The organism is Paenibacillus sp. JNUCC32 (assembly GCF_014863545.1).
Classification (GTDB): domain Bacteria; phylum Bacillota; class Bacilli; order Paenibacillales; family Paenibacillaceae; genus Paenibacillus_AQ; species Paenibacillus_AQ lautus_A.
Genome location: NZ_CP062260.1, coordinates 6,625,001 through 6,679,947, shown reverse-complemented (window position 1 = coordinate 6,679,947; position 54,947 = coordinate 6,625,001). Strand labels below are relative to the sequence as shown.

Below are 54,947 nucleotides of genomic sequence, written 5' to 3'. Positions count from 1 at the left end.
TATCGGTAGATTACGGTTATTTTTTTATTACCCTATTAAAAAATCATATAAACGACTTCTGTTGGGAATATTAAACAAAAAATTCAGCTCGGTCTTGTATTTACTTCCAAAATCCATATCTTTCCTTCGACGTCGAGTCCGTAATCGAATCCCAGTTCCCCGATCCCGGGAAAGCGCGATTCCAGGATCGTGATGCACTGTCTGGTTAAGTGGCGCATTTCATTACGCTTCTCCCTGGCATTGATATGGGGCAGCGACAGCCTCAGAGCATGGCGGCAACGAAGCAGCGTCCCCCCTTTGCAAATGTTCGTCACAAACAGCCCGGGGTTCGCGAGCCGTCCTAGCATGGCCCGGAATTCCCATCTTCCTCTTTCCTTGACTACCTTGACGCGGTAATCCAGCGGACGTCCCTGAATTTTAGCCAGATGAATCCCCTGTTGTATCATGTAGCGCCGTTTCAGTTTCATTCTGTTCAATACGTGCAACAGGGAATTCAATGTATCTACATGAACAGTACGCCTCTTATGGGTTACCAAGTATCCCGTTCCGTCTTTCTGTATTCGGATGACTCCGTTACCACCGGTGCCTACAATCGGCTTGATCACGACCATTTCGTGTTCATCCAGCATTGAGACCAGGGTATCCCCTCCATACGACTGGGTCGCCGGAATGTAGGGAGCAACCTGCGGATCGGTCAGCAGCGCTTCCGTCTTCAGCCACTTGCTGGCCAATTGTCTTCCCGCCATGCTGCTTTCGCCTCCTTTTATTCATGACATACGTTATCCTATTCTCTTATCCGCACTTTGTCTTGGATGATTGTCCGGGATCGTTATGCCTAATAATTTGACGTATTCATGGCCGCGAAGCGAGCTTCCCTTTGCAAATGAGGTGATCTATCGTATAGTAAGAGCAGAGCTTTGTCCGTAATAAATCCATCCATGGATAACCATAAAGGAGGCTTTGTCACCTTGGCAGCATTGTTTGAAGTTTTGTACTGGATTGCCATTGTCGGCATGTCGGTTGCCCTTGCAGCCATCACCGTTCTGATCTTTGTCATGGGCTTCAAGTTCATCAAAGACAAGCGCTGCGGACTCGGGGCCGGCTGCATCGTGTTCTCGCTCGTAGCTGCCGGCATGATCGTGCTGATGCTGAACGATACCTTCTTCTTCCCGGTCTGATCGGATAGGAAGAACATCAAAATGCAGCTGCCCCCGTTTGGGAGTCCGCTGCATTTTTTCATTTTCTTATGGGCGGCAGCAAAAAAAGGACCCCCGCGACAACAGGGTCGCAGAGGTCTTTTTATTGGTTAGATTCAGAGCACAGTCCCCGAAAACCCGCTGCTTAGCAAGGCTCTTCGTTCGGTTTGCCCGCATCCGTTGCCGTGCGGAAGGAAGATCCGCAGCCGCAAGTTACGGTCGCGTTCGGGTTGTGGATGGTGAACCCGCCCGTCATGCCGGATTCCTCGAAGTCGATTTCGAGACCGTTCAGGTATTTCAGATCGTCCTTCTCGACAACGACTTTCATATCCTGCAGGTCCATATATACGTCCGCTTCCGTTTCTTGATCGTCGAAGCCCATTGCATATGAAAAACCACTGCATCCGCCGGCAGTGACACCCAGTCGAAGGAACATATTGGGCGTTTCCTGTTCAGCAAGCATTTCTTTCAAACGTTCTGCAGCTGTTTCGCTGATTGATATCATAGGTCACCCTCCTTTTCGTTCATTCTTTAAGTATACTCCTCTTCGCGAATTCGCTCAAGGTTGAGATGATGGCCATTTTACCATATGGTCAATAACCTATTTCAATTCCTCTATATGTATTGCTACCCCGAGGGGTCAGGTTTATAATAGGGAAGGAACATGGGCGGCAACTGTTGGATAATTGTCACATCCCCCGGCTAAAATGCGGCAAAGGTTATGGCTGGTCCACAGTTGTATATTTTTTCACAAAGTTATTTATTTATTCAGCCCAATTCATTGATTTCGTTGTTACACGACTATAAACGGACCGTTCCCCGCGGGGAGTGATCCACTTTATGATCACTTGATCTGCCGAATATTCGGCAAGTCAAAGTGTGAACAGGAGGATTGAACATGTCCACGATTGTGACACCATTTACCGATCAGAGAATGGCCGAGATCGTTGCGAAAGTCCAACGCGGCGAACGCCTGAATCTTGAAGACGGTGTGTATTTGTATCAAACCGATGACCTGCTGACCCTCGGGCAGCTGGCTAATGAAGCCAATTTGCGCAAGAACGGGAAAAAAGTTTACTTCATTGAGAACATGAGTCTCTATTTTACCAATGTATGCGAATCCCGCTGCGCTTTTTGCAATTTCCGGAAAGACCAAGGCGAGGAAGGCTCCTATACCCTCTCCGGCGCGGAAATGATCGAGTATGTGGAACAGCATATTCACCCCGGCATCCGTGAATTTCATATCGTTGGCGGACATAATAACCATGTCCCGTTCCAGTACTATGTAGATTCGCTGAAGGCATTGAAGGAACGTTTCCCTGAAGTTACCCTAAAGGCTTATACCGCGGCGGAGATCGAATTCTTCACCCGCATCAGCGGACTCAGCACGAAGGAAGTGCTGCAGGAGCTGCAGAAGGCTGGTCTTCAATCCTTGACGGGCGGCGGAGCCGAAATCTTGTCTGACCAGTACCGTCAGAAGATGAAGGTGGATAAAGCCAACGTGGATCAATACCTCGACGTTCATCGTACCGCGCATAAGCTCGGCATGAAGACGCACACGACCATGCTGTACGGCTCGATCGAGAGCCATGAGGACCGGATCCGCCATATGCTGCAAATTCGGGATCTTCAAGATGAAACGAACGGATTCATGGTATTCATTCCGCTGTCCATGCAGCCGAAGAATAAGAATGCGGGCATCATGCGCCGCAATTCGGCTTACGAAGATTTGAAAACCATTGCCATCAGCCGATTGATGCTGGATAATATCGACCACATCAAGGCTTACTTCATTAATATCGGGCCGCAATTGACGCAGGTCGCTCTCAGCTTCGGCGCATCGGACGTCCATGGCACGATCCTAAAGGAACGCATCAGCCATGCCGCAGGAGCGCTGACGCCAGAAGGGCTGACCCGCAAAGAGCTTGTGTGGCTCATCCAAGGCGCCGGCCGCATTCCGGTCGAACGCGATACCTTCTATAACGAGATCAAGGTTTACGAATAAGCCATACCAGCAAAAACTCAAGCAAAGCAGACGTTCCAAAAAACGGAAAACAGGTTAAAGAGATAATATAGCGTGGGTAACCTAAGCCGCTTTCAGCGGCGTTTTTCTTGCGAATCGGCGCTCACCTTCTTATCTCTTGAGAAAGGAAGAAATTTATGAAAAAGCTCGTCATTCTCGGCGGAGGCTATGGTGGTCTTGCCCTAATTCAAGAATTGTTCAGCGGCTATCTTCCTCCGGACGTGGAGGTCGTGCTCATCGACCGCATGCCGTACCAAGGACTCAAAACCGAATATTACGCGCTGGCAGCAGGTACCGTGGCCGATACCGCCGTTCGTGTTAAATTCCCGGTGTATGACCGCCTCCATGTTGTATACGGTGAAGTCCTATCCATTGATCTTGAGAAGAAGCTTGTGAACCTGACGAACAACGATCCGGTGGAATACGATCAGCTGGCCATTGCCCTGGGATGTACGGACCGTTATCATGGGGTACCGGGCGCTGAAGAATTCACGTTCAGCCTGCAATCTTTTGCGGCATCCCGGGAAACCTATTTGAACCTGAACAACCTCAGACCATATGGTCAAGTTCATATCATTGGCGGAGGCCTAAGCGGCATCGAGCTCGCTGCCGATCTTCGGGAAAGCCGGCCTGACCTGAATATCGCCATTTTGGACCGGGGACAACGGGTGCTTTCTTCTTTTCCTAACCGTTTGTCTGCTTATATTCATCGCTGGTTTGAGGAACACCACGTGGACATCCACAGCGGCGTATCCGTATCCCGAGTGGAGAAGGACGCCGTGTACAATCTGGATGTGCCGATCGCAACCGATCTGGCGGTATGGACGGCCGGCATTCAGCCCGTAAAGGTCGTACAGGATCTGGATCTGCCAAAAGACCGCAGCGGACGCATTCTGCTGAACGAATGGTACCAGGTTCCGTCCCATCCCGAGGTATATGTGATCGGCGACTGCGCCAGCCTCCCCTTCGTCCCGAGCGCGCAAGCGGCAGGGGCTCAGGCCGAGCAAGTGGGACATGTCATGAAAGCTTTATGGCGCGACGATACGCCTAAGGTATCTCCGCTGAAGCTGAAGGGAACGCTGGGTTCCCTCGGCAAACATGCGGGCTTTGGACTCATGGGCAGCACGTCGGTCATGGGCCGGGTACCAAGGATATTAAAGAGCGGCGTGCTCTGGAAATCCAAGCGTCATTACTAGTCGGACGGTTACGGGGCGCTGATGATGCTCCTGTGGAGGGACGCCGCGGAGCGAAAGCAGAACGTCAGCTCTCCTCTTCGCCGTCCCGAAAGCTTTCGAGCTTGCGGATGACAACCTCAAGCAGCTCTTCAGCCGTAGGGGCTTCAACCCAATCGCCATCCACGTAAGCGAAGGGCATCAAATAGCACTGGCCGCAGCTGGTCAGGCAGCCATATTCGATGACTTGGCAATCGTACTTGCCTTCAAGCGTCTGCAGCACTTTATCCGTGCCGAAATAGGAATTGCTTGTGCAAAACTCAATGATAATGGACATTGTTATTAGACCTGCCTTAAGATTGGCATTTTATTTTGCCGGTTTATGTACTATAATATAGGGAGGAAAGGAGTTGAACAAGATGAGTGAAAACACGCAAACCACTGTATATGATGAAGTGGCTGAAGTGCTTGATAAACTTCGTCCGTTCCTGCAGCGCGACGGCGGTGACGTGGAACTGGTTGACGTTGAAGACGGCATCGTTAAGCTGAAATTGATGGGTGCATGCGGTAGCTGCCCAAGCTCCACCATTACTCTGAAAGCAGGGATCGAGCGCGCCCTGGTTGAAGAAGTAGAAGGCATCCAAGAAGTAGTTCAAGTATTCTAAATCTTCTTTAACTATAAAGAGTCTTGGTTTCCCTCGCGGGACCAAGACTCTTTTTTTGAGATTAAAGAAGATATAAGTTTTCTGCGAAGCGTTAGCAATTCTTGAGTCGCGTTTAATGGTTTTGGGATCCCCGCAAAGTAAATGGAATAAGCATCGAAGCGTAGATTCCACTTTGTGGGGATGTTTTATTCCAGCTTGATTAACGGGCGAATCGGGTCCAGCCCGCCGGATATATCCATAATATTGCCGGTAATGAAATCCGATTTATCCAGGCATAAATATTCGATCACCCTGGCGACGTCCTCGCCGCTGCCCGATCGTCCGCGAGGAGTCAACCCGTCCTGAATGCCGGATACTTCATCGATGGTTTTCTCTTTGTTGGCCCCGCGGATATCCCCCGGACAAATCATATTCACGGTGATTCCATACGGCCCTTCTTCCACGGCCAGCGTCTTCGTAAAGGAGACCAGGCCCACCTTCGCAGCCGCGTAGGCGGAGCGTTGAGGCCATGCGCGGGCTTCTCCCGCATGCCCGAAACCAAAGTGGATGATGCGTCCCCATTTTTTCTCCCGCATGGCAGGCAGAACGCGATGGTCCAGCAGCATGACGCCGGTTAAATTGCCATTCACCATATGTACGATTTCGTCGCGGCTGTACTCCGAGAACAGACGGCGTTCCCGAATGAACGGTCCAGCATTGTTAACCAGGATATCGACGCTGCCCAGCCGCTCCTCCGTCTGATCCACCAATGAATACAGCTCAGGCTCGCTGGCGATATCGGCTTTAATCGCGATGGATTTCACGCCAAACCCCTCGATTTCACGGGAAAGCGTCTCCGCTTCATCCTTGCTGTTCACATAATTTATGGCTATATGACATCCCTGCCGGGCTAACGACAGTGCCGTCATTTTTCCCAAACCTGTCGCACTGCCTGTAATCAGCGCCACTTTTCCCTTCAAGGCTTTCCCTCCTCAGATGGATATCCTTCCTTCAGTATAAAAGATTTGATAAGGCCGAACAACTTGCTTCCGACCAGGAATGGCCATTCGACAGAAAAAGAAAGAAAAAAGGGCCTATCCGCAAAGACCGATAGGTCTTTTTGGATAATGCCCTCTCTTCACATATACGATGAATTCATATACATTATATCGAGCTTTACTGCTCGAATTAGAATGCCGGGATGACGGCACCTTTGTACTCTTCTTCAATAAAGGTTTTCACGTCCTCGGAAGTCAGCGCCTTCGCCAGTTTTTGGATGGCGTCGGAGTCCTTGTTGTCCGGACGGGCTACCAGCAGGTTGGCATAAGGATTGTCCTTGTCTTCGATGAAGAGCGCGTCCTTCGTTGGGTCCAGTCCCGCTTCCAGCGCGTAGTTCGTATTGATGACAGCCAGATCCAGCTCATCCAGCATACGAGGCAGCATGGCGGCTTCAACTTCCTTGAACTCCAGGTTCTTCGGATTTTCTACGATATCCTTGGCGGTTGCTTCCAGCTTGCTTTCGTCGTTCAGCTTAATCACGCCGTTCTTGGACAGCAGCGTCAATGCACGGCCAGCATTGGAAGGATCATTCGGAATGGCTACAACCGCTCCATCCTTCAGCTCATCCACAGATGTAATGGTTTTGGAGTACGCACCCAGCGGCTCCACGTGCACGGCGATCACGGACTCCAGGTCCAGCTTGCGCTCTTTGATTTCGTTATCCAGGTAAGGCTTGTGCTGGAAGAAATTCGCGTCGATTTCTTTGGAATCCACTTGCGTATTCGGCAGCACATAATCCGTGAATTCTACGATTTCCAGGTTTACGCCCTCTTTTTCAAGCGCAGGCTTGATATGCTCGAGAATCTTGGCATGCGGTGATGGCGAAGCCCCTACTTTCAAGGTCACGGTCTCTTGACCGCCGCCTCCCGTTGTTCCCCCTGGCTCGGATGCGTTATCCGCAGGCTTGCTGCCGCATGCAGCCAGCACCGTAACCAAGGTCAAGCTGATCAATGCCAATGTCCATTTTTTCATTCTAAAACTCTCCCTCCGAAAAATATATGATTTATATATTGTCTTTCTTGAAGCCTCATCAATCCGTTATTTTCTTGTAAAATGCCGCACCAGACGATCTCCTGCCATCTGCAGCAGCTGGACCAGGACAATCATCAGCACGACAGCCAGAATCATGATCTCGGTCTCATAACGGTAATAGCCATACTTAATGGCCAAATCCCCTAAACCGCCGCCCCCGACTTGACCGGACATCGCGGTGTAAGATACCAGGGTTACAATCGTGATGGTCATCCCGGCCAGCAGGCCCGGACGAGCCTCCGGAAGGAGCACTCTCCATACGATTTGGCTTGTCGAGGAGCCCATGGCGTGAGCCGCCTCGATCACGCCTTTATCCACTTCATTCAAAGCCGTTTCCACGAGCCTTGCGAAGAATGGAGCAGCACCGATCACCAGCGGCGGAATGGTGCCCAGCACGCCGTACGAAACACCTACGATTGACTTCGTAATCGGGATCATCGCCACGATCAGGATGATGAACGGAACCGAGCGTAGAATGTTTACAATGAACGACAGAATCGTGTAGCCGAAGCGTACCAACCCGGACGTGGACCTTGCGGCCATGTAGAGCAGCACGCCGACCGGCAGTCCGATGATGAAGCTGAACAAGGCCGAAGCTCCCAGCATCCGCAGGGTATCCAATGTTGCCGTCCATATCTCTTTCCAGTCGATCTGGGTAAAATCAAGTCCGAACATCAATGAATCACCTCCACGTCTAGTCCTTGTTCAAGCAGCTTCCGGATCGTATCTTCAATTGCGCGTTCTTCCCCTTCGAAACGAACGATGAGCTGGCCGTACGGCGTTTCTTTGATCGTAGAGATCGTACCCTGCAGAATCGCAAAATTCACGCCCGTCTCATGAACGGTATGGGACAGGATCGATTCGTACGTTTTCGACCCCAGGAACGTGATTTGAACCGCTCTTGAAGGGCCGTTTACCTGACCCTGCATAGCCAGCCGCAGCGCTTCGCCACTGTCCATCTCCTGGCGGATGAATTCCTGCGTCACTTCATGCTTCGGTTTCAGGAACACTTCCGTTACCGGTCCTTGCTCTACGATGCCGCCCTGATGAATAACGGCGACCCGGTCGCATATGCTCTGAATGACGTGCATCTCATGGGTAATCAGCACGATCGTCAGATGAAACTTTTTGTTAATGTCCAGCAGCAGGCGCAGAATCGAATCCGTCGTCTGCGGGTCAAGGGCCGAAGTGGCCTCGTCGCACAGCAGCACTTCGGGATCGCTCGCGAGCGCCCTGGCGATGCCCACCCGCTGCTTCTGGCCCCCTGACAGCTGGGACGGGTATTTGTCGCGATGCGCCTCCAAGCCGACCAAAGCCAGCAGCTCGGATACTTTGCGCTCCAGTTCGGCCTTCGGCGTCTTGATCAGACGCAGCGGAAACGCAATGTTATCGTACACCGTCGCGGAAGACAGCAGGTTAAAGTGCTGAAAGATCATTCCGATTTTACGGCGCTCCGCCTGAAGCTGCTTCTTGCCGAGCGACGTCAAATTTTTGCCGTTCACCCACACCTCGCCCGAGGTGGGACGCTCCAGTAAATTGATGCAGCGGATCAATGTACTTTTACCTGCACCGGAGTGTCCGATCACTCCGAAAATTTCTCCTTTTTCAATCGACAAATCCAATTCGGACAACGCAGTTGTTAATGACCCGGCTTTTCCGTACTGCTTCGTCAATTGCTTGAGCTCAATCAATCCGATAATCCTCCTTTTTCCTTAGCTTCATATCTATTTACCCAAAAGAAAAGAGCCTCTTTTTGTAGAATCAAAAAGGGCCCTCTTTACGTAAAAGTCAACGCCTTTTCTCATCTGTCAAAGCTGAAGGTATCCCATAGCTTTGAAGGAATTAGCACCATGTCACTCCAAGCGTCATCGCATTAAGCAATGGTACGCAAGAAGTCGGTTGCCGGGCTTCATCGGGCCTGTCCCTCCGCCTCTCTCGATAAGAAAACATCGATATGAAATTTTTCCGATTAAATTGATCTGATTTGATAACATTTAATGAATGCAATAGTTAGTATAGATTCTTTTCAGGCTTTTGTCAAAAGGAATTTCATGGCGATTTTGTGCCTAAGCCCGCACTCCATTTTCAGTCCACAGCTTGTTCGTATATTTATACGAGGCGGCCAGGCTGCGGCATACCATATCGATGCCCTGTTGGAGATCATCCAGGTGCTTGTCGATATCCTCCAGCTCGATTTTGTCGGACAGCCCCTGATGGCGCTGCCACAAATCATCCTGCATCTCGGAGTTCATGTAGTGAATTTCAGCGTTGCGCCTTTTGCGGAGCGCGTTCAGCGGTGCTTTGTAGCGATCCTTGATCGCTTCCAACTCTTCAGCCAGCTCACCGTGGGCCTTCAAAAATCTGAACTGCCGCAGGACCGTAAAATAAGAAAAATGCGCCTTTACCTTGGAGGTATGCAGATCAAACAAATCGTTCAGCACCGTGCCCAGTTTATCAAGGATCGAGAATACGCGGATGAAGCCGTTTTTGTAAAAATACACATATCGTTGATATTCCCCTTGCTCCTGAATCGACATATCATCGATGTAACCCGATTGGACCGATTGACTGAAATGCTTGGCCGCATTCCAGCTCTGCTCCAGCTCATCCAGGGAGACGATCAGTCCCCGGGTCCAAATCTCCAGCTTGCGAAAATCATGCGTCGGATCTTGATTTTTATCCATTTCCTTCTGCAGAAGCCGGGTTGTCTTCACCATCGATTCGATGGCTTCCTCAAGCAGGCCGTTGTTCTGCCGGGGCTGTTCCCCAAGTAACATTCGAAGCATGGCGGTACCCCCTCGCGTCATCAGATTAACCTTGGTTCTTGATCTCGATTGTGCTAATGCCAATATACTCATTCCAGCGCTCAGCGGCCGTCTTCACGGCGATATCCTCGCGCGGGGGCAACTCATCCGGATCGCCATCAGGCCCTTCGGCATCCCCTTGACTGGCAGATGACCCATCATCTGCTGCGCCAATCCGGGCTCGTCCTGTTAGGATGCCCCCGAAACGGGAAGACAACTCCATAAGCATGGAGCGACTTGTGATTTCTCCGGTGTTATTAAATATAAACAAATTCGTTGCCTTATCAAACCTTTTCGATACGGTTGCCGGCAGCTCCTTTCTATACAACAAAGCCCTCGAACTCCGGTCCGGGGACTTTGCATGCATGTATGCTATAGAATACTGGATTTTCTTTACGGAATGATCGGCGTTCTTCCTTATACGATCTTTTCGCGGGGCACGTCGTGGCCCTTCCGTATTTCGGCTTCAAGCGGCTTGCTGAGCTGCCATACCCGGACGCTTAAATAACACAGTACGCCGAACAGCGCCGAGATCAGCAGCGTATGACCCAGTGCGGAGAATACGTAAACTTCCTCGTTATGCATCGTAGCCATAATGAGGGCGCCGCTGAACACCTGCAGCAGACACAGCACGGTTGCCGAAATGCCCAGCATCTGGATCTCCCGGTTATCGCGATTGCGCCAATATGCAAAATGCCCCATCACCGCCACCACGATCAGCAGCAGAAGCGCGGCCACGCGGTGCATAAAGGCGATGCCGACCCCTCCGCTCAGCTCCGGTATCACTTCTCCGTTACACAACGGCCAGCCGGAGCAGCCTTCCCGGGAATCGGTATGGCTGACGAATGCACCGATATACACCACGATGTAGCTGTACAACGTTGTGCCCCAGACCAGATTTCGGAAGCCCTTGCCCACCCGCGGCAAACGCTCCAGGTCAGCGGGTCCCTTCGCTTGTTCGATTCGGCGCATGCCCAAAGCCAGCATGACCGAACTGGCAAAAGCAATCAGCGAGAAACCAAAATGCAGCGCCATGATCGCAGCCGATTGAGGTTTAACCACCGCGAGGGCCCCCATGATGGCTTGTACCACGACGAATATCGAGGTCCCGATGACATAAGCCATCAAATCCCGGCGGTCCCGCTTGTACTTCCAGAACGCAATCAGCGAAGCCAAGGCGGCCAAGCCGGCCATTCCGCTTACGGCCCGGTGGGAATATTCGATCATCGAGGACACCGTGTAAGCGGGAACAAATTTGCCGTTGCACAGCGGCCACTCTTGGCCGCAGCCAAGCCCCGACCCCGTCTTTGTCACAACCATGCCCCCGAAAGTCGCGCAGAACATAATTAAGCATGTTATGTAACTCAGCCACTTTAATTGTTTATCGTTCACTTATCTCACCTGCTGCTCATAATCATTCACTATTCAAAACCTATACAGGATCGCATCATATACAGTCCACATTTCATTATACCTGATTCTTCAGCCCCGGTCACTTGAGCGATTGTGACAAAATGTTCAAAAATGAACAAAACCTTCATGCTCAAGGTACTTGACTTCGCAATTCCCCTCATCATATCCAATGTAAAAACAACACCGCCGCCCGTTATAGCTCAAAGGCGGCGGTGCTATCGTCACTGCTTACTTGTGAATCGTACCGTATACGTCTACGGCACGCTGCAGGAAATCTTCAATCTCCTCGCGCGATTTGCGGAGTTTGTTAACGTAGCGAACCAGCTCGCGACCGTCAGAGTATGCAACAAAGCTAGGGATGCCCAGAATATTTTGCTGCTGACTCACGTCACCGACAGCATCGACGTCAACTTCCACCAGAGTCAATTGGTTGGAGAACTTCGTCTCAACCTCCGGCATGAATGGATCGATAAACTTGCAATCGCCGCACCAGTCCGCTTTAAATACGGCAACTGTCAGTCGTGGAGACTGGATTGCAACCTGAAATTCTGCTTCTGAAGTGATTTTTTCCATTAGTTATCTCCCCTTTACGTCGAATTCCTTCACCCCTAGTGAATCAAATTGTTGAGTGGAAGTCAAATTTTAGAGCATACTGACTGTATGAGGTTCACGGTCTGGAATTATCATCAGAAAGTGCAGGTGACAACCGGCATGCACTCGCACGGAGCCAAGGACAAACCAAATCGGGGCAGGGATTACGGGGCATGGACAGCCGCCATTCCGCAAGCCCTGGCAGAATCATGGTCGGGTATGATGGCAGCTTGGCGATATTCCTTAAAGCTTCGGATGAACAGGCATGAATTGCAGTGGGATCCTACAGCCGTCAGGGCCATTCGCAGGCAGCTCAAGAACATTCTCTCCTCCCATCCCTATCTGCCGCAGGGCATTTCTTCGTTTCTCCCTCTGCAAGAAGGTCACAGCGATATTCGCGGTCATGAGCCGGACCTGCAGCCAACGGATGAGGAGCAAGAGCTGGTTCATCGCATTCAGGAGGCCGCTGCCGCCGCCAACCGAAGCAACGTGACCCGAACCAAGGCCTATTTGGACTGTTACGAGTCGCATCCGGAGCTGCATTGGGCCTTCCTTGCCCATATGGTATCACGCAATGCCGGATGGAATATGAGCGATCTGAAGGGCGGGCTGATGTCGGATCTCATGGCCCCCCCATTCCAAAACCATCTGTACAGTTTCCTGGAGCGCTGCAATGCGCTGATTTTTCAGGATGCCTATCCGCAGCTGCTTCTCTATATGCACAGTCGAAAAATAGGAAAACCCTTATTCCATTTGCTCCCCCGCTTCCATGTTTCATCGTTCATGACGCCGTTCTGGGAACGGTTCTGGCACGACCAAGGCAGTTCGCTGCTTACGGTCGCCCTCATCATTAATGAACAGAACTATATTGAGGGGCGGGTGGCAAGACATCCTTTTTACCGTCAGCATATTTTGCAGGATCCCCTCTTCCGGATGCATGAGCTAACCCGGTTGAATCAGATCGTATTTCCGCTGGGTCATAACCAACAGACAAGCACAGACTCTGCCGAAAATCCCGTATCCCCTACCCGGCCGCTGGCCGGACTCACCATCCCCAAGTTTGAAGACCTGTCCATCCGGATCAAGGCAGGCCGCTCGCTGTACGCTTTACTGTTCGGTTACGAGGATATCTACCATGCCGTGCTGGCATTCGCTCGTTCCACCAAGCATCAGGGCTCGCGCGCTGAATATTGGCCGGCGTTATTTACGCCGACGCGGGATCAAGCCATGGATCACGGCCACGAGGGGCTTGAGCTTATCCAATCGGAATGGCTGCCGGACGGCCGTCGTCTGTATAGCCCCCGTCTCGAGGAGATCTGGCAGGATGAAACCCCGGAACCGATTCCCCGGTACGACTGGTATCATGGCCACGCGATGTTTAAGCATATTCGCAAACCGAAACCGCCGATGCTGCCGGATATCACCCACGCCCATCGGGCCGTCCTGGAGAAAACCTCCATCGCCCATGACGTATCCGATCCGTTCCACCGGCAATAAAAGAAGACCATTCCGATACGGCCGGAATGGTCTCTTCTCTAACGGATGCTGTTCTTGCATCATAGGTTTAGGTTTATCCCCGCTCCCGCATACGCGCAGGCTGCAGCCTCATCAGCGGACGGAACACCTTCTGCAAAGGACGCGGGTAACTGCTAAGCTCCGATTGCCGCAGTACGCCAAACACCACCAGCAGCACAAGATATATAATGACTACGGCTACGCCTACAACCAGGCAGGTCAGCAGAAATGCCAACCTTGCCGGCATGACATCGACCATCTGAATACCGGCCAGGTTCAGGCCGTAACCGATCCCCCCTGCGGCAGCAACCGTCAGTATGAAGCCCATCCAGCGTTTGCCCAGGATCGAGAAGGATACAATCGCCTTGATCGATCTGACGTTCAGTATCGTAATGACAAGGAAACAGAGAGCCGTGCTCCCGATGATGCCGTAAATGCCAAACAACGGAGCAAGCAGGAAGCTGGCAACAAGCTTGACCGCTATCCCGATCATCACGTGAACCATCGAGAGCTTGGCCTTGCCGATTCCAAGAAGAATGGAGTTCGTTGTCATCATCGTGATCTGAAAAATCGTACCGAATGTCAGGAACCCGATGATCCCGCTTCCGCCGAGGGAACTAAACAGCAATCCGTTGATGGAATAGGATGCAACGCAGAGCGCAATCACCATCGGCATACCCGTCAATATGGCAACGCGCATGGCCAGCGATACTTGCTGTTCCAAATGCTCCTGATCTTTCCTCGCAAAAGCGGCAGAGATGATCGGAATGAGCGAGGTGCTGAGGGCAATGGCTAGAATCGGCGGAATGCCCGCTACGCTTTGCGCCCGGTTTCCTAATACCGCGAGGGCTGCAGTAGCCTCTCCCAGACCAACCTGCCCGATCAACAGCGGCTTCACAATGGAGCTGTCAATGAAGTTGACCGCCGGAACAGCCAGGGAAGACAGCACAATCGGTATAGACAGCGTGAATATATCCCGGTATATCCCGCCAAGCGGAATCGAGCGGTCCGCCGCCGGCATTTTGAGCTCACGATCGCTTCGGCGAAGCTTCACCGTAAAATACAGCATGACCGCAAATGCCCCGATACTGCCGAGGACGCCCCCGAAGGAAGCACCTGCCGCGATCCAGGTATCGTCATATCCCAAACGCAGCAGCACATAAGCCAAGCCGATCGCTGTCAAAACCCGCGCAATCTGCTCGATAATTTGCGATATGCCGCCAGCCGTCATATTATTGCGACCTTGGAAGTATCCTCGCATCATGGCGATGGCCGGAAACAGCAGCAGCGCCGGAGCGAGCGCTTGAATGGCAGCGGCGGCCTCCGGCTGCTTGGCTATATGAGTGGCATAAAAAGGAGCTCCGAAGTAAAGGAGCAGCGTCATGACAACGCCTGCTGCCCCGGCAAAAATAAGCGCAGCATGATAGACGCGCCGAGCCTCCGCAGGCTTGTTCAAAGCATGGCGCTCCGATACCATTTTACTGAGCGTGCTGGGAATGCCGGCCGTGGCTACCGTTAACAGCATTAAATATACGTTATTGGCGATCGTAAACGAGGCATCCCCGATATCATTCAGCATATGCTCCAGCGGCACCCGCTGAGCAAGGCCCAGCACCCGGGCTACCAGCGCAGCAGCGGCCAAGATGATGGTGCCTTTAATAAATGACTCTTTCTTAGACAAAACCGTACCCTTCTTTCTCCTCCAAAGCGCCTCTTACAGCGATTGCTATGCTCTATTAGAAAATCCAGATGAAGAAAATGATGATCATCGCAAGCTGCAATATAATCTTCACCACAATGCTGCTAAACAATCCAACAACCGATCCGAAGCCAACCTTCATGGATTTGCATGCTCCCGAGCCTGCCAGCATTTCACCCAGAAATGCGCCGAGGAACGGTCCGATAATCAACCCGAAGGCCGGTATCACGAACGGTCCGATAATAAGTCCGATCGTGCTGCCCCAAATCGAGGCTTTGGAACCGCCGAGTTTCTTGACTCCCCAGGCATTAACCGCATAATCGGCAATGAAGAGCACCACCAGAATAATGGTCTGGATAATCCAGAACCATGCATTGTAATGCTCGAATGTAAAGAACCAGCCGTAAACGAACAACGCCAGGTAAATGGCGACAACCCCCGGCAGAATAGGGTATACCGCCCCGGCCATCCCAATGATAAACAGAGCGATGACGATAATCCAGCCCAATACGTCCATCAACATCTCACCCTTCGATCAAAATATGATCCCTGATGACTTCGACGATGCCGTCCTCATTGTTGCTGGAAACCACAAGATCCGCCTCATCCTTCACGGTCTGCTGGGCATTGCCCATGGCCACGCCGAGGCCGGCCTGCTGGATGACGGCCAGGTCGTTCAGGCTGTCTCCTACGGCTACAACCTCGGACATGCTGATACCGAGCAGCTCGCACACCTGTCCGATCCCGGTCGCTTTGTTGACGCCCTGCGGATTGATTTCCAGGTTATCCGGCGAAGAGTTCGTGATCTCCAGTCCGCCCATATCCTGCAGCCGCATCATGATATTGTGGCGTACCTCATGATCATTCGTGTTATATCCGAATTTCAGCCACTCCTGATTCGCGACATCATCGGTCCAGTTCTCAGAGTTATACAATCTATCTACTGAATACGCCCAGAACCACGATCCGGTTTCAACCGCGAGTGCATGCATTTGTTCCACGAGCTTGCTGTCGAGCAGCGCGCGGCGATGCAATTCATACGGCGCACGCCATACTTCGCCGCCGTTCACCGTTACCATCGGCGTCGTCAGTTCAAGCTGCTTGGCATACGGATAAGCATCCTGAAACGGCCGGCCCGTCGAGAGGCAGACGTGAATGCCGTGCCGCACCGCCTCCTTGATCCACTTCACGGTTTCCTCGGATACTTCATGGTCGTCCTGAAGCAGCGTACCGTCCATATCCAGTGCCAACAACCGATATTTATGTTTCATGGTATTAACCCCCTTACGAATCAAAGCAAACATAACGACATTTTACCACAAAAGGCCGGGCGTCAAAACATTCCCCTGAATGAGCAGCCCCTCGATGCATGCCAAACCAGGTAAAACCCGGCCTGACGCAAGATATCCTCGAGGGGGCTCGAACAAACGACAAGCCCCTTGAAATAAATAAGCAATGTAAAAGAAAGAATACTCGTTACGGTATGCTAGGATGAGTATGAAGACAACCCCGAAAGGAGTTATGCACCCCAATGACCAAGCTCAATCAGAATCCCGTCGTCACGGCAGAGATGTTGATTCGAAGACCCGTTTCAGAAGTTTTCGAGGCTTTCATCGACCCTAATATCACAACCAAGTTCTGGTTTACCAAAAGCAGCGGCAGACTTGAGAAAGGCCGGCATATCCGCTGGGATTGGGAAATGTATGGCGTGTTTGATGACTTGTATGTGCACGATATCGAGGAGAACCGCCGCATCGCCATCGAATCTTCCGATCAAACGAGGACCGAGTGGATATTCACCCCGCGGGGCGAACATGAGACCTTCGTTACCATTACCCATTCCGGATTTACAGGAAATGATGATGAGATATTGCATGGGGCTATTGATTCCATGGGAGGATATACCATGGTGCTCTGCGGCCTCAAAGCGCTGCTGGAGTTTGGCGTTGTTCTGAATCTCGTGGCGGACAAGGCCCCGGACGCCCATGTATGACAAAAAAACGGCAGCCAACCCTGCAGGGCTATTGGCTGCCGTTTGTCGATTATTCGTTCGTACTGCCGTCCTCATTCTCACCCTCGGTTTTTTTAGGGTGCGGCGTACCGTCCAGTCCGTAAATCTCGTCATAAGCGTCGAAAATTTTACGGGCAACCGGCGCGGCACTCTGGGAACCGAAGCCTGCTTCCGGAATGACTACGGCAACGGCCAGTTTCGGATTTTGCCGTGGTGCAAAGGCGATGAACACCCCGTTTTCCACCCGAATCCGAGTGCCGTTTTTATAAATATCCTGCTCGGATGTTCCTGTTTTCCGCGCAAAATCATATTTGAAATCCTCGAAAGCCCGAAGTCCCTGCGTGTTCATCCCCGCAATGACTTCATTCCAGTACTGCTGCGGGAATTCCTCTTTATTCAATACTTCGCGCTTGAACTCCTTGATCACATTGCCGTCCTGATCCACAATCTTGCTGGCAAGCTGCGGACGGATGCGTTCTCCCCGATTGGCAAGCGTGCTGGCATACTGCGCCAATTGGAGCGTCGTATATTTGCCCGACTGTCCGAAGGAGGCGTACGCCATGGCAGCCAAATAACTTCCCGCCTGCTCGATGTTGGTATATTCGATGATGCCTTTATGCTCCTTTGGCAGACCGGATTCGGTGGATACCCCAAGCCCGAATTTCTTCATGTATTCATCCCATACCTTAACGGATTCGGAGCCATACTTGTTGTACAGCTTTTCCCCGATCCAATCGACCATAAAGGCATTGGAGGAATGCTCGATCGCTTTTCTTGCGTTCAGGGACCCGTAGGCTTTACCGCCGGAGTTCCGAACCCTCGTATTATCCTTACCGAAGAATGCCGCGCCGCCGTCATAATAGTAATCGTTCGGTCCGAACAAGTTTTCGTTAAGCCCGATCAGCACCGACAAAGGTTTCATCGTCGAGCCAAGCAGCACGACCGATTCCAGATTGTTGCCGGAGCGCCCGGAACTGTATGGAGAGATCGTACCGTTGCCGTAATACTTCATGACGGTTTCCCAATCGTCGGTTCCATTCTCCCATACATTGGGATCATAGTCCGGCATGCTGGCCATGGCGACAATGTTGCCGGTATCCACTTCCATCGCTACCGCATAACCCGTGAGCGCATTCGGATGCGTTTTGCCGGAAACCGGATTGGCGTGCAGCCATTTCAGCTGATCGATGATCGCCTGCTGCGTAGCTTTTTGGATATCCTTATGAATCGTCGTATGGATGTTGTACCCCTTCTCCGGGGCAATCATGGTCGGTACCCCGTCCGCCATGTTCTGCGGATTAATCGGAATGCCGATATATCCGTTCTTGCCGCGCAGCTCATCTTGGAACATCATTTCGAGTCCGTCTACGCCGACCTTCTCCTGCTCCGTGTAGATGAGTCCCGGATCCTTTTGCTTCTTGTTCTGCTCATCAATCTCTTTATATTTGTCCAGTGTCTTAATGCCGCGAAACTCTTTCAAATAACCAATCGTCTGAACGGCGATTTTATCAGGGTTGTATTGACGCTGGCTCTCTTCCACGACCTCGACTCCGGGATACTCGTTCTTATGCTCCATAAAGTAAGCCACTTCTTTAGTCGAGAGATCCGCTTTGATGCGTCTCGGCTCATAACCCGGCTGCTTGTTAAATTCCAGGTCCATCGCTTTGATTACATCATCTACCGTTAACTTCTCCGCTTTCGGATCACCGTATTGATCGAAGACCCTGACCATTTCCTCGGCCAGCTTTTCGATTTCCGGACGGTTCTTCTTCCCTCGTTCGGATGAACTATAATCCTTTAACAGCGTTAAATACAGGGCTTGGGAGGGTGTCGAGTAGGCAATCGGCGTTCCGGAAGCATCGATGATGCTGCCCCGAATCGGCTGAAGCGGGAAATTTTTAACCTGCCCGCCCGTTTCGAGCTCTTTCAGCTCCGGTCCTTCCACGAACTGCAGTATGGCAAGACGTATAATAATGACGCAGAATATAATAAACGTGCTGAAAAAAAATAGATTAACCCGCAAGTTAAACTGACTGCCGGCATCTCGTTCTTCTTGTTTGCGCTTGTCCGGCCTAAACCCTTTCACGTAAGCTTCTCCCCTTTATCCACAATCACATAAACCCATATTAACATAAACGCCCCCCCACTTCATCTGAAGGCCCATCGGATAGCAAGGGCGGACTTCCCTGCTAGAAAGCCGCCCCTGCCTATATCACTCTATTAAAATACCTGCTCTTTAATATGCGTCTCGTTGAAGCGCGGCGGATTAAACCAGTTGCCGCTCTGTGCCCAGGTCGGGTCAAGAGGGATCCAGCGCTTCTCTTCGCTCAAGTAGACTTCATTCCATGCGTGCGGACCATAACCGCCTTGTCCGTTATATCCCCTGCCGGTAACCACTCTGACCTTAAGATCCTGGGACCTCGCCATCATGGCATACAACCGGGCGTAATCAATGCATACCCCTAACCTCGTATCGTAGGTATCCTGCGGCGTCTGCTCTTTCCATATCCGCTGCTCTTCATACAGCGTCACTTTGTCGTGGTCATATGCGATCCGGCTGCCTACCCAATCATAAAGCTTTCGCGCTTTCTCTTCATCGGTTGACGCCCCCTTCACGACATGGGCAGCCGTCTGCTCGATGCCCTCGGGGATTTGATGGTCGATGACCTCGTACTTTCGCTGAATGATCCCATTCAATTCTTCCTGAACCGACTGGGTAAACACCGGCAGCTTTTCCTTAACGAGAGAACCCGACAAAGGCTCGATCACAGCCCGCGCCCCCTGCTGATAAACCGGAGAAGCTTCAACGTACCGGCTGAAGCCGTGATCAGGATTCAGACTGACGAAGATGAATAAGATAGCAATCACAATAATGCTCCGCGCTGCGCCCATGACGACGCCGATTCCGGCACCGGTCAGCCGGCTCAGCAGCGATGCCGAGGTTTCTTTTTTGGTTCCGAAGAGTCCCAGCCCGCCTCCCATGATCAGGGAAACCAGCAGCCGCAGCATAAACACGATAACGGCATAACTCAGCATAAACAGGACCGCAAACCGAAGCAGCGGGAAATCCGCCAGCGATTTTACGGCCGTATAATAAATCTGCTCCCAGAAGCGCAGATCCCGATTCGGTAAACCGGAGACCGTGCCCAGCCAATCGCCTGCCTTAGGCGACAGCCATAATGTAAAAGGAACGGAGATCGCAAGCCCGACCAGGCGAAGCACCGCGTCCCCCAGAAAAAAAACAAGCTTCCCGGCTGAGCGGGAGGCTCCGCGACTCCATCCCTGAATGAGTGAAAAAGCCACAATCAGCAGCAGCAAGATGGTGATTCCGTTCCCATCCAGCACACTTTCCTTCCATGCCGACATCAAACGGTATCCCCTCCTATCCCATGATGTCTTGTCAACGGACGTAAGCTTGATCGCATCAAGAACATGCTGCCAGCTTACATCCGCATCCGATTGCGTTCGCCATTTTTTATTTCATTGCCGAATTGCTCTTGGCATCATCGATAAAGCTCTGAATCGTATCGTTGATGTCCCACTTCCCTACCGAAACACCGCGGAAGGTGACTTCCACCTCTTTCGAACCGGCGCTTCCTTTCAACTCGAGATTGGGCGCTTTAATGGAGTACGTGCCGTCTCCATTCGAAGTATATTGTGCTTCCTTCGCTTCCTTCATCATCATGTTCAGCGCTTCTTTTTTTATCGTATCCACCGTCTCTTCCTTGACCGTGGTTACAACCTCGCCGATTTTGTCCAGGGAAATTCCGCTGTACACCAGCAATCCCCCGATGATGAGCACGGCAAGTGCCCACTTAATGACGGTTCTCACCACGTTCAGCACGATAAACAAGATGATTAAGGCGATGGCGATGACCAGCCAATTTTGTTTAAGAAATTCAATCCAGACCTGAGTATCCAATTCGTTTTCACTCCCGTCAATCGTTTCAAAAGCGGCGGTTTATGGCCGTCTTGTTAATTATACATGATACCCCGCAAAGCTGTCAGCCAACCGGGTCTTTTCACAAAAAGGTCTAAGCTTGACCTTTCGTACGTACAAGTAGTAGTACCATATCAACTTTAGCCGGATAGGAGGGTGCCATATTGAAAACCGCTTTATGGCTCTATATGTTTTTGTTTCTGGCGTTTTTTGATTTGCATGCTCAGTATCCTGTACTGACGCCTTTTGCCATTTCACTTGGAGCAGCCCCTACGTTTATCGGCTGGATGATGGGCATTTATGCTCTAACCCATCTGCCCGGCAACCTGCTTGCGGGCAGTCTGATCGATCGTCACGGCAGCAGACGCTACATTATTTTCAGCCTAACCGCCGCCGGTATCATTCTGCTTCTTCAGGCCCATGTCCAATTGCCCTGGCAGCTGCTCGTGCTCCGCTCGATCAGCGGCTTCGTGCTGGCCTTTCTGTCACCGGCCTGCCTGGCGCTGCTGGCGTCGCTCTCCCGGGATCCCGTTACGCAGGGCAAATATATGTCCGGTCATGGCGTGATCCACACCCTTGCCTCTGTCTTGTCGCCGGCTGCAGGAGCTTTCATCGTCGCCAATGCGGGATTTTCCGGCACATTCCAGAGTCTGGGCTGGCTTTTGATTTTCACGGGCTTGATGGCGTTTCTCAGTCTCCCGAAGCCGATGTCGGCCGCTGCTAAACATATGGATCAGCAGGCTGAACCGATCAATAACGAGAAGCCGGCACGGCTTCCGTTTAGCTTGCGCTTATATTTGATTCCTTTTGCGATTGCTTGCTCTCAGGGAATCCTGTTCTTTGAAATACCGCTTCGGGAAAGCGGGCTGGCAAGCATTATGTCCACCGGGCTTCTCTTCTCCGTCATTAGCCTTGGAGCCCTGGTCACGCTAAGCATGCTGTTCCTCAACCGTTATGCGCCTCATATCAGGGTAACCATCGGCGTATTCGGGCTGGCCATATGCTTCTACGCCCTAGCTGCAGCAGACCATGTACCGATTATGATTATCCTGTTTACGCTCGGACTTGCCAAAGGCTTGCTATTCCCGGCTTTATCCTCTTTGTTCATTCAGCTCAGCGGCGGAGGAAGGCTCGGCAAAGTGTTCTCATTTCAGTCCATCGCCATGTCGCTGGGATCCTTTGTCGGCCCGATCGCGGCTGGACAGCTGCGCACGGTGGTATCCCCTTATTTTGTTGCGTTTCTCATGCTGATGACGGTTCTGCTGCTCCTACCCAAACGCAATCGTGAGGCACCTTTGACAGCCATCTCGCCCGAAACCCCAATCTCAACCGTCTGATGAATTTGTCCCAAGTTAAGAACAGCGCCCAAATCAACGCGGATGGGCCAATGCACAGTCCATATGGGTAAACCCACATAAGATACAGTGTGGCAAATGACCACGAACATTTAACCAAGGGGTGAAGTAATCATGAGTCATGTTCATCATAAACATTGCCATGGGGGCCATGGAAATTCCGTAGGAATGATTCTTGTATTGTACATTCTGCTCGTCATCATTCTGAGCTGTTTCTAACTAGAATACATGGATTTACCTTATTGCGGCCATCCACTGGATGGTCGTTTATTGTGCCTCCTTTTGCATGATCGGCAGAAAACAAGTTACACTATACCTACATCATTCGACGGCAGATCAACATTTCCCGGGGAATGCTGCCAAGGATCTCCGTATCATGACAGAGGTGATAAAAAGATGCCGATATTTCTCATTGTAGAGGGCAAGAACGACCGGAGCCGACTGCGTCGGCTGCTGACTTCGGATATAACCATCCTGTGCACTTTCGGAACGTTAAACACCGCCAAGCTTGAGAGTCTGCATAAACAGGTGAAGGATCAAGAGGTGTACCTTTTTATGGATAACGACAGCTCCGGAAAAAAAATTCGCGGGGCTCTGCGCGACGTCTTTCCTGATGCCGAACAAATCTATACCCGCCGGGGATATGCCGGCGTTGAAGGAACTCCCGACGAATACTTGATTGCCCAGCTGGAGAAGGCAGGGCTGGAGGAATTCATCATCTACCCGCCCCCTGACGTATTCTGATGAACTGCGTCTATTGTCAAGGAATCACAAGAGCATCTTGAATGGCTTCAATTTTCGATATTTAAATAAAAAAGGCGTCCTCCATCTTTAACGATAGAGCGCGCCTTTTGGTTTTACCTGCAATTTATTCCTTAATCAAAGCCTTGATGTCCTTCACGATATCCTCGGTCTTCACTTCGGATGGATCCGCAGCATTATAGGTCTTCCGGATATTATTGTCCCGGTCCACCAAGGCAATGGAATTGCCATGCGTGAAATTCGTCGAGTTGTTGCCCAGCAGCGGAATTTTGAAAGACTCCTGCATCAGCTTCCGCGTTTCCTCCTGGTCTCCACGAAGGAAGTACCAGCCGCTGTAATCGGCATAGAATCGGTCTCCGAACTCCTTAATCTTCTCTTTCGTATCGGTCTCCGGATCAAAGGAGATGGACACAAAGTTAACTTCTTTACCGAATAAACCTTCTTGTTTCAAGTCCTCCTGGATCTGAGACAGAACCAGCGTCGTAATCGGGCACACATCCGGGCAGCTGGTGAAATAGAAGTACATAAGCTTCACCTTGCCTTTGGTATCCTCCGACGTGATCGTTTTCCCATCTACATTCTCCATGGAATAGGCAGCAACCTCACGAACGATCGGAAACTTCTCCTTTCCGAATCCAAGCGAGTTGTATACCAGGTAGATGGCTGCTATTACGCATATAGCGAGCAGTACCCAAGTCCATTTGTAACGTTTGAATGCATTCATGACCTTCCCCGTTCTCCCTTCGTCTCAGGCAATCCCTGTTCTATCAGGTTTTGGTGTATCGCTAAAAGCCCAGCCACCTGTTAAAAGGTGGTATTGAGTATGAGAACGATCAGGCTCAAGGTCAAGTAGTTGATGGAGATAATGAATACTTTTTTGGACCAAGCTTCATCGTCCTTGGCACGGAAACCTTGGAGTGCGGCGTAGAGCCACCAAATAGCCAGAAGGAGTCCGATGACCAGAAAGAATATACCGGCATATCCGTAGGCGTACATCAGGATGGGAATCGGTATGAGAAGCACCAGGTAAGGAATCATCTGATACTTCGTGCGTTTAATTCCTTTGACAACCGGCAGCAAAGGGAATCCCGCTGCACGGTATTCTTCCACCCGGCGAATGCCCAGCGCCCAGAAATGCGGCGGCTGCCAGAGAAACAGCAGGGCGAAGAGCAGGACGGCTGCCATATCTACGCTTCCGGTCACGGCCACATAGCCGATTACCGGAGGCATGGCACCGGAGATCGCTCCGACCGACGTGCTCCATGTAGAAGAACGTTTAAGCCAGAGAGTGTACACCACAACGTAAACGAACATTCCGACGGCTCCGAATAGGCCTGCCAGCACGCCTGAGAACAAGAACAGGACGGCTAGTCCCACGACCCCCAGAATGACGGCATACCAAAGAACAACCTTGGGTGTCAAACGCCCGGTTGGAAGGGAGCGATTCCGGGTACGCTCCATCTTCATGTCGAGCTCCCGGTCGAAATAGTTATTGAAAACACAGGACGAAGCCATGACAAGCACAGTTCCGAGAAGTGTCATAATCATCAATCCAAATTGGATATCCCAACGCGATGCCAGCCAAAATCCGGCAAAAGCCGCTATCAAATTTGACCGGATGATTCCGGGTTTCGTCACCGTGATAAAATCTTTCCAAGTCCCCGCCTTATCGGGAGGTGCAGGCGCTGCCGAGGCCAGTGCTGCGGATTCTGAAGGAGCCTGGTATCTCAAGTGATTATCCACGTGTTAACGTTCCTCCTTGTATCTGTCGTTATGGAGGAAGTACTGCCTCCGCTATAAAGTTTATCATATCATTAGTAAAAAGTGTTTAGCAATCCTTCGGAATTCATTCCATCTATATGACAATTCAGTGACATTTGGAAGGGATATCACCTTGACGTTTCGCCGTTGTTTAAGGCACAATTTGTCTATGTAGCAGGATGCCTGTCGGGCCCCCGATATGAATACAAAGCCCGGAGCGCTGACATAGCGCTCCGGGCTTCCATACTCACGTTATGAGAGAGAGATTACAGCGTGCGGCCAGACCCCGAAAGAGCCTGTTCAGCTTGCTGTACCAAACGTTTAGTAATGTATCCGCCCAGGGATCCTGTTTCACGGGAAGTATAGTTACCATAGTAACCGTCCTGAGGAATCGTTACGCCTAGTTCTTGAGCAGCCTCGAGTTTCAAACGTTGTAATGCTGCAGTAGCTTGAGGTACAACCAAATTGTTGCTGCGACGTGCCATATTAAAAATCTCCCTTCACTGAATGTCTGTTATTCCAGTGCAAGCTTGCAAACTTATTATGGCTCCTTCTTGCAACGTTATACGTATTTTTAAAATTTTAATCTTTGGAGGTTTTTTTCATAATGAGTAAAGGCTTATCCCTATGGTTTGCGGTCTCTTCCATCGTCCTGTTGACCGCCTCCGCCATATCCATCAGCTACAACGGATTTCTGGCCGTCGGTCTGGCGCTGCTCTCCATCCTCAACATAGGCTGGGGATTCATTATTAAATCCAAGCGCAAGCCTTCCTAGAAGACCCTCGTTTATTTAGGAGCCAGAAATCCCATCTTGTCCTTCACGCCATCGAGTATTTGGGCAGCGGTCTTCTGCGCCTGCTCGGCTCCTTTGGCGAGAATGTCATGAATTTCACCGGTTTGGCGAATTTCGTGGTATCTGTTCTGAAGCGGCTCCAGAGCGGCTACGACAACTTCGCCAAGCTCCTTCTTGAATGCCCCGTACATCTTTCCTTCGAAACGAGACTGCACTTCCTGCAAAGACACCCCAGCACACTCCGAATAGATGCTCATCAGATTGCTCACCTCAGGCTTAGCGGAAGGATCATACACCACTTCGGCTCCGGAGTCGGTTGTAGCCCGGCTGATTTTCTTGCGAATTTGATCCGGCGTATCCAGCATCGCGATATAACTGCCCTCAACCGGATTGCTCTTGCTCATCTTTTTGGAAGCGTCGTCCAGCGACATGATTCGCGCACCGACTTCAGGGATGAACGGCTCCGGAATATTGAAATACGGACCGAACCGATGATTGAAGCGTGCAGCCAAATCACGCGTGATTTCCAGATGCTGCTTCTGGTCGTCTCCCACCGGCACAAGATTTGCATTATACAGCAAAATGTCTGCGGCCATAAGCGCAGGATAAACGAACAAGCCGGCCCCAACCGATTCCTTGCCTTCCGATTTGTCCTTGAACTGGGTCATCCGTTCCAACTCGCCCATATTCACCAAGGTGGTCATGATCCATCCCAGCTCGGCGTGTTGAGGAACATGGGACTGCAAAAAGATATTGGCGCGGTTCGGGTCGATTCCGGCGGCAACGTACAGGGCCGCGACCGATTCCGAGCGATCCCGCAGCGAGCTAGGCTCCTGCGGTACCGTTATTGCGTGCAGATCGACCACCATAAAATAACAGTCATGCTCGTTTTGCAGCTTCACAAAATTTTTAATGGCTCCGATGTAGTTGCCGAGCGTTAGATTACCGCTTGGCTGAATTCCCGATAATACGGTTTTCATGACTAGCCCTCCATTTATTTATATTGTCATTTAATCCAAGTCTGCCCCGTCCTTGCGGGAGCATATAGGAACGCAAAAAAGCCTCACATCCGCAAGGGACGTGAGACCGTGGTGCCACCCTTATTCGCTGCAAGCATCATCCTACGCAGGCTGCAGCCTTCCATTCTTGTAACGGAGAATACCCGGCCGGCATATTAAGGAATAACAGCATTATCCCGTTCAGCCCGGCACTCGAAGGGCCATTCAGCAAAGCGGATCCGCCGGTTCGCATCAACCACCGGCTTTCTGAAGGATGGGCCGCACCTGCTTACTTGTCCTTGTCATCGTGTTTCAATCATAATGGATCACTATTACATGCAATGATAAAACTCTTGCTCTGCCTTGTCAATTCCAATTTGGAATCAAGATGTACGGGCCTATTTGAAGCATTTCTTTTACCCTTTCCGCAAAAATCTGTTATGATGTGGTTAATCGTCCAGACCATGATTTCTGTTAGTAAAGGAGCATCGATATGAATCAAGTGACCAAAGGCCAGTGGAATGGTTACGACACCTATATTTTAAACAGCGGCCGTCTTGAAGTGACTCTCCTTCCTCGTCTAGGTAATAACGTCATTGGGATTAAAGACAATGAAAACTCACGCGAAATCCTCCGAAAACCAGATGAAAGCGAGCTTGCATTCTATCTACAGAAGCCTTACCACTTCGGCATTCCGATGCTCATACCGCCAGGCCGGATTTCCAAGGGCCATTTCGAATATGGCGGAACGTCGTATCAATTTGACCAAAATACCGCGAACGACAATCATATCCACGGCCTCCACCGATCACAGGCTTGGTGTGTCAGCGACATAGAGGAGGAGGATGACGGCTGCGCCGTTTCGACCGAGTTCATCTCATCGGATGATCCGAAATGGATTGCCCAATTTCCTGTGCCGCTGAAGCTGGAGATGACCTTCCGTCTTCAGGGGACACGCTTAACGCAGAGCCTTCGCGTAACGAATCTTGGCGCTAGCCCCGTTCCGTTCGGCATGGGTTACCATACGTGGTTCCTGCTGGACGGCGAACCGCATCGCTGGACGCTGGATCTGCCAGTTGAAGGCATTTATACTTTGAATAACGAACTGATCCCGACCGGCGATCTTTCACCTCTCGGCCATTTGGAACAACTGAATTCGGGACTAAACCTGAAGGATGCCGACCTGGATACGATATTAAGGATCCCTGAGGGCAAACCTGCCGAGGCCTTGCTGAAGCGGGACGATGGTTACCAAATTCATTATTCGGCAGACCGTGCCTTCTTCAAGCATTGGGTGCTCTATACCAAAGGTGTTGCCGAGCAGTTCCTCTGCATCGAACCGTACACCTGGCTTCCCAACGCACCCAATTTGAATCTCCCGAACGAAGAAACCGGGCTGATTCATTTGGAACCGGGACAGACCGTGAATCTGACGACCAAGATCAGCATTCAGAATACGTCACCGGAGGCAGAGCAAGCATAAGCCAGCGTCTCCATTGACACATAACATCCTCATATACTTAACTTTTCAGCAAGAGCAGCCCTTTGAATAACAAAGGGCTGCTTTTATTTGATCTATGAACAATGCCTACGGGTAATTTTACCAGCAGACGATCTGCCTCCTGCACGAATGAGATCCCTATCAATCAGGTCATAATATCCTCATACAACACCAAAGGAGGTGACATGACATGGCTCAAGGTCGTTCTTCTAACAATCTTGTCGTACCTCAAGCAACTGCAGCTCTTCAACAATTGAAGATGGAAGCTGCTCAAGAACTGGGCGTAACGATTCCACAAGACGGTTACTATGGAAACTATACTTCCCGTGAAACCGGTTCTTTGGGAGGTTACATCACCAAACGTCTGGTACAATTGGCTGAGCAGCAATTATCGGGTCGTTCGAACCTGTAATTAGCATCTCTTCCCTCCAGCCGTAAATAGAAAGAGGCGATCTTCTCCCCAAAGATCGCCTCTTTCGTTATATGTTCTATATAATAAATGATTTCAGGATTCCGAAGCAGCTTCGGCATATGTATTACGAGGGTACCGTATCATCAAGTTGGCCATGTTATAGTTGGATTCAAGCACAGCATCCACAACGACGATGCCTTGTCGTACCATAAATTCATAACTGATTTCGCCATGTGTCCAATGGCGTTTATGTTTCAGACTTTCAAGCGCCATCGAACGAAAAGAGAATTGTTGAGCCTCACTTAGCCCCTCCTCTTGCGGAGCTATGATCCCGTTACGCCCAGACAATGGATTATGCCGTATGCCAAATTTACCAATTACATTGTTTCGTATTTGTACAAAAACCGTCCCCGAGCTTAGACCTCCCAACTCTTCTTCCAGCTCTTTAAACACGATGTCCAGCTGCCTAGCCAGTGATAATTGATCTAGTTTTACCATCCCTTCTCCCCTCCTTTATTAGTAAATCTTCCCTATTATTAGGGCTTATGACTCATTATAGGGGATAGAAATCATTGGATCAACAATATTCAACACATTTGGGTATTTATTACTAAAATTGCACAAATATTTTAGTTTTCCGCTCCTTTATTGCGTCAACTTTCTTTCTTTTACGACAAAAAAAGAAGCCCCGAAGGAGCTTCTTTCGATATGGGAGTAAATCTGCAGTCGGAGATCAAACGCCATAACAGGAACTGCATTTTTAACTGTTTTTTCGAGGATAACCAACAATTTATGCTAAATGCTCGGTCATTTGCAAGAACTGCTTAATATCGCTTACGCAGGAGTCCGCCGCGCTTTGCCAGAAGTCGCGCTGGGTCAGATCTACGTTCAGATGTTTCTTTGCCAGGTTCTCCACGGACATTACGCCTGTGTCTCGAAGCAAAGCATCATATTTGTCCGCAAAGGTCGGACCTTCTTCCAATGCCCGAACATAGAGGCCCGTACTGAACATATAACCGAAGGTATACGGGAAGTTATAGAACGGGGTGCCCGTGATATAGAAATGAAGCTTGGATGCCCAGAAATGCGGATGGTACGATGTCAGGGCATCACAGTATGCTTCCTTCTGTGCCTCCACCATCAAATCGGAGATCTCCTCGCTGCTCAGCAGACCGTTCTTCCGCTTGTCATAGAAGCGGGTTTCGAACAAGAAACGTGCATGAATGTTCATAAAGAAGGCCACGCTGTTCTGAATTTTCTCTTCCAACAGAGCCAGCTTCTCCTCTTCGCTGCCTGCCCCCTTCACCATCGCATCAAAAACAATCATCTCGGCGAAGGTGGATGCCGTCTCGGCGACATTCATCGCATACTTTTGGTTAAGCACCGGAATTCCGCCCATCAGATGCTGATGATAGGCATGACCCAGCTCATGAGCCAGGGTCGAGACGTTCGAGGCCGTTCCGCCAAACGTCATGAAAATCCGCGTCTGGCCGCTTGCCGGGAAGGAAGTACAGAAACCGCCAGGTCGCTTCCCGGGGCGGTCCTCGACCTCAATCCAACTCTTGTCGAACGCCATCTGCGAAAAATCAGCCAATCTCGGGCTAAACTTACGGAATTGCTCCACGATGTTAACAGCGGCATCGTCATACGAGATCTTGGTTGCCGAAGTACGGAGCGGAGCATCCACATCGGTCCAGGACAACCCGTCCAGACCGAGCAGCTTCGCTTTGCGGTTCAGGTACTCCACAAGCACCGACTTCGTATCCTGGATGACGGCCCACATCGTGTCCAACGTCTCGCGGCTCATCCGGCCAATCGCCAGCGGTTCTTTCAAGACATCGTTCCAGCCGCGGTTCTCGTACAGTTTCAGGCGGTAGCCGGATAGATGGTTCAAGGTATCCGCGCAGTAATCAGCGGAATCTCCCCAAGCCTTCTCCCACTTCTCAAACATGGATTGGCGCACTTCCCGGCGCGGATCATGCATTTTATTGAACGCTTGCCCTGCCGACAGCATGACCGTCTCTCCGTCTTCCTCATACGGAATTTGGATTTTCTTCACGATGGTGTCGTAGAACTCCCCCCATCCGTGATAACCGTCTACCCCCAGCGACAGAACCAGGCTTTCCAGCTCGGGACTCATCTTATCCTTCGCGAGATTGCGGCTTTCGTTCAATACGAATTCCAGCTCGGACACCTTATCCGTACCGGTCCATGCGGTCCAGAGCTCATCGTTCATTCCGCGAAGCACGTTATCGAACTGGTTCTTCACCGACTGCAGGGCAGCGGACAGCGTAGTGACCCGCCCGGACAATTGAACCGCCTTCTTGTCATTCACGTTCTGTGCGGTCAGGCAGCCTACGAAGGCAGAAACCTCGCGGATCCTTGCATAGGCGCTCTGGAACTGCTCAAGGAAGAGCTCCAGACTGGACGCGCTCTCGATGGTCTCTGGAACAGCCAATGCCTTGACGTCTTGCTGAAGTTGATGTACATCCTGCTCCAAAGCCTCAATAAAGCTCCCGAGCTGCGGCGAGGAGGAGCCTCCTGGAAATATCGATTCCAAATCCCAAGTTTGTTGAAGTGCCATCGAACATTCATCACCTTTCGAGATAAAATATGAATTCAAACGAATACCATTTGTGTGGACTTAGGGAAAAGTGTATAACTATATATAACTAAAATACTGTTTTCCCTCTTGATCAAACAAAATACTGCTGGAGGAGCTAGAAGCCATGAGACCTTTGCAAATTTCACCGGAGACGGCGGTTACACTGTCCAAGCAGCTGGGCGTTCCGCTGGAACAGCTGATGCATATGCCTCAGCATATATTAATGCAGAAGATTGCCGAGCTTGCCAAGAATGAGGAAGCGAAAGCAACCCCGAAAGACGATGAGTCCCATTCATCGGAGAACTCATGATTCCTTTTTCGAATACGTGGCCTTATGATGTCGTTGGCAACGACGTATATGTACACAGCTGCCCCTTCTGCGGGACCGACAATGTCTTGCTTCCCATGAAGCCTAAGGAGCTTGTAAGCGTTAGGGAGGGGAAAAAGAAGCTGCTCATCTTCCCCTGCTGCCACAACAAAGTTACCGTGCTGGACAGCGACATCGACTATTTGCTCACGGATCAGCGATTGCGCTGACTCTATCTTAAAGCGAGCCATCGCTGCAAATTGCAAATCAACAGCCTGCTGGCCCACCGTTCAGCGGGCTGTTTGCATTTAAGACTCCGCCGGAATCGCCGCGTTCTTCTGCTCCCGGATCTGTTCGGCTATCAGCTTCCACTGCTCTCTGGAGGCTCGGATCATGGCAGCATCCATGATCTTCTCGTCCTGGACCACTCTGGAGAACCACTGAACCGCCTCCTGGAACTGTCCCAGCCGGCGATGAATCTCTCCGATCAGGTACAGCAGACGGGCATCATTGGCCCCTACCCCTTCCAGCTCAAACACCCGGATATAGGATTCCAGGCTATAGCTCAAAAACCGCTGTTCTTGATCCTCGTTGCCCTGATACCGGTACAGCCAAGCGATATGGTGCAGCAGGCTGGCCACGATGCGATCCCGCTCCCCGATCACCTGGGCGCAGAGGAGAGCCAGCTTGTACGACTCCAGAGCATCCTCCAGGTCGCGCGGACCGCCCATATCCCTCTTCTCCCAGCGGCATCCGACCTGGTCATAGAAGAGCGTCTTCTGCCGTTCATTCAATTTCAGGGTCGAGTTTTCCGTCGAAGCAAAACCGCATTCGGGGCAAATCCGCACCACGTAAAAATCGGGGTTCTCCGATTTGTAGTAAGCGCAGAAATCCGTATCCGTACGGTATGCCTTCTTAAAGCTCGGTCTCACCCTGGACGTTAAGTATTCATGCTCACAGTGCGCACAAACCACCTTGATGGAATACAAGGGTTCCAATTTCACGCCATTCGCCATCCCTTCATTCGCGTCTAATTCCTGTCCGTTTCTAGATCTAAGGCACTACGGAGTATTCACGAAATGGTGGGCGGGACCCGAAAGACGCTGCAGCACAAAATCACGTAAATCATCCTCCACGCCGATTTCGATTAAGGCTCCGGCCATGCAGCCAAGCCATTCTTCGGCATGACGGTCGGTAATCGGGAATTTCATGTGCCTGGCCCGCATCATCGGATGTCCGAACGCTTCCGAGAACAAGGCCGGCCCTCCGAAAAACTGGCTCAAAAACATATATTGCTTCTCCATCACCGGCATGATATCTTCCGGAAACAATGGCGAAAGCAGCTCATTTTGCTGCACTCTCGGATAAAAAGCTTCGACGAGCGATCGTACACCCTCGGCACCCCCGAGGTTATCATAGATGCTTAAGTTCGGATTCATATCCGCTAATTCTCCCATCTGTTTATGATTCGCTTTCGATTGGATGTACCTGTCCATTATAGCAAAAAACAACAAAAAAAGGCGCTAAGCGATGGTTAGCACCTTTTAGAACTTATTAATAACTGCGCCAGTCCTCTTCACTCTGGACGAGAGAAGCACGTATAACATAAACGAAGGCGCATACCAGGATACCTGCGACTATGCTCATGATCATCACTCCATCCAAACATAATACGAAAGATGTGCTTTGATGGTTTTTATTATAGCACAATATCCCCGAAAATAAAGCATAAATGTAACCGCTTTCTCATGTTTTTTATACTGTTTGTCCTATATGCTGCATAGATTTTAAATATCGGACCATATTCTATCATTCACAACGATGCCAGGGGGCGTATTCCTTATATGACTATGAAAAAAATGGGCTGGCTCATGCTCGTATCGGCTCTGATCAGCGTAATTGTCCTGATGGCTTTGTTTCCCGAAGCGGCGCTCCAATCCGCACTCCGCGGCCTAGCGATATGGTGGGACGTGCTGTTTCCATCCCTGTTCCCGTTCTTTGTCATTTCAGAGGTGCTGCTGGGGTTTGGCGTGGTGCATCTGATCGGCACGCTCCTGGACCCCATGATGCGACCGTTGTTCCGAATTCCGGGCGCAGGGGGATTCGTGGCCGCGATGGGATATGTTTCAGGTTACCCCGTCGGTGCCAAATTAACCGCCAAATTGTGGGAGCAAAAAATGGTAAATCGGGAGGAAGGTGAACGGCTTGTTGCCTTTACTACCTCCTCGGATCCCATATTTCTGATCGGAGCGGTATCCATCGGCTTCTTTCACGATCCCAAAATAGGTCTCATACTGGCCCTGGCCCACTATGGCGGAGGGTTCCTGGTAGGACTGTTAATGAGATTTCATGGCAAGCGCGAGTCCAATACATCAACCGATTCGCTCCTCCTGTCCCAAACGAAGACAAGCCGGCTCAAGTCCGCCTTTCAGGCCATGCATGCTGCGCGGGAGCAGGACGGCCGTGATCTCGGCACGCTGCTAAGACAAGCGATTAACTCATCGCTTCAGCTGATTATCGTTGTCGGCGGTCTTGTGGTTTTCTTCTCCGTGTTTCTTGAACTCTGGACCCGGGCCGGCGTCATGCCCGCGCTAACGGAGGTCATCAGCTTGCTGTTATCCCTCGTTGGCATGCCCGAATCCTTATCCACTGCCATCGTGGGGGGACTGTTTGAAGTGACGCTGGGCGCACGCTATGCCGGGGAAGCGGGTGCCGCTATTCCTCTGCCATACAAAGCGGCCGCGGCAGCCTTTATCTTGTCTTGGGGCGGCCTGTCCGTTCATGCCCAGATCATCAGCATCCTGAACTCTACCAACCTTAGGTATTTTCCGTTTGTCGTAGCCAGGCTGATCCACGGCATTATTGCGGCCACCGCCGTGTTGCTGTTGTGGAGAAGCGTCATGGGGTCGTCGATACCGACGCTGGCGGTGCCGTCTGTTTCGGATTCCGCCCTAAACGGGTATACCCATATTATGGCGGCTTTCTGCATCCTGCTCGGTTTCCTGATTGCAGTTGCGTTGTTTATTCAGATCCTTCGAGGACTGCAGCAGAAATTCCGCTAATTCCCAAGGTGAACATTGTGTTCTTCTCCAAGATTGATTATCATCTTTATATAACCTTACAAAGGAGCTTATCAACTTGAGATATTATGTTCTGGACCGCGGTGACCCATTGTCTGTCGAGCTGACCCAGCAGTTTCACAAGCTGGCGGAACAGCGGGGGTTTGTGCTGGATGCAGAATCTCCGGAGATTGTGGTCTCGATCGGTGGAGACGGTACGATGCTGCACGCCTTCCATACGTTTATAGACCGTATTCCCGACCTCGCCTTCGTCGGCGTCCATACGGGCCACTTGGGATTCTATGCTGACTGGAAGGCCGATGAATTGACGGAGCTAATTGATCATATGAGCGGAGAAGGCGAACACGGCAACGTGAAGCCGCGCCTCGTCAAGTATCCCCTGGTTCAACTGGAAATCCATAAGAAATCAGGAACGTCCTCTTACATTGCCTTAAACGAATTTACGCTTAAAGGCGTTGACGGTACCGTTGTCGCGCAAATTGACATCAACGACGTGACCTTTGAGATGTTCAGGGGAGACGGCATTTGCGTATCCACGCCGTCCGGCAGCACGGCGTATAACAAGAGTGTCGGCGGCGCGATGGTTCATCCCTCGATCGATGCGCTTCAGATTGCGGAAATCGCCTCGATTAACAACCGGATTTTCCGTACGCTGGGCTCGCCGCTGCTTCTGCCCAAGCATCATCATTGTGATATATTCTCGCGAAAAGAACAGCGTTTGCTGCTTACCATCGATCACGTTAATATCTCGATTGACGACCTCGTATCCGTGCGCTGTCAGGTGGCGGAGCAGCAGGTCAGTTTCGCACGTTATCGGCCGTTTCCGTTCTGGAACCGCGTCCGCGATGCATTCCTTGGTTAATATGAAGAGGACCTCTTTCTTACGTTTACCAGGAGGGCCAACGCTTCACGAAGTCTTTCCTTTACCAATACCCGAAAAAAAGAACGGTCTACCTGCCAAAATACAGGTGACCGTTCTTTGGTTATTGCGGCTGCTCTGAAGGGACATGAGACTCCTTGGAAGGCTTTGCTTCCTTCTCCTTGGGGGCCTTGGCTTCGCGCGGCTCGCGTCTTGAATCCTTGCCTTCGCGCCGCTCGCGCTGGTCCTTGTGCTCCTTACCCGGTTTTGAACCCTCTTGGGCTTCCTTGCTTCCCTGTGCTTCCCCCTCAGCCCGGTTATCCTTAGGGGATGTTTCTCGAACCTCTACAGGCTCTTTCGTATTGGAGGCATGCTCTTTCGTTTCCTTCTGCTCCTTCGTTTTCTGAAGCACAAAGTGAGCACAGCCAAAATTGCAATATTCGTTAATGTAATCGGACATGCTGGAAAAGGTTGAATCCTTGGCAGCCTTGGGATGATTGTCCCGATAGAAGCCTTTAAGCCGAAGCTGATTGTAACCCCAGTCTCCCACGATGTAATCATAACGGTCCAGCACCTCGCTGTACCGCTCCCGGAAAGCTTCCAGATTCCAGCCGTTTCGATGGTCCTTTAACACTTCATAGCTTTTGTTTCCGATAACGATCATTGAAAGCTTCCCCTGCCTTTCCAATAGGTTAAGACTGCACCGTCTCTTCCTTGTTGCGTTCCGCAGACTTCACTTGCTCGTGTGCATGATAGGAGCTGCGCACAAGAGGACCGGACTCCACGTGGCTGAATCCGCGCTTCATTCCTTCTTCCTTCAAGATCGCAAACTCTTCCGGCGTGTAGTATTTTTCAACATTCAGATGTTTCGGCGAAGGCTGCAGGTATTGGCCGATCGTCATGATGTCGCATCCCACCGAACGCAAGTCGTCCATCGCCTCCAGAATTTCATGCCATTGCTCCCCGACGCCCAGCATGATGCTGGATTTGGTCGGAATGTCAGGCTGCATCGCCTTGGCATTCTTCAGCAGCTGCAATGAGCGGGAATACTTGGCTTTGGCACGTACGCGATCGGACATACGCTCCACCGTCTCAATGTTGTGGTTCAGAATATCCGGCTTTACGTCCATCACGATTTTCAGCGATTCTTCGTCTCCCATGAAATCCGGGATCAGCACTTCCACCGAGCACAGCGGCAGGCGTCGGCGAATGGCTTTGACGGTTTCGGCGAATATGTAGGCACCGCCATCCTTCAGATCATCCCTTGCCACGCTTGTTACCACGCAGTGGCGCAGGTTCATTTGCTCGGCCGCCTCCGCTACCCGTTCCGGTTCCTGCAGGTCCAGCTCCGTTGGAAGCCCCGTATTCACGGCGCAGAAGCGGCAAGCGCGGGTACAAATGTCACCCAGAATCATGAAGGTTGCCGTACGGTTAGCCCAGCATTCGTAAATATTTGGACAGCGAGCCTCTTCACACACCGTATGAAGTGTTTTGGATCGCATCATGCTTTTGATTTCTTTATAATTATCGCCAGTAGTCAGCTTGATTCGAATCCAGTCAGGTTTTGGCTGTTTGGTTTTAGACAAAGAAAAAACCTTCTTTCGAATGTAATGATGTAACTCAAGACATACCCCATCGTTTGCTGTCCCATATTATATCATGAAAACCATCATATTACTTGTTTCGCATCGATATGAGATTAATCTAGTTGCGGCATGGATAAAAATCCTTGTTTCGATTCACCCTACAGGTAGGCATGACTGTCCGTCCTTAATTACGACTATCGAAAAAGGGAGGAGAAGGACAATATGAGGATTTTACAACCATTGCGCGCAAAGGGCATCATGTATCGGTCCACGGCTGCAGTCATGGCTGCCTTGATGGCTGCCTGCTGCATGTGCGGGCCTGCGTCCGCATCCGCCTCCATGGCGGTCAGCGCGGCTGACGATTCGGCTAAAGCAACGGATGCTGCAGCGAATTTTGCGGACCGGAAATCTTTATACGATCAGGTTTCCACGGTTACCCAAATTCCTTGGCACCGCCTGGCGGCCATTGACCAGTATGAACGAACGCTGACCCGGGTTCATCCCAAGGATCGAAAGCATCCGGACCGCACCCTAGGCATCTTTATCCCTTCCACCCGATGGGCTGGCCCGTTGAATCCCAATCAGGAAGACGTGAATCCCACGTCGATCAGCGTGTTCTCCGGGATCGGGCTCGATGGGGACGGGGATGGCAAGGCTGACCCTAATAATGATATCGACTTGCTCTACACCGTTGCGACAAGACTTTCCCCTTATGGGCATGCCGCTGATGATTTCAGCATCGGCCTATGGTCATACTACCAGAACACGCGGGCCGTACAGCGCATCATGCAGTATGCCAAGCTCTATGAGACCTTCGGGAAGCTGGACCTGTTCGACCATGCGTTTCCCCTTCCCGTCAAAAGCAACTATTCCTACCGAAGCACCTTTGGGATGGGACGCAACTGGGGAGGCAAAAGGGTTCACGAAGGAACGGATTTGTTTGCTTCATACGGAGTCCCCGTTCGAAGCACCTGTTACGGCGTCGTCGAAATTAAAGGCTGGAATAAATACGGCGGCTGGCGCATCGGCATCCGGGATTTGAACAATCATTACCATTATTACGCCCATCTGCAGGGGTTTGATAAAGGGATTTCGCTCGGGGATGTCGTTACGCCGGGTCAAACCCTCGGCTGGGTCGGCAGTTCCGGCTACGGCAAGCCGGGAACCCAGGGCAAATTCCCGCCGCACCTGCATTACGGCATCTACCGGGACACCGGATTGACCGAATGGGCTTTCGATCCTTACCCGCTGCTGAAGCACTGGGAACTGGAAGAAAAACGCTCGAAGAAAAAAACGCGCTCCTGAATTCAAACCAGGGGCGCGTTTTTCCTTTAAGGGCATACCCTCATGTCACATAGACGGCCAATCCATCCTGCAGGTACACAATACGGTTTGAGAATGAGCGAATGAGCGTCCTACTCGCCTGTTCCGCTTCCCTCCGTATGCCCTGATATGTCGGCGCCGCCCGGCGTAGGCACAAGAGGCGTCGTCGATCCCTGGGCAGGAGGGTCCGGCGTTGTTGAAGGCGGAATCTCCTGCTGCCCGTCATGGGTGTTCTCGTCTGTTACCGGTGGCGGTATCGCGATGCTCGGTGCGCTTGCCTTATTCTCGCCGACCGCCTTTCCTTGGCCGTCGTAATAATACATCGGCACATCGCCTACCACGAGCAGATACGAGATCGGAATATCGGTTTCCACGATTTGCGGCTCCATGTCAAAAGGAACGACAACCGCTACCTCCGTCACGATGTGGACGAACACCTCCACCAGGATCATATTGATGCCGGCCCCCTGCTGCCTCGTATCCAGCTGAACCTTTACCGCTCCTTGGGGTTCGATCTTTAAAGGTATTTGCGGACCGAATGAAGCGATGATCGGGCTTTTTAACACCTGTCCCAGCGGAATCTGCTCTTTGCGCTTATGGATTTCGTCCAGCGTGCTCTGCACGACCTGCGTCGTATGGGACGTGATTTTTAAATGCTCGGCATAATTCAGCATGAATCCGGTCACTTTGCCCGAGCTGTCCGTTTTCCAGTTGACCAGATTATCAAAATCCTTGCCCTGCGTCACCTGGGAGGTGATCGCTTTATTGATGGCTTCGGTAGCGATCTGCTTAACCCGGATTTGGGCTAAATGCATGATCGGCGGCCGCAGATTCTGCTCGATATACATAAAAAACTCAACGATCCCAAACACAAGGAGCAGAGCGCCGATCAGCCACCATTTTTTTGTGCTCCGCCGTTTGGCAGCCTGAGGACGCCCCCGGCTCTGCGGTACGGGCCGAAAGCCTCTGCGCGGTGGTTTGTAAGCTCTCCTTGGTTTAGGCCACGACAGCGACGGAAAGGCCAAACGCCTGCTTCCCCATCTCTTTCGTCTCATGCTTGGTCCCCCCTATTTACGCCCCGAGGAGCATGTTTACCATGGCAAGCTCTCCTGTATAGAAGGTATGCGGACAAACGGCAAAAAAGAAGAGCAAGGATGGCTTATCCTCGCTCTTCTATGTCGTTCGTTGAATCGTCTTCTTGATCTTCCACGTAATATTTCAGCATCGACAGTTTGTTCTCCCAGAAGCGGTCGAAATAAGACAGCCAATCCTTCAATTCCTTAAGCGGCTCTGCTTGCAGGCGATAGCGGGTCTCGCGTCCCACCTTGCGGTCCTGCACCAGACCGGCTTCCTCCAAAATACGGAGATGCTTGGACACGGCGGTTCGCGTCATGGAGAAATGTCCCGTAATTTCCTTAACCGGCATTTCCTTATCGCTTAACAAGCCGAGCAGCTTACGGCGAGTCGGATCTGCGATGGCTTGGTAGACATCATGCTTCGGAGCGGCCTGCGACATCGGTTACGCCTCGACGTATCCCGCAAGCTTCTGGACAATGCCAGCCCAGCCGTTGTCCATGCGGCCTCGAACGATGTCATGCGCTTCCCCGAACTCGGTTACTTGATCCGCTGTCCATCCGCCGTGGATGAGCGTGAATTCCGTATGGTCTCCCTGCTCCACCAGTTCGAACGTAACGCTCCAATCCTTGCCCCAGTTAAAAGACAACCGGTTAGGTTCATCAATAAGCGTCACCTTGCATGGTGAGTTTCCGAAGGGGCCGGCATTCAATTGAAACTCGAACCCTTCCACCGGTTCAAAATTGTTAGGCATAAACCACGCCGAAATCCCTTCAGCTGTGGCTACGGCTTTCCACACCTTCTCGATGGGCGCTTTCAGCACAAGAGTATGACGAATATCCGGCAGCTTGCCGTTTGTTGCGTTGTCCATATCAGATTGATCCCTCGCTTAAACTTAAATTATGAAACCATTTGGTTTCCCTTTATGCATTATAGGACACCAAATGGTTTTACGTCAAACCCCAATATTCACCTGTTCGTCATCACCCTTAGGTCAATCAGCCGACTAATCGGCTCAAAACAGAGACCTTGCCGGCACACCGCACTTAACTCCACCTCACGTTAGGGTTGATCCGGGTAAGTCTTTTTCAGGAACGCGATCGATTCGCGAATCAGCTGCTTCAGCACCTCAACTTCAATGTCCGCCACTTTATTAATGTACACGCAGCCTTTCCCTGCCGTATGCTTGCCGAAATTCGTCAGCAGCTCCTCCCGCTGATCATCGCCTGGCGCAAAATACAGGCTGATCTTCGCTTTTCGCGGCGAGAATCCTACAAACGGCGCATCTCCCTCATGGCCGGAAGCGTAACGGTAATGGTAGGAGCCGAAACCAATGATGCTGGGTCCCCACATTTTGGCCGAATACCCGCTCGTTTCTTCAAAAATCTCCAGCAAACGATAGGCATCCTCCCGTTTTTTCGGCGAATCCACTTGCTCGATAAACTCCACCACGCTGTGATCCGTTTCTTTTGTTTTTTGCTCGTACACGGGTTTAACTCCTTTCGAACACGCCTGTTATTATGACCATCTCTGTCAAGAATAAAAAAGGCCGGTTATGATCAGCAATGTTATCTAATCATTCCCCGCCTAATTGGGCCAAATCTGTCTTTATAAATCAGCATACTCCCTCTGCCTTAAAGCCTCGTACATCAATACGGAAGCGGCCATAGCCGCATTCAGCGATTCGGCACGCCCCGGCATGGGGATACGGATGGCATCGTCCACGAGTGCCGCGACCTCAGGCGAGACGCCGCGTCCTTCGCTGCCGATGACGATCCAGCTTGTCCCTTTGAAGTCGTACTCAAAGCATGAGCGCTGTCCTTCCAGCATGGTGGTCACCAATCTGGCTCCCCGTTCCCTGGCTTCCGGCAGGATGCTCAGCAGATCACCCTCCAGCACCGGCAGATGGAACAGAGATCCCATGGTGGAGCGCAGTGTCTTGGGATTGTACAAATCCGCACAGCCTCGCCCCAGGACCACGCCGGCAGCCCCTACGGCATCGGCGCTTCGTATGATGGTTCCCACATTGCCCGGATCCTGGAGACCGTCGAGAACAACGACCAAACCGTTCTCGCGCAGGATCAGGTCCTGCCATTGCCGCGCTTCCTTGCGAATGACGGCAAACACCTGCTGCGGCGACGGCGTATCGCTGACCTTCGATATGACGGCATGGGATACGCCGATCCATTCGGCACCTTGTCCTGTATCCGTAATATGACGAAGCTCTTGGGGGATGCCCTTGTCCACGTCATAAGCCACGCACTCGATGTCCGCGCCGGATGACAGGGCTTCCTGTACGAGATGGATGCCTTCCACCACGTACTTGTTCTGCTTGTCCCGATGTTTTTTCTCCTGCAGCTGTGCCCAGCCCTTCACTCTGGCGTTCTGCGGCGATAATATCTCCATTGTTAACCCATCCGTTCTTTACATATATACTCATCACAGCACCCGGTATCGGAAGCTGACGTCTTTATTTGGGATAAGCAAGCTCCAGCTTCGTTAAGTCATTCTTATGTCCGACGATGACAAGCACATCGCCTTCCTCAATCCGGTCATCCGGACTCGGCGAAATGTTCATGTCCGCATCGCTTCGAATCGCCATGACATTGCACCCGAATCGTGCGCGAATATCCAGCTCTCTCAAATTGTGGCCAATCAGCTCGCCTGTAGCCAGCATCTCCATAATGCTGTAGTCGTCCGACAAATCGATATAGTCCAGAATATTCGGCGAGACCAGATGGTGGGCAACCCGAAGCCCCATGTCCCGCTCTGGGAAAATCACCTTGTCCGCGCCGATTTTGTTAAGCACTTTTCCGTGCAGCTCATTCTTCGCTTTTACGATAATAGCCGGTACGCCAAGATCCTTCAGAATCAGCGTCGTCAAAATGCTGGATTGAATATCCTCCCCGATAGCCACGACAACCACATCAAAATTCCGAATGCCGAGCGCCCGGAGCGCCTCTTCATCGGTCGAATCCGCCGAAACGGCATGCGTGACCATGCTGGCAGTTTCCTGAATACGCTGTTCGCTCGCATCAACGGCTAATACGTCAAATCCCATGCTGCTCAATTCCTTGGCAACGCTTGTGCCAAAACGCCCCATACCGATTACTGCGTACTGCTTCTTAGCCATTTATATATCCCCCCACGAGCCTAGGTCGATCCTTAATCATCAATGATAACAGTATATCATACTGTCCAGAATACTTGAATGTAACTCCCCTAGAACGGGCACATTACACAATGACCCTTATATAACAAGGAGGAACATTTCGATGTCCATATTGTTAGATCTAAGGCAAGCCGTCATTCATAAAGTCCACAATCAGGACGAAGAAGAGCTGCGCTCCATGATCGAGGGTTCCGTTGACGGGCCTGAAGCCGCCCTGCCGGGACTCGGCGTGATGTTTGAAATGATGTGGAAAGACATGGATGCTGCCCAGCAAAATACCCTTGTCTCTTCCCTTCACGACCATTTGAAAACCGTTACGCCTGGCAATCTTCAGGGATAATCCCGCGCTCAACAAAAAGAACAATCCCCTAAGCCTTCAAGCTGAGGGGATTGTTCTTTATATTGCATATATATGCCATCGCTTACGGAGCGGTCTCAAGAAACTGGGCGGTTGGATTCTTGTCTATGGCGGTTCTCATCGCATACTCATTTTCGAACAAGACAACATAGTTATCCTTCTTGTCTTTCACCAGGGTCGAGTTAATCCGGAACTTGGACGGATCAATGTTGTCGTCCACGATCCAGCGGGCGAACTGATACGGCATCCGTTGCAGCTGGACATCGACGCCGTACTCCCCCTTCATCCGATACTCGAACACTTCGAACTGGAGCTGACCGACCACCCCGAGAATGGTCTCGTCGAAGCTAACGGTGCGGAATACCTGAATGGTCCCCTCTTCCGTCAATTGGTCAATCCCCTTCTGATATTGCTTATGCTTCAGCGCATTCTTCACGGTTACTTTGGCAAAGATCTCCGGGGAAAACGTCGGAAGCTCGTCGAATACAACCTCGCGTCCTTGGCTGAGGGAATCCCCGATCCGGAAAATCCCCGGGTCAAACAGACCGATAATATCGCCAGGGTATGCCTCCTGCACAATATCTCGATCCTGCGCCAAAAATTGCTGCGGCTGCGCCAGCTTGATTTCCTTGCCTACCCGCACATGCTTCACGCTCATACCGCGTTCGAACTTGCCCGATACGATTCGAAGGAAAGCGATGCGGTCCCGGTGAGCCGGATTCATGTTGGCTTGGATCTTAAATACGTAACCGGAGAATTTCTCATCGGTCGGTTCCACCACGCCTTCCGTGCTGCGGCGCGGCTCCGGCTTCGGCGCAAGCTGGAGGAAGTTTTCAAGAAAGGTCTGGACGCCGAAATTGTTGATCGCACTGCCGAAAAATACGGGCGTTAACTGACCCTGCATCACTTTCTCCAGATCAAACGGGTCGCCGGCAACATCCAGCAGCTCCAGATCCTGACATAACTGGTCATGCAGATAGTCGCCAGCCATCTCGCGGATGAGCGGATCTTCATACCCTTCGACCTTCTGCACTTTAATCGTGGAGTGGTCGTCCCCTTGGAACAATTCCACCTGATTCTTCACCCGGTCGTACACGCCGCACAGGTCGCGGCCGGAACCGATCGGCCAATTCATCGGTACGGAGCGGATGCCCAGCACCTGCTCAAGCTCCTCCATCAGGTCAAACGGACTGCGTCCTTCGCGGTCGAGTTTGTTGATGAAGGTGAAGATCGGAATGCCCCGCTTCGCGCAGACCTGAAACAGCTTGATGGTCTGGGCCTCGACCCCTTTGGCTACGTCAATCAACATGACGGCGCTGTCGGCAGCCGTCAACGTACGATAGGTATCCTCACTGAAGTCTTGGTGACCCGGCGTATCCAATATATTAATCCGATGTCCTAAATAATCAAATTGCATCACGGACGACGTGACGGAGATTCCCCGCTGCTTCTCGATCTCCATCCAGTCACTCGTTGCATGCTTGCTCGCTTTACGAGCTTTTACCGATCCGGCCAGACGAATGGCGCCCCCGAACAAGAGCAGCTTCTCGGTCAGCGTCGTCTTACCGGCGTCAGGGTGGGAAATAATCGCGAACGTGCGACGCTTATCCACTTCCTGCTGCAGTTCATCTATTAGCTTTGCCATTTCACTTATCCCTTCGTAACTAAAGTCATGTATATCATTGTACCACAATTCATACGCAAATCATCCCCATGCGCCGTGCGCATGAGGATGATTTTTATCGCATAAATTTTAGCTAATCTTCTATTTTTTCAACCACACGACGTTATCCTCAAGCTGACCGTTAACCGGCCACCAGTGGAAGCCGTCTTCCTTCAGCAGCTCATCCGCTTTGTCAGGTCCCCAGGAGCCGGCAGGATACGATTCCAACTCGCCCTGGTTCTCTCTCCAAGCGCTAGCGATGCGATCCACGAAGGACCAAGCGGAAGCCACTTCGTCCCAACGCGTAAAGTAGGTGGAATCCCCGCGGGCGGCATCATGCAGCAGACGCTCATACGCTTCAGGAGAGTTAATGCCCACGATGCAGCTTTGGCAGAAGTCCATCGCAACCGGAGCGATCTCGGACTCGGAGCCCGGCTTCTTCGCGTTGATCTTTACGTAGATGCCTTCCATCGGGTTAACCCGGATAACGAGCAGGTTAGGCTCCAGGGAATGCTTTTGGCCCAAGTATACGTTGGTTGGCATCCGTTTGAACTCTACGACCACCTCGGTCGTCTTAACCGGAAGGCGTTTGCCCGTGCGGATATAGAACGGTACGCCCGCCCAGCGGAAATTATCCACGAAGACTCTGGCCGCAAAATAGGTTTCCGTATTGGATTCCGGATTTACCTTGTCCTCTTCACGGTAAGCCGGCAGATCTTTGCCGCCTGCGGAACCGCTCGTATACTGACCGCGAACCACGTTGTTCTTGACTTCTTCGTTTGAGGCATATGGACGCAGGGAGCGAAGCACCTTCACCTTCTCGTCGCGAATATCTTCTGCGAGCAGGCGGCTAGGCGGCTCCATGGCAATCATGGTCAGCAGCTGCAGCATATGGTTTTGACCCATATCCCTGAGTGCGCCCGCATGGTCGTAATAACCCCCGCGCTCCTCGACGCCAACCGTTTCACCAAGCGTAATTTGGATGTTGGCAATATGCTTGTTGTTCCACAGCGGCTCGAAGAAAGCATTCGCAAAACGGATAACCTCGATGTTCTGCACCATTTCCTTCCCGAGGTAATGGTCGATCCGATAGATCTCCTCTTCCTTGAACACTTTACGGATCTCTTCGTTCAGCTTGGCAGCGGACTCCAGATCGTAGCCGAACGGCTTCTCGATCACAAGACGGTTCCAGCCCTCTCCGTCCAGCATGCCGCCCTTCATCAGGTTGAACGATACGCTGCCGAACAATTCCGGTGCAAGCGCAAGATAGAACAAGCGGTTGCCCGGTATATTAAATTTCGTTTCCAATTGCTCCGTTTGTTCGCGGAGCTCACGGAAACCGTCAATATTGTTGATATCTAAAGATTTATATTCAAAATGCTGTGCAAATGCATTCCATTCACTATCCTGTTCCGAACTATATCGGCAGAATTCCTGAATCGAACGATACACGTCCTCCCGAAACTCCTCTTGGGTGCGCGGACGCCGCGCCACGCCGATTACAGCAAAATCCTCATCCAGTTTTCCTTCACGATAAAGACTGTAGATCGCCGGAAACAACTTACGTCTTGCCAAATCACCAGTCGCTCCAAAGATGAAAAATACAGCTCCCGGTGTCTTCATTGTATCTAGATTTTGATTTTCAGCCATGGCTCCTCATTCTTTCTATGAATTATAGTGTATTTTTATGCATCGGCACTTAACTCGATGTGATGACATTTTAGCATATTCATTTCAAGTATGCTATCTCATTCCGTATTTTTTCATCGGAGTTTCAGATATTATTTTCAATATTCTATTGTAATGACGGGAAATCCGATCGTTATTCTACTGCTTTTCTTCACCGAATCTTCATGCACCGCGATCTGCATATGAATCGGCGTGTCGCCGCTCTTCACAAAAGTCCCCAGCGAAGGCGCCTCATAGGATCGGCTGATCGTTGTAACATCCGCATAATCCTCAACGGAACGAAGCGGAAGCTTTCGGGCTACGGCCTCTTCTACTTGGGCCATCGTTGCATCCACGCTGCCTGACTTCGTTGCATATCCTTGAATGGACGCATTCCACGTATTCGGTATGCCTGCTTGCTCCATCCGTTCTTGAACATGCTGCTGAAGGCTCATCATTTCCCGGGCCTGGGCTGCCGCCTCTCCGACAAGCATGACTCTGACATAACTATGGCCTTGCTTCGTGAGGGCCCAATCCAAATGCACGGAGACGCCCGATCGATCGCCTTCCGCTTGGAAAACGTCATTTCCTTGAAGCTCGTTCGAGGTAATGCCGGAAAGCCCTATTGCGCGAGCCAATTCTTCGGCTGCTGTCTTAGCTTGATCCATAGAAATCGAATTTATCATTTCGCCTTGAATTTTTACCGTGAGGAGCGCGGAAGGGTCCATATGTTCCTTTCCAAGGGCTGCAAGAAGCTCCAAATTGCTTTCGGCTGTAGTCCCTGCTTCTGATGCTCCATTCGCCGTTCCCTTCCAAGCTGACGCTTCTGCCGTTTGCGGAACCGCTTCCTCCCCATTGCGTTCCGTTGTTCCCGCAAAACCCGCCATCATCCCTGCTGCCCCGCACAGCAACAACATCATCACAATCAGCTGTAAACGCATCTTACGCATCGTCAGTCACGCCTCCTCGTACGAATCTATCAATCTAGTAAAAGGATGGCCGGCTCACTGCAGATTTATACCTCGCCATATAAAATGATCCTGCTATTACCGTTTTAAAAATCTCCCTTCCCCTTACCTAAATAAAAAAAGCCTCCCGATTGGGGAGTCTTTAAGCCTGCCTATCATTGTTTACATGGATATGTTGATACCCGAACGCATCGCATCACGGATCTGTTTAGAACCGCGCTCGGCATCTCAAAACTGTTTATTTCACGTTCATAAACATAAAAAAAGAGCCGGCACTCCTTACTCAGCCAGCCCATTTTTATAAGCGTAGATGGCAGCTTGGGTCCGATCCTCTACCCCCAGCTTGCCCAAAATATTAGTCACGTGAAACTTCACGGTTTTGATGCCTATAATCAAATCATCGGCAATGTCCTGATTGGATTTGCCCTGTGCCAGCAATCGCAGCACTTCCATCTCCCGGTCCGTCAGGTCATTATGCGCGGGTGCTTCATTTTGCGGATGGCGGAAACGATTCATCATCTTCGAAGCGACCTGGGACTCCAGAACCGACTGGCCCCGTGCGGCCGCACGTATAGCATCGGCGACCTCGGAAGCCCGGGAGGTCTTCAGCAGATAACTGAACGCGCCTGCTTCAATGACCGGATACATCTTCTCATCGTCCAGATAGCTGGTCAGTACGATCACCTTAAGATTCGGAAATTGCTTCATCAGCTCCCGCGTGGTCTCAATGCCGTCCATCCCATCCATGACCAGATCCATCAGCACCACGTCAGGATGATATTCCTGCGCCAGACGTATGCCTTCCTCGCCGCTGCCCGCTTCGCCTACCACCTCAATGCCGTCTTCTGTGCCAAGCACGGCAGCCAAGCCGATCCGCACCATCTCATGATCATCCACCAGCAGTACCTTAATCGGTGCTTCCATCTCCATCCCCCCGTTTGCGTTCTTCGTTTATGAGCGGCACGATAATCTCAATCCGCGTCCCTTTACCCGGGGCCGTGATGAATTGTAACGAGCCGCCGATTTCCGTCACCCGTTCCTGCATGGTCGAAAGACCGTAGGAAGTCTGTTTCTTGTCGTCCAGTTCGAACCCGACCCCGTCATCTCGCAGCATTACCCGAACGGTTTTTTGCCTGCGATGAATCCGGATGTCCATTTTTTCCGCCTTCGAGTGCCGAAGCGTATTCGACATGGCCTCCTGAATAATGCGGAACAGATGATTTTCGATCCCTTTAAGCAAATGTATGTCATCGTCCATCTCAAACGTAATTTCCATAGGCACTTTGATCCGCAATTCCGTGATCAAATCCCGCAGCCCCTGTTCCAGTGCTTTTCCTTCGAGATATACCGGCCGCAGATGAAGGAGTAGCGCCCTCATCTCGGACTGTGCCACAGCCGACATTTCCTCAATCAGAGCCACCTGGCGCTGCGCTTTGTCAAAATCCTTATCCAGCGTCCTGCCCACAGCTGTTGCCGTCATTGAGATGGCAAACAGCTGCTGAGAAACCGCATCATGGAGCTCGCGCGCCAGACGCTGTCTCTCTTCCACGATCGCCGTAACCCTGGCCTGCTCGGCTAGCTGGGCATTGTTCGTGGATAACCGCTGCAGGGAAGACACCTGATCCTCCCAGCGCTTGCTGATCTTCACCAGCTGTTCTCCAAGCCGGCCCACTTCGTCTTCGCCGATGTCCGGCATGACGTCCGTCAGACTCCCTTTTTCCCAGTTCACGAGTGTTTCCCTAACGAGATCGACCCGCCGTTTTACCCGGTATCCCTGGAAGAAGCCATAAATCGCTCCCAGCCCGATCGGCAGCAATACCAGGGTTATGCCTGCCTCGATCCGGTTCTTCCACGTCTCAAACGGTTGAAGATAACCATATGTATATAATAAATAAAGGACAACGAGCATGACAACCAATCCCAGAAGGGTCCCCTCACGCATACTTCGGGTAATGATATTTGCTTTCTTTTCCGTTTCCACGGGGCAACCCTCCTGAATGGTTTACACAAAACAATACGTTTATTATGTCATTCTTATATTCAAATCTCCGCCTAAATAAGAAACGATAAATTTCACTTTATATTCGCTGGTGTCATAATTGGGCGATTGATATTTCACTCGGTTCAATATGCCGGTTTCCTTCCGGTCGTCCATATGAATCGATCCGAACAAGATGAATGCTTCGATCTCCACCCCGTAATAGTCCGGGATCATCAGATCGATATCACCGAGCATTCCGTGGAACATGAGCACCGTTTGGCGTTCTTCGGGAAGCGCCAGGGACAGATCCACATCCGCTTCCCCGAGCACATGCCACACGCTCAAGCTGCGCATCACCCAGGGTGCACGGTCCCAGTCAAAGTTGGACATAAAATTCTGCTTCTGAATATATCTGGTCGTGGTATGGGCCCGTTTGGACTTGCCGTAGAAAATCCCCAGCGATATCAAACTGACGCCAATAATCAACATAAGATGCTCGAGCAGCAGCAGCACGGCTCCGACGCCGAGCAGAATGTACCCCTTCTTCACATGGCCTTGCCTGATCTGAAGGACGCCCGCGAAGATGAGCAACAGGGCGACAATGGTGAAGAAACCAAACCATCGGCCGAAAAGCATAATAAAACCCAAGCTGATTAAACCTACTGCTATCCAGCGGTTTCTGTCCATGTCGCACCTCCTTGATGACCAAGATATAAGCTCGGAAAAGCCATATCAGTGAGATGCTCCCCACTGTATGGCTTTGCCTGTACTATACGACAATCTCATTCGTATAGCATATCATATGAACACGGTATTCGAATACGCTTTGTTCTTATTTTGCTGACTTGCTAAGGAATTACTCGGATTTCGAGGATTTCCCCATTTTGTTTTTCAACGCTTGCAGCTGCTCATCCACCTTCAGTTGCTTCTCAGCATCCACTGGGCTTGTGTATGCTGCGTTGTTAGGGCGGTATGGTGCGCGAAGCACATCAGCTTCAGCTTCCATTTGCATGATTTTTTCTTCCATGCGGTGGAAGCCCATCGAAGCACTGCCGCTTTCAATGGTATGCAGGCTGCTCACTTGAGACATTTGCTTCTTCGCTTTCGCCATTTGAGCGCGAGCTACAAGCTCATTGCGCTTGTTGCGCATTTTGTAGAACTCGTCTTTCATTTCATGCAGCTGAGCAACAAGCTCTTTCGCTTGAGCCTCGGATTGCAGGTGCAGTTCCACGTACTCGGTTTCTTTTTGATCGAAATAGATCTTTTCTTCAAGCAGCTTGCGAGCCACTTCTTCTTGACCGTTTTTCAGAGCCAATTCCGCTTGAGCTTCACGTTGTGCCGCCATCTTCACAGCCTCATCGACGCGCTGCTTCATGCGACGCTCATTTGCCATTTGCTTCGCAACCGTTACCTCTGCTTCATGAATTTCTGCCTCCATGTCGCGCAGGTACTGGTTCAGCATTACGATCGGATCCTCCACTTTATCCAGCAGCTCGTTCACCGATGCTTTCGTCATATCCTTGATTCTTTTAAATACTCCCATGTTATTTATCTCCCTTCTCATAGTTCGAAAGTTTTTTCTTCAATTCTTCGATTTCTTTTTGCATGGCTTTTCTTTCAATATCCTTCATCATCGCATCCAGATCGGAATCGGTGGACGCGTTCGTTCTTGTGCCGTTGGGACGGTCATATTTGGGACCAAAGCTTCCATGCTCATTAGGGTTCGGATAGCCTTGATGACGTCCATAAGCATCATTGTAGCTGTTGTAGCCTGGCCCCGGGCCCGGATGGTCGTTGTAACGGTATCCGCCGCCATGTCTTCCTTGAGGCCCGTACGGATCGTGATAATACGGCTCTTTAGGAACGACGAGGGTTGCAATCAGATAGATCAACAGCGTTGTACCGCCTGTGAAAAAGATACTGACTACAAATATGATTCTAAGTAGGGTAGATTCGACTCCGAAATGATCGGATATACCGCCGATCAACCCTGTGAACATCTTGTCTCGGGTGGAACGGTACAATCTTGTCATGGTTACTCCTTTCCGCTGTTATTCAGCTTTTGCTTCAAGCGGGCAAGTTCCTTTTCCAATACCGTGGAGACGGATTCTCCAGCCTGATCCATGTATTCCTGCCCCATGCGGCGTAAATCGCGAAGGCTTCTGGCTTCCAGTTCCCAGTCGCTGATACGGTCCTCGAGGCGATTGAACATCTTCGGTACATCATGACCCCCGCCATAGGACCCCGTACGTTCATTCATTTTTTGCTGAAGACGAAGGGTTTCCACTCGGGCAACATAATACTGGCGTTTGCTGTAGACCGTCTGATATTCCATCCGCAGCTCACCGAGCTGCTCCTCGATTTCTTTCAACGACTCCAGGCTTGAGGATAACAGGCCTTGATACTGTTCAATCTTTTCCTCATAAATCAGCTTCTCCTGCAATGCCAGCTTGGCAAGATGCTCTTCGCCGGCCTTCAAGGCAAGCAGTGCCTGCTCTTCGCGTTTAAATCGCATGGTTTCCGCTTGATCCACCTGCTGTTTCAGCTGTCTGGAATGTACTTGGCATTGCTGCTGCAGCTTCTCGGCCTCAGCAATGTCCTGTCTGGTTGAATGTAGGAACTGGTCGATCAATCGAACCGGATCCTGGCTCTGCTCGAGCTTTTCATTCAATGTTGCTACAGTTATGTCTCTTATCCGCCGGAAAACACTCATATCGGCTTAGCCCTCCTCATCTATCATGATCTGATCTGTTGTTTATGCAGGTTATATAATGTAGTGGTTCCTTATCAATAACGGGGTCTTCCATTCTTCAATCGGGACACTCCGTAGATGATTAAGATGACACCAAGGATCGGACCGATCAGCCAAGACAGTTTACCCATCAACCAGATGATGCCGATACCGAGAATGATCCATCCCATCAAGGTATTGCCTCTTCGAATTCCGTAATATCCCAAAGCAACCATCAGTATCGGAATTAGAAGACTGAACAACCATCCAAGCAGAGGACCGAATACTCCCAGAAGAACCAAGATCCCTAAACCAATCAACAGGATACTCATTCCATTGCCTTTTGAATTCCTCATTTATACACCGCCTTTCTGTTGTTTGATCGTTGTTTCATTTGTTCAACCTTATGACTCTATTCTAGGTAATTTCGAGTTTGACTAAAACGGCCTGTGGACGGTTTTTGGACCTAGACCTAAGGCGGGGCTTCCTATAGACCTACGTCCAACCTCTGGACTGGTCTGCAGTTTTTGCGTTATATCCGTGAACGAACACCCTGCTGTTACCGTATCACTTATTGAAGGAACATCGATCTACAGGAGAACGATCCTCAGCAGCTGCGATTGGGAGTGGACTTATCGTGTGGATGCTTCGATGGAGAGACAACAAAAAAAGGAATGCAGACGTTGATCGTCTACATTCCTTTTGATTGATGCCGGTGAAGGGACTCGAACCCCCACGGTTTCCCTCACGATTTTGAGTCGCGCGCGTCTGCCAATTCCGCCACACCGGCTTACACAATGGCGTGCCCTAAGAGATTCGAACTCCTGACCTTTTGATTCGTAGTCAAACGCTCTATCCAGCTGAGCTAAGGGCACATATGGTTGTTATGGAGGCGCCACCCAGATTCGAACTGGGGATAAAGCTTTTGCAGAGCTGTGCCTTACCACTTGGCTATGGCGCCAGAAATAAAAATGGAGCGGACGACGGGAATCGAACCCGCGACCCTCGCCTTGGCAAGGCGATGCTCTACCGCTGAGCCACGTCCGCAAACATAAAATCAATGGCTGGGGATATAGGATTCGAACCTATGCATGACGGAGTCAAAGTCCGTTGCCTTACCGCTTGGCTAATCCCCAATATGATTTTGTAATATGGGGCGATCGAGGGGAATTGAACCCCCGAGTGCCGGAGCCACAATCCGGTGCGTTAACCACTTCGCCACGACCGCCATATTGTACTATAAATTGATTCGATTGGCAGGGGCAGCAGGAATTGAACCCACACTAACGGTTTTGGAGACCGCTGTTCTACCTTTAAACTATGCCCCTAAAAACTGGTGGAGGATGATGGATTCGAACCACCGAACTCGAAGAGAGCAGATTTACAGTCTGCCGTGTTTAGCCACTTCACTAATCCTCCAGAATGGTGCCGGCGAGAGGACTTGAACCCCCAACCTACTGATTACAAGTCAGTTGCTCTACCAATTGAGCTACACCGGCGTATAAAATTATAAAAGGTACATGGTGGCTCGGGACGGAATCGAACCGCCGACACGAGGATTTTCAGTCCTCTGCTCTACCGACTGAGCTACCGAGCCATAGAGCTCATTTTGGACTTTGACGAATCCCATATCGGATACGCATCTCATCCCAAAGTCATCTATGAAACTTGTAAAAATGGCGGAACTGACGGGATTCGAACCCGCGATCTCCTGCGTGACAGGCAGGCATGTTAGGCCTCTACACCACAGTTCCACGAGGCACTATCGCTATTGCGATATAAATTGGTTGCGGGGGCAGGATTTGAACCTACGACCTTCGGGTTATGAGCCCGACGAGCTACCGAACTGCTCCACCCCGCGTCATTAAAAGGGTTGCTGCAATGGTGAAAAATCATGGTGGAGGCTGAGGGGATCGAACCCCCGACCCTCTGCTTGTAAGGCAGATGCTCTCCCAGCTGAGCTAAGCCTCCGTAACAAAGCGACTTTTATCATACCAAAATCTGATATAAGAAGCAAGTGTTTTTTAAAGAAAGTGGTGACCCGTAGGGGATTCGAACCCCTGTTACCTCCGTGAAAGGGAGGTGTCTTAACCCCTTGACCAACGGGCCTTGCTTAAAATAATAGTGGCGGAGAGAGAGGGATTCGAACCCTCGAGACGCTTTTGGCGCCTACACGATTTCCAATCGTGCTCCTTCGGCCAACTCGGACACCTCTCCATAAATGGCTCCCCGAACAGGACTCGAACCTGTGACAACTCGATTAACAGTCGAGTGCTCTACCAACTGAGCTATCAGGGAACAATATTCAATTCAAGTGATTGATCACCTGAAAACTAGATACGAAACGAATTTGCAGCACATTAGAATCAGTAGCATTCACCCGATGTGGTATCGGGGTCCCCGAAAAGTATTCGGCATCTGCTTCAAAGCTTTGCTTCACTTTTTGGGGTAATTTTGGATAAGCCCTCGACCGATTAGTATTGGTCAGCTCCATGCATTGCTGCACTTCCACCTCCAACCTATCTACCTCGTCGTCTTCAAGGGGTCTTACATACTGGGAAATCTCATCTTGAGGGGGGCTTCACGCTTAGATGCTTTCAGCGCTTATCCCGTCCGTACGTAGCTACCCAGCCATGCTCCTGGCGGAACAACTGGTGCACCAGCGGTACGTCCATCCCGGTCCTCTCGTACTAAGGACAGCTCCTCTCAAATTTCCTACGCCCACGACAGATAGGGACCGAACTGTCTCACGACGTTCTGAACCCAGCTCGCGTACCGCTTTAATGGGCGAACAGCCCAACCCTTGGGACCTACTTCAGCCCCAGGATGCGATGAGCCGACATCGAGGTGCCAAACCTCCCCGTCGATGTGGACTCTTGGGGGAGATAAGC

General features: G+C 51.1%; 60 protein-coding genes, 16 tRNA genes, 1 rRNA gene, 1 riboswitch and 1 other annotated feature (1 of these 79 cut by a window edge). Of the genes, 17 read left to right on the top strand and 60 right to left on the bottom strand.

Annotated features, from left to right (window positions below):
- Positions 1–83 precede the first annotated feature (83 nt).
- Positions 84–746, bottom strand: coding sequence for a YheC/YheD family protein (locus JNUCC32_RS29705; RefSeq protein ID WP_009592895.1), 663 nt, complete (start codon positions 744–746; stop codon positions 84–86).
- Positions 747–968: 222 nt separating this feature from the next.
- On the opposite strand from JNUCC32_RS29705, the gene JNUCC32_RS29700 reads away from it, so the two are divergent.
- A complete protein-coding gene (locus JNUCC32_RS29700) occupies positions 969–1,178 on the top strand; it encodes a hypothetical protein (RefSeq protein WP_192570597.1) in 210 nt (69 codons plus the stop codon).
- A 163-nt stretch (positions 1,179–1,341) separates the two neighbouring features.
- Here the strand turns inward: JNUCC32_RS29700 and JNUCC32_RS29695 are convergent, their stop codons facing one another.
- The gene (locus JNUCC32_RS29695; protein WP_009592872.1) at positions 1,342–1,701 is read right to left on the bottom strand and encodes a HesB/IscA family protein; all 360 of its coding nucleotides are present in this window, start codon (positions 1,699–1,701) and stop codon (positions 1,342–1,344) included.
- A gap of 393 nt (positions 1,702–2,094) precedes the next feature.
- Between JNUCC32_RS29695 and mqnE the strand changes: the two genes are divergently transcribed.
- Positions 2,095–3,201, top strand: a complete 1,107-nt coding sequence (gene mqnE / locus JNUCC32_RS29690) for an aminofutalosine synthase MqnE (RefSeq protein ID WP_009592862.1) — start codon at positions 2,095–2,097, stop codon at positions 3,199–3,201.
- A 155-nt stretch (positions 3,202–3,356) separates the two neighbouring features.
- On the top strand, positions 3,357–4,415 hold the full coding sequence (locus JNUCC32_RS29685; RefSeq protein WP_009592908.1) for an NAD(P)/FAD-dependent oxidoreductase: 1,059 nt from the start codon (positions 3,357–3,359) through the stop codon (positions 4,413–4,415).
- Between the two features lie 64 nt (positions 4,416–4,479).
- Here JNUCC32_RS29685 and JNUCC32_RS29680 read toward each other — a convergent pair whose 3' ends face one another.
- Positions 4,480–4,728, bottom strand: coding sequence for a YuzB family protein (locus JNUCC32_RS29680; RefSeq protein ID WP_009592888.1), 249 nt, complete (start codon positions 4,726–4,728; stop codon positions 4,480–4,482).
- 82 nt (positions 4,729–4,810) lie between these two features.
- On the opposite strand from JNUCC32_RS29680, the gene JNUCC32_RS29675 reads away from it, so the two are divergent.
- A complete protein-coding gene (locus JNUCC32_RS29675; RefSeq protein ID WP_006212609.1) occupies positions 4,811–5,056 on the top strand; it encodes a NifU family protein in 246 nt (81 codons plus the stop codon).
- Between the two features lie 185 nt (positions 5,057–5,241).
- On the opposite strand, the gene JNUCC32_RS29670 is transcribed toward JNUCC32_RS29675, so the two are convergent.
- The 8 genes from JNUCC32_RS29670 to JNUCC32_RS29635 form a co-directional block, all read right to left on the bottom strand.
- On the bottom strand, positions 5,242–6,015 hold the full coding sequence (locus tag JNUCC32_RS29670; RefSeq protein ID WP_192570596.1) for an SDR family oxidoreductase: 774 nt from the start codon (positions 6,013–6,015) through the stop codon (positions 5,242–5,244).
- A gap of 208 nt (positions 6,016–6,223) precedes the next feature.
- Entirely contained in the window at positions 6,224–7,066 is an 843-nt protein-coding gene (locus JNUCC32_RS29665) for a MetQ/NlpA family ABC transporter substrate-binding protein (protein ID WP_096776642.1), read from the bottom strand.
- Positions 7,067–7,132: 66 nt separating this feature from the next.
- Positions 7,133–7,801, bottom strand: a complete 669-nt coding sequence (locus JNUCC32_RS29660) for a methionine ABC transporter permease (protein WP_009592866.1) — start codon at positions 7,799–7,801, stop codon at positions 7,133–7,135.
- The gene (locus tag JNUCC32_RS29655; RefSeq protein ID WP_096776643.1) at positions 7,801–8,817 is read right to left on the bottom strand and encodes a methionine ABC transporter ATP-binding protein; all 1,017 of its coding nucleotides are present in this window, start codon (positions 8,815–8,817) and stop codon (positions 7,801–7,803) included. The genes JNUCC32_RS29660 and JNUCC32_RS29655 overlap by 1 nt, the downstream gene beginning before the upstream one ends.
- A 107-nt stretch (positions 8,818–8,924) precedes the next feature.
- A riboswitch (SAM riboswitch) is annotated at positions 8,925–9,071 on the bottom strand.
- Between the two features lie 121 nt (positions 9,072–9,192).
- Complete coding sequence (locus JNUCC32_RS29650) at positions 9,193–9,912, bottom strand: Cthe_2314 family HEPN domain-containing protein (protein ID WP_015737419.1); 720 nt, start codon at positions 9,910–9,912, stop codon at positions 9,193–9,195.
- A gap of 25 nt (positions 9,913–9,937) precedes the next feature.
- Positions 9,938–10,261 carry a hypothetical protein gene (locus tag JNUCC32_RS29645; protein WP_192570595.1) on the bottom strand — a complete coding sequence of 108 codons (324 nt, stop codon included), beginning with the start codon at positions 10,259–10,261 and terminating at the stop codon, positions 9,938–9,940.
- 86 nt (positions 10,262–10,347) lie between these two features.
- Entirely contained in the window at positions 10,348–11,322 is a 975-nt protein-coding gene (locus JNUCC32_RS29640) for a COX15/CtaA family protein (RefSeq protein ID WP_009592910.1), read from the bottom strand.
- 249 nt (positions 11,323–11,571) lie between these two features.
- Positions 11,572–11,916 (bottom strand): thioredoxin family protein, encoded by a 345-nt coding sequence (locus JNUCC32_RS29635; RefSeq protein ID WP_009592843.1) that lies wholly within the window; start codon positions 11,914–11,916, stop codon positions 11,572–11,574.
- A gap of 138 nt (positions 11,917–12,054) precedes the next feature.
- Here JNUCC32_RS29635 and JNUCC32_RS29630 point away from each other — a divergent pair, with 138 nt between their 5' ends.
- The gene (locus tag JNUCC32_RS29630) at positions 12,055–13,431 is read left to right on the top strand and encodes a DUF2515 family protein (RefSeq protein WP_228468845.1); all 1,377 of its coding nucleotides are present in this window, start codon (positions 12,055–12,057) and stop codon (positions 13,429–13,431) included.
- Positions 13,432–13,504: 73 nt separating this feature from the next.
- On the opposite strand, the gene JNUCC32_RS29625 is transcribed toward JNUCC32_RS29630, so the two are convergent.
- Genes JNUCC32_RS29625 through JNUCC32_RS29615 form a run of 3 tightly spaced genes read right to left on the bottom strand, consistent with a single transcriptional unit; the run spans position 13,505 to position 16,419 of the window.
- Positions 13,505–15,130 carry a putative polysaccharide biosynthesis protein gene (locus JNUCC32_RS29625; RefSeq protein WP_192570593.1) on the bottom strand — a complete coding sequence of 542 codons (1,626 nt, stop codon included), beginning with the start codon at positions 15,128–15,130 and terminating at the stop codon, positions 13,505–13,507.
- A 55-nt stretch (positions 15,131–15,185) separates the two neighbouring features.
- A complete protein-coding gene (locus JNUCC32_RS29620) occupies positions 15,186–15,665 on the bottom strand; it encodes a DUF456 domain-containing protein (protein ID WP_192570592.1) in 480 nt (159 codons plus the stop codon).
- A gap of 7 nt (positions 15,666–15,672) precedes the next feature.
- Positions 15,673–16,419, bottom strand: coding sequence for a Cof-type HAD-IIB family hydrolase (locus JNUCC32_RS29615; RefSeq protein WP_015737425.1), 747 nt, complete (start codon positions 16,417–16,419; stop codon positions 15,673–15,675).
- 260 nt (positions 16,420–16,679) lie between these two features.
- Between JNUCC32_RS29615 and JNUCC32_RS29610 the strand changes: the two genes are divergently transcribed.
- Complete coding sequence (locus tag JNUCC32_RS29610) at positions 16,680–17,141, top strand: SRPBCC family protein (protein ID WP_192570591.1); 462 nt, start codon at positions 16,680–16,682, stop codon at positions 17,139–17,141.
- A 49-nt stretch (positions 17,142–17,190) separates the two neighbouring features.
- On the opposite strand, the gene JNUCC32_RS29605 is transcribed toward JNUCC32_RS29610, so the two are convergent.
- From JNUCC32_RS29605 to JNUCC32_RS29595, 3 genes are all read right to left on the bottom strand, one after another.
- Positions 17,191–19,245, bottom strand: coding sequence for a peptidoglycan D,D-transpeptidase FtsI family protein (locus JNUCC32_RS29605; RefSeq protein ID WP_192570590.1), 2,055 nt, complete (start codon positions 19,243–19,245; stop codon positions 17,191–17,193).
- Positions 19,246–19,379: 134 nt separating this feature from the next.
- On the bottom strand, positions 19,380–20,528 hold the full coding sequence (locus JNUCC32_RS29600) for a transglutaminase domain-containing protein (RefSeq protein ID WP_192570589.1): 1,149 nt from the start codon (positions 20,526–20,528) through the stop codon (positions 19,380–19,382).
- Positions 20,529–20,634: 106 nt separating this feature from the next.
- Positions 20,635–21,081 (bottom strand): hypothetical protein, encoded by a 447-nt coding sequence (locus tag JNUCC32_RS29595; RefSeq protein WP_192570588.1) that lies wholly within the window; start codon positions 21,079–21,081, stop codon positions 20,635–20,637.
- Between the two features lie 182 nt (positions 21,082–21,263).
- Here JNUCC32_RS29595 and JNUCC32_RS29590 point away from each other — a divergent pair, with 182 nt between their 5' ends.
- On the top strand, positions 21,264–22,436 hold the full coding sequence (locus JNUCC32_RS29590; protein ID WP_096776652.1) for an MFS transporter: 1,173 nt from the start codon (positions 21,264–21,266) through the stop codon (positions 22,434–22,436).
- Between the two features lie 414 nt (positions 22,437–22,850).
- The gene (locus JNUCC32_RS29585) at positions 22,851–23,198 is read left to right on the top strand and encodes a toprim domain-containing protein (RefSeq protein ID WP_009592860.1); all 348 of its coding nucleotides are present in this window, start codon (positions 22,851–22,853) and stop codon (positions 23,196–23,198) included.
- A gap of 124 nt (positions 23,199–23,322) precedes the next feature.
- On the opposite strand, the gene JNUCC32_RS29580 is transcribed toward JNUCC32_RS29585, so the two are convergent.
- The 3 genes from JNUCC32_RS29580 to JNUCC32_RS29570 all read right to left on the bottom strand — a co-directional run bounded on the left by JNUCC32_RS29580 (position 23,323) and on the right by JNUCC32_RS29570 (position 25,462).
- Complete coding sequence (locus JNUCC32_RS29580; protein WP_192570587.1) at positions 23,323–23,940, bottom strand: SCO family protein; 618 nt, start codon at positions 23,938–23,940, stop codon at positions 23,323–23,325.
- 80 nt (positions 23,941–24,020) lie between these two features.
- Positions 24,021–24,959: a heme o synthase gene (cyoE, locus tag JNUCC32_RS29575; protein ID WP_009592896.1), complete on the bottom strand. Its 939-nt coding sequence runs from the start codon at positions 24,957–24,959 to the stop codon at positions 24,021–24,023.
- A 284-nt stretch (positions 24,960–25,243) separates the two neighbouring features.
- The gene (locus JNUCC32_RS29570; RefSeq protein WP_015737431.1) at positions 25,244–25,462 is read right to left on the bottom strand and encodes an alpha/beta-type small acid-soluble spore protein; all 219 of its coding nucleotides are present in this window, start codon (positions 25,460–25,462) and stop codon (positions 25,244–25,246) included.
- Between the two features lie 122 nt (positions 25,463–25,584).
- Between JNUCC32_RS29570 and JNUCC32_RS29565 the strand changes: the two genes are divergently transcribed.
- Positions 25,585–25,752, top strand: a complete 168-nt coding sequence (locus JNUCC32_RS29565; RefSeq protein ID WP_009592873.1) for a hypothetical protein — start codon at positions 25,585–25,587, stop codon at positions 25,750–25,752.
- 11 nt (positions 25,753–25,763) lie between these two features.
- Here JNUCC32_RS29565 and trpS read toward each other — a convergent pair whose 3' ends face one another.
- Complete coding sequence (trpS, locus tag JNUCC32_RS29560; protein WP_015737432.1) at positions 25,764–26,750, bottom strand: tryptophan--tRNA ligase; 987 nt, start codon at positions 26,748–26,750, stop codon at positions 25,764–25,766.
- A gap of 91 nt (positions 26,751–26,841) precedes the next feature.
- Positions 26,842–27,083, bottom strand: a binding site (T-box leader).
- 178 nt (positions 27,084–27,261) lie between these two features.
- On the opposite strand from trpS, the gene JNUCC32_RS29555 reads away from it, so the two are divergent.
- A complete protein-coding gene (locus tag JNUCC32_RS29555) occupies positions 27,262–28,251 on the top strand; it encodes an aldose 1-epimerase (protein WP_192570586.1) in 990 nt (329 codons plus the stop codon).
- A 208-nt stretch (positions 28,252–28,459) separates the two neighbouring features.
- Positions 28,460–28,681 (top strand): alpha/beta-type small acid-soluble spore protein, encoded by a 222-nt coding sequence (locus JNUCC32_RS29550; RefSeq protein ID WP_006212633.1) that lies wholly within the window; start codon positions 28,460–28,462, stop codon positions 28,679–28,681.
- 93 nt (positions 28,682–28,774) lie between these two features.
- Here the strand turns inward: JNUCC32_RS29550 and JNUCC32_RS29545 are convergent, their stop codons facing one another.
- Both JNUCC32_RS29545 and JNUCC32_RS29540 read right to left on the bottom strand, forming a co-directional pair.
- Positions 28,775–29,179 (bottom strand): hypothetical protein, encoded by a 405-nt coding sequence (locus JNUCC32_RS29545; RefSeq protein WP_009591435.1) that lies wholly within the window; start codon positions 29,177–29,179, stop codon positions 28,775–28,777.
- A 292-nt stretch (positions 29,180–29,471) separates the two neighbouring features.
- Positions 29,472–31,265: a M3 family oligoendopeptidase gene (locus JNUCC32_RS29540; protein ID WP_192570585.1), complete on the bottom strand. Its 1,794-nt coding sequence runs from the start codon at positions 31,263–31,265 to the stop codon at positions 29,472–29,474.
- A 145-nt stretch (positions 31,266–31,410) separates the two neighbouring features.
- Between JNUCC32_RS29540 and JNUCC32_RS29535 the strand changes: the two genes are divergently transcribed.
- Together JNUCC32_RS29535 and JNUCC32_RS29530 are read left to right on the top strand one after the other, a co-directional pair.
- A complete protein-coding gene (locus JNUCC32_RS29535) occupies positions 31,411–31,596 on the top strand; it encodes a YycC family protein (protein ID WP_015737435.1) in 186 nt (61 codons plus the stop codon).
- Complete coding sequence (locus JNUCC32_RS29530; protein ID WP_009591425.1) at positions 31,593–31,823, top strand: hypothetical protein; 231 nt, start codon at positions 31,593–31,595, stop codon at positions 31,821–31,823. The genes JNUCC32_RS29535 and JNUCC32_RS29530 overlap by 4 nt, the downstream gene beginning before the upstream one ends.
- A gap of 78 nt (positions 31,824–31,901) precedes the next feature.
- Here the strand turns inward: JNUCC32_RS29530 and JNUCC32_RS29525 are convergent, their stop codons facing one another.
- Positions 31,902–32,597 (bottom strand): DUF2225 domain-containing protein, encoded by a 696-nt coding sequence (locus JNUCC32_RS29525; protein WP_228468844.1) that lies wholly within the window; start codon positions 32,595–32,597, stop codon positions 31,902–31,904.
- A gap of 57 nt (positions 32,598–32,654) precedes the next feature.
- Positions 32,655–33,032, bottom strand: coding sequence for a globin domain-containing protein (locus JNUCC32_RS29520; protein ID WP_036671870.1), 378 nt, complete (start codon positions 33,030–33,032; stop codon positions 32,655–32,657).
- Between the two features lie 405 nt (positions 33,033–33,437).
- On the opposite strand from JNUCC32_RS29520, the gene ylbJ reads away from it, so the two are divergent.
- Together ylbJ and JNUCC32_RS29510 are read left to right on the top strand one after the other, a co-directional pair.
- Positions 33,438–34,655 carry a sporulation integral membrane protein YlbJ gene (gene ylbJ, locus JNUCC32_RS29515; RefSeq protein ID WP_192570583.1) on the top strand — a complete coding sequence of 406 codons (1,218 nt, stop codon included), beginning with the start codon at positions 33,438–33,440 and terminating at the stop codon, positions 34,653–34,655.
- A 76-nt stretch (positions 34,656–34,731) separates the two neighbouring features.
- Positions 34,732–35,535, top strand: a complete 804-nt coding sequence (locus JNUCC32_RS29510; RefSeq protein WP_009591431.1) for an NAD kinase — start codon at positions 34,732–34,734, stop codon at positions 35,533–35,535.
- A 121-nt stretch (positions 35,536–35,656) separates the two neighbouring features.
- Here JNUCC32_RS29510 and JNUCC32_RS29505 read toward each other — a convergent pair whose 3' ends face one another.
- Together JNUCC32_RS29505 and lipA are read right to left on the bottom strand one after the other, a co-directional pair.
- Entirely contained in the window at positions 35,657–36,196 is a 540-nt protein-coding gene (locus JNUCC32_RS29505) for a YutD family protein (RefSeq protein WP_192570582.1), read from the bottom strand.
- Between the two features lie 28 nt (positions 36,197–36,224).
- The gene (gene lipA / locus JNUCC32_RS29500) at positions 36,225–37,118 is read right to left on the bottom strand and encodes a lipoyl synthase (RefSeq protein ID WP_009591422.1); all 894 of its coding nucleotides are present in this window, start codon (positions 37,116–37,118) and stop codon (positions 36,225–36,227) included.
- A 222-nt stretch (positions 37,119–37,340) separates the two neighbouring features.
- Here lipA and JNUCC32_RS29495 point away from each other — a divergent pair, with 222 nt between their 5' ends.
- On the top strand, positions 37,341–38,423 hold the full coding sequence (locus tag JNUCC32_RS29495) for a M23 family metallopeptidase (RefSeq protein WP_096776662.1): 1,083 nt from the start codon (positions 37,341–37,343) through the stop codon (positions 38,421–38,423).
- A 110-nt stretch (positions 38,424–38,533) separates the two neighbouring features.
- Here the strand turns inward: JNUCC32_RS29495 and yunB are convergent, their stop codons facing one another.
- From yunB to JNUCC32_RS29465, 6 genes are all read right to left on the bottom strand, one after another.
- A complete protein-coding gene (gene yunB, locus JNUCC32_RS29490) occupies positions 38,534–39,496 on the bottom strand; it encodes a sporulation protein YunB (RefSeq protein ID WP_096776663.1) in 963 nt (320 codons plus the stop codon).
- 104 nt (positions 39,497–39,600) lie between these two features.
- Positions 39,601–39,957, bottom strand: coding sequence for an ArsR/SmtB family transcription factor (locus JNUCC32_RS29485; protein WP_096776664.1), 357 nt, complete (start codon positions 39,955–39,957; stop codon positions 39,601–39,603).
- Between the two features lie 3 nt (positions 39,958–39,960).
- Complete coding sequence (locus JNUCC32_RS29480) at positions 39,961–40,386, bottom strand: SRPBCC family protein (protein ID WP_096776665.1); 426 nt, start codon at positions 40,384–40,386, stop codon at positions 39,961–39,963.
- Between the two features lie 191 nt (positions 40,387–40,577).
- A complete protein-coding gene (locus JNUCC32_RS29475; protein ID WP_096776666.1) occupies positions 40,578–41,003 on the bottom strand; it encodes a DUF1801 domain-containing protein in 426 nt (141 codons plus the stop codon).
- Between the two features lie 120 nt (positions 41,004–41,123).
- Complete coding sequence (locus JNUCC32_RS29470) at positions 41,124–41,921, bottom strand: TrmH family RNA methyltransferase (RefSeq protein ID WP_096776667.1); 798 nt, start codon at positions 41,919–41,921, stop codon at positions 41,124–41,126.
- A 64-nt stretch (positions 41,922–41,985) separates the two neighbouring features.
- Entirely contained in the window at positions 41,986–42,648 is a 663-nt protein-coding gene (locus JNUCC32_RS29465; RefSeq protein ID WP_009591426.1) for a potassium channel family protein, read from the bottom strand.
- Positions 42,649–42,790: 142 nt separating this feature from the next.
- Between JNUCC32_RS29465 and sspI the strand changes: the two genes are divergently transcribed.
- Positions 42,791–43,027, top strand: a complete 237-nt coding sequence (gene sspI, locus JNUCC32_RS29460) for a small acid-soluble spore protein SspI (protein ID WP_009591415.1) — start codon at positions 42,791–42,793, stop codon at positions 43,025–43,027.
- Positions 43,028–43,109: 82 nt separating this feature from the next.
- Here sspI and JNUCC32_RS29455 read toward each other — a convergent pair whose 3' ends face one another.
- The 27 genes from JNUCC32_RS29455 to JNUCC32_RS29325 form a co-directional block, all read right to left on the bottom strand.
- Entirely contained in the window at positions 43,110–44,690 is a 1,581-nt protein-coding gene (locus JNUCC32_RS29455) for a peptide chain release factor 3 (RefSeq protein WP_090908806.1), read from the bottom strand.
- Between the two features lie 120 nt (positions 44,691–44,810).
- The gene (gene zwf, locus JNUCC32_RS29450; protein ID WP_009591421.1) at positions 44,811–46,358 is read right to left on the bottom strand and encodes a glucose-6-phosphate dehydrogenase; all 1,548 of its coding nucleotides are present in this window, start codon (positions 46,356–46,358) and stop codon (positions 44,811–44,813) included.
- Between the two features lie 137 nt (positions 46,359–46,495).
- The gene (locus JNUCC32_RS29445) at positions 46,496–47,326 is read right to left on the bottom strand and encodes a YwmB family TATA-box binding protein (RefSeq protein WP_192570581.1); all 831 of its coding nucleotides are present in this window, start codon (positions 47,324–47,326) and stop codon (positions 46,496–46,498) included.
- Positions 47,327–47,623: 297 nt separating this feature from the next.
- Positions 47,624–48,274: a response regulator gene (locus JNUCC32_RS29440; protein WP_036665042.1), complete on the bottom strand. Its 651-nt coding sequence runs from the start codon at positions 48,272–48,274 to the stop codon at positions 47,624–47,626.
- Positions 48,252–49,325 (bottom strand): sensor histidine kinase, encoded by a 1,074-nt coding sequence (locus tag JNUCC32_RS29435; protein WP_192570580.1) that lies wholly within the window; start codon positions 49,323–49,325, stop codon positions 48,252–48,254. The genes JNUCC32_RS29440 and JNUCC32_RS29435 overlap by 23 nt, the downstream gene beginning before the upstream one ends.
- A 42-nt stretch (positions 49,326–49,367) precedes the next feature.
- On the bottom strand, positions 49,368–50,012 hold the full coding sequence (gene liaF, locus JNUCC32_RS29430; RefSeq protein ID WP_192570579.1) for a cell wall-active antibiotics response protein LiaF: 645 nt from the start codon (positions 50,010–50,012) through the stop codon (positions 49,368–49,370).
- A 169-nt stretch (positions 50,013–50,181) separates the two neighbouring features.
- Entirely contained in the window at positions 50,182–50,868 is a 687-nt protein-coding gene (locus JNUCC32_RS29425; protein ID WP_015737448.1) for a PspA/IM30 family protein, read from the bottom strand.
- A gap of 1 nt (position 50,869) precedes the next feature.
- Positions 50,870–51,358, bottom strand: a complete 489-nt coding sequence (locus JNUCC32_RS29420) for a PspC domain-containing protein (protein ID WP_036665039.1) — start codon at positions 51,356–51,358, stop codon at positions 50,870–50,872.
- Between the two features lie 2 nt (positions 51,359–51,360).
- A complete protein-coding gene (locus JNUCC32_RS29415) occupies positions 51,361–52,038 on the bottom strand; it encodes a PspA/IM30 family protein (protein ID WP_009591432.1) in 678 nt (225 codons plus the stop codon).
- A 74-nt stretch (positions 52,039–52,112) separates the two neighbouring features.
- Positions 52,113–52,412 (bottom strand): hypothetical protein, encoded by a 300-nt coding sequence (locus tag JNUCC32_RS29410; RefSeq protein ID WP_009591410.1) that lies wholly within the window; start codon positions 52,410–52,412, stop codon positions 52,113–52,115.
- 354 nt (positions 52,413–52,766) lie between these two features.
- Positions 52,767–52,846, bottom strand: a tRNA-Leu gene (locus JNUCC32_RS29405).
- An 8-nt stretch (positions 52,847–52,854) separates the two neighbouring features.
- Positions 52,855–52,931 (bottom strand) — tRNA-Arg (locus tag JNUCC32_RS29400).
- 12 nt (positions 52,932–52,943) lie between these two features.
- Positions 52,944–53,017 (bottom strand) — tRNA-Cys (locus tag JNUCC32_RS29395).
- An 11-nt stretch (positions 53,018–53,028) separates the two neighbouring features.
- Positions 53,029–53,103 (bottom strand) — tRNA-Gly (locus JNUCC32_RS29390).
- 14 nt (positions 53,104–53,117) lie between these two features.
- Positions 53,118–53,192, bottom strand: a tRNA-Gln gene (locus JNUCC32_RS29385).
- Positions 53,193–53,208: 16 nt separating this feature from the next.
- Positions 53,209–53,284, bottom strand: a tRNA-His gene (locus JNUCC32_RS29380).
- A 26-nt stretch (positions 53,285–53,310) separates the two neighbouring features.
- Positions 53,311–53,384 (bottom strand) — tRNA-Trp (locus tag JNUCC32_RS29375).
- Positions 53,385–53,390: 6 nt separating this feature from the next.
- Positions 53,391–53,475: transfer RNA gene (locus JNUCC32_RS29370), tRNA-Tyr, on the bottom strand.
- A 4-nt stretch (positions 53,476–53,479) separates the two neighbouring features.
- A tRNA-Thr gene (locus JNUCC32_RS29365) sits at positions 53,480–53,555 on the bottom strand.
- 22 nt (positions 53,556–53,577) lie between these two features.
- A tRNA-Phe gene (locus JNUCC32_RS29360) sits at positions 53,578–53,653 on the bottom strand.
- Positions 53,654–53,733: 80 nt separating this feature from the next.
- Positions 53,734–53,810, bottom strand: a tRNA-Asp gene (locus JNUCC32_RS29355).
- A 30-nt stretch (positions 53,811–53,840) separates the two neighbouring features.
- Positions 53,841–53,917, bottom strand: a tRNA-Met gene (locus tag JNUCC32_RS29350).
- A 34-nt stretch (positions 53,918–53,951) separates the two neighbouring features.
- Positions 53,952–54,027: transfer RNA gene (locus JNUCC32_RS29345), tRNA-Val, on the bottom strand.
- Positions 54,028–54,090: 63 nt separating this feature from the next.
- Positions 54,091–54,165 (bottom strand) — tRNA-Glu (locus JNUCC32_RS29340).
- Between the two features lie 16 nt (positions 54,166–54,181).
- A tRNA-Ser gene (locus JNUCC32_RS29335) sits at positions 54,182–54,273 on the bottom strand.
- 5 nt (positions 54,274–54,278) lie between these two features.
- A tRNA-Asn gene (locus JNUCC32_RS29330) sits at positions 54,279–54,354 on the bottom strand.
- A gap of 156 nt (positions 54,355–54,510) precedes the next feature.
- Positions 54,511–54,947 (bottom strand): 23S ribosomal RNA (locus tag JNUCC32_RS29325); it runs 2,492 nt beyond the window's last position.

What these genes read in the sequence shown, in the direction of transcription:
- JNUCC32_RS29445 (WP_192570581.1), bottom strand. Translation starts at nt 47,326, where the DNA reads ATGCGTAAGATGCGTTTACAGCTGATTGTGATGATGTTGTTGCTGTGC.
- sspI (WP_009591415.1), top strand. Translation starts at nt 42,791, where the DNA reads ATGTCCATATTGTTAGATCTAAGGCAAGCCGTCATTCATAAAGTCCAC.
- yunB (WP_096776663.1), bottom strand. Translation starts at nt 39,496, where the DNA reads ATGAGACGAAAGAGATGGGGAAGCAGGCGTTTGGCCTTTCCGTCGCTG.
- JNUCC32_RS29705 (WP_009592895.1), bottom strand. Translation starts at nt 746, where the DNA reads ATGGCGGGAAGACAATTGGCCAGCAAGTGGCTGAAGACGGAAGCGCTG.
- mqnE (WP_009592862.1), top strand. Translation starts at nt 2,095, where the DNA reads ATGTCCACGATTGTGACACCATTTACCGATCAGAGAATGGCCGAGATC.
- liaF (WP_192570579.1), bottom strand. Translation starts at nt 50,012, where the DNA reads ATGGACAGAAACCGCTGGATAGCAGTAGGTTTAATCAGCTTGGGTTTT.
- JNUCC32_RS29570 (WP_015737431.1), bottom strand. Translation starts at nt 25,462, where the DNA reads ATGGCACGTCGCAGCAACAATTTGGTTGTACCTCAAGCTACTGCAGCA.
- ylbJ (WP_192570583.1), top strand. Translation starts at nt 33,438, where the DNA reads ATGACTATGAAAAAAATGGGCTGGCTCATGCTCGTATCGGCTCTGATC.
- JNUCC32_RS29415 (WP_009591432.1), bottom strand. Translation starts at nt 52,038, where the DNA reads ATGAGTGTTTTCCGGCGGATAAGAGACATAACTGTAGCAACATTGAAT.
- JNUCC32_RS29635 (WP_009592843.1), bottom strand. Translation starts at nt 11,916, where the DNA reads ATGGAAAAAATCACTTCAGAAGCAGAATTTCAGGTTGCAATCCAGTCT.
- zwf (WP_009591421.1), bottom strand. Translation starts at nt 46,358, where the DNA reads ATGGCTGAAAATCAAAATCTAGATACAATGAAGACACCGGGAGCTGTA.
- JNUCC32_RS29440 (WP_036665042.1), bottom strand. Translation starts at nt 48,274, where the DNA reads ATGGAGATGGAAGCACCGATTAAGGTACTGCTGGTGGATGATCATGAG.
- JNUCC32_RS29630 (WP_228468845.1), top strand. Translation starts at nt 12,055, where the DNA reads ATGCACTCGCACGGAGCCAAGGACAAACCAAATCGGGGCAGGGATTAC.
- JNUCC32_RS29455 (WP_090908806.1), bottom strand. Translation starts at nt 44,690, where the DNA reads ATGGCAAAGCTAATAGATGAACTGCAGCAGGAAGTGGATAAGCGTCGC.
- JNUCC32_RS29585 (WP_009592860.1), top strand. Translation starts at nt 22,851, where the DNA reads ATGCCGATATTTCTCATTGTAGAGGGCAAGAACGACCGGAGCCGACTG.
- JNUCC32_RS29555 (WP_192570586.1), top strand. Translation starts at nt 27,262, where the DNA reads ATGAATCAAGTGACCAAAGGCCAGTGGAATGGTTACGACACCTATATT.
- JNUCC32_RS29470 (WP_096776667.1), bottom strand. Translation starts at nt 41,921, where the DNA reads ATGGAGATATTATCGCCGCAGAACGCCAGAGTGAAGGGCTGGGCACAG.
- JNUCC32_RS29545 (WP_009591435.1), bottom strand. Translation starts at nt 29,179, where the DNA reads ATGGTAAAACTAGATCAATTATCACTGGCTAGGCAGCTGGACATCGTG.
- JNUCC32_RS29530 (WP_009591425.1), top strand. Translation starts at nt 31,593, where the DNA reads ATGATTCCTTTTTCGAATACGTGGCCTTATGATGTCGTTGGCAACGAC.
- JNUCC32_RS29465 (WP_009591426.1), bottom strand. Translation starts at nt 42,648, where the DNA reads ATGGCTAAGAAGCAGTACGCAGTAATCGGTATGGGGCGTTTTGGCACA.
- JNUCC32_RS29540 (WP_192570585.1), bottom strand. Translation starts at nt 31,265, where the DNA reads ATGGCACTTCAACAAACTTGGGATTTGGAATCGATATTTCCAGGAGGC.
- JNUCC32_RS29565 (WP_009592873.1), top strand. Translation starts at nt 25,585, where the DNA reads ATGAGTAAAGGCTTATCCCTATGGTTTGCGGTCTCTTCCATCGTCCTG.
- JNUCC32_RS29410 (WP_009591410.1), bottom strand. Translation starts at nt 52,412, where the DNA reads ATGAGGAATTCAAAAGGCAATGGAATGAGTATCCTGTTGATTGGTTTA.
- JNUCC32_RS29650 (WP_015737419.1), bottom strand. Translation starts at nt 9,912, where the DNA reads ATGCTTCGAATGTTACTTGGGGAACAGCCCCGGCAGAACAACGGCCTG.
- JNUCC32_RS29480 (WP_096776665.1), bottom strand. Translation starts at nt 40,386, where the DNA reads ATGGACAACGCAACAAACGGCAAGCTGCCGGATATTCGTCATACTCTT.
- JNUCC32_RS29695 (WP_009592872.1), bottom strand. Translation starts at nt 1,701, where the DNA reads ATGATATCAATCAGCGAAACAGCTGCAGAACGTTTGAAAGAAATGCTT.
- JNUCC32_RS29520 (WP_036671870.1), bottom strand. Translation starts at nt 33,032, where the DNA reads ATGAATCCGAACTTAAGCATCTATGATAACCTCGGGGGTGCCGAGGGT.
- JNUCC32_RS29610 (WP_192570591.1), top strand. Translation starts at nt 16,680, where the DNA reads ATGACCAAGCTCAATCAGAATCCCGTCGTCACGGCAGAGATGTTGATT.
- JNUCC32_RS29660 (WP_009592866.1), bottom strand. Translation starts at nt 7,801, where the DNA reads ATGTTCGGACTTGATTTTACCCAGATCGACTGGAAAGAGATATGGACG.
- JNUCC32_RS29495 (WP_096776662.1), top strand. Translation starts at nt 37,341, where the DNA reads ATGAGGATTTTACAACCATTGCGCGCAAAGGGCATCATGTATCGGTCC.
- JNUCC32_RS29420 (WP_036665039.1), bottom strand. Translation starts at nt 51,358, where the DNA reads ATGACAAGATTGTACCGTTCCACCCGAGACAAGATGTTCACAGGGTTG.
- JNUCC32_RS29620 (WP_192570592.1), bottom strand. Translation starts at nt 15,665, where the DNA reads ATGGACGTATTGGGCTGGATTATCGTCATCGCTCTGTTTATCATTGGG.
- trpS (WP_015737432.1), bottom strand. Translation starts at nt 26,750, where the DNA reads ATGAAAACCGTATTATCGGGAATTCAGCCAAGCGGTAATCTAACGCTC.
- JNUCC32_RS29685 (WP_009592908.1), top strand. Translation starts at nt 3,357, where the DNA reads ATGAAAAAGCTCGTCATTCTCGGCGGAGGCTATGGTGGTCTTGCCCTA.
- JNUCC32_RS29615 (WP_015737425.1), bottom strand. Translation starts at nt 16,419, where the DNA reads ATGAAACATAAATATCGGTTGTTGGCACTGGATATGGACGGTACGCTG.
- JNUCC32_RS29425 (WP_015737448.1), bottom strand. Translation starts at nt 50,868, where the DNA reads ATGGGAGTATTTAAAAGAATCAAGGATATGACGAAAGCATCGGTGAAC.
- JNUCC32_RS29505 (WP_192570582.1), bottom strand. Translation starts at nt 36,196, where the DNA reads ATGATCGTTATCGGAAACAAAAGCTATGAAGTGTTAAAGGACCATCGA.
- JNUCC32_RS29535 (WP_015737435.1), top strand. Translation starts at nt 31,411, where the DNA reads ATGAGACCTTTGCAAATTTCACCGGAGACGGCGGTTACACTGTCCAAG.
- JNUCC32_RS29665 (WP_096776642.1), bottom strand. Translation starts at nt 7,066, where the DNA reads ATGAAAAAATGGACATTGGCATTGATCAGCTTGACCTTGGTTACGGTG.
- JNUCC32_RS29675 (WP_006212609.1), top strand. Translation starts at nt 4,811, where the DNA reads ATGAGTGAAAACACGCAAACCACTGTATATGATGAAGTGGCTGAAGTG.
- JNUCC32_RS29680 (WP_009592888.1), bottom strand. Translation starts at nt 4,728, where the DNA reads ATGTCCATTATCATTGAGTTTTGCACAAGCAATTCCTATTTCGGCACG.
- JNUCC32_RS29580 (WP_192570587.1), bottom strand. Translation starts at nt 23,940, where the DNA reads ATGAATGCATTCAAACGTTACAAATGGACTTGGGTACTGCTCGCTATA.
- JNUCC32_RS29485 (WP_096776664.1), bottom strand. Translation starts at nt 39,957, where the DNA reads ATGTCGCAGGCCGCTCCGAAGCATGATGTCTACCAAGCCATCGCAGAT.
- JNUCC32_RS29550 (WP_006212633.1), top strand. Translation starts at nt 28,460, where the DNA reads ATGGCTCAAGGTCGTTCTTCTAACAATCTTGTCGTACCTCAAGCAACT.